Below are 57,671 nucleotides of genomic sequence, written 5' to 3'. Positions count from 1 at the left end.
TGGGATATGTAGATGATTATGCCTTTCTCGTTTGGGGATTGATTGAACTGTATGAAGCCACCTTCCGTCCTACATATCTGCGGTCAGCTCTGGAGCTTACCCATGACATGCTGGATCTTTTCGCTGATCAAGAAGAAGGCGGGTTGTATTTTACAGGGAAAGATGGAGAGGCACTTCTGACTCGGACCAAGGAGATTTATGATGGCGCCACTCCATCCGGAAACTCTGTCGCCTCCCTTAATCTGGCCCGTTTGGCCCGAATCACAGGGGACCCGGAACTGCGGGACGAAGCGGATCGGCAGATCCAGGCATTTGCCGGATCGGTCAGCCGTGCACCGATGGCTTTCAGTTTCTTTCTGACGGCGGTGCAGTTTTTTCAGGGAAAGCCGAAAGAGATTGTGATTGCTGGTCCGTCGGGGGAACGGGAGACGGAAGGGATGCTTCGTTATGTACAGAAAAAATTTATGCCTGAAGCCGTGTTGCTGTTCAATCCCGAAGGAGAAGGGGAAGAGTTGACGCAGCTGGTTCCCTTCGTGGCTGAACAGCAGCCGGCAGATGGACGGGCGACCGCCTATGTTTGTGAAAATTACGCCTGTAAGACACCGGCAACGACGCTACAGGAATTGATGGAACAGGTCTGAGTTTACGCCATGGAAAAAGGAACGGTACAACCGATCCAGGACTGCTGACAAAGGGAATATTAGAAAAGAGGGGGATTTCCGGTGGAGCATCCTTTTCCGACGATCCAGCGGAGGGGGAAGCGGAATTATTCTTTGCTGGAGAAAAGAAGCGGAGACGGAAATTGTCCTCATGAACCTCGGAACGGTACAACCGTTCCATCTTACTTTTTATCTGAAGAATCGGAAATCGTAGAAATAATTGTGATTCCTCTTTATGAAGCGTAAGATGAAATCAGAGGGAAACCTTTAGAACTTTTGGAGGGGGTTTCAAATGGAAGAGAAATTGAACGAATTGAAAGCGCTGTTATCGGAAGTATATGATTTGGAACATGTGGCGGCACTCCTGCATTGGGATCAATCTACATATATGCCAAAGGGAGGCGTTTCGGCACGGGGACGTCAGTTGGCGATGTTGGAGAAACTGGCCCATGAGAAAATGGTGGATCCCAAGATGGGTCGGTTGTTGGATGCATTGGTTCCCTATGAAGAAAGTCTGCCTGATACGTCGGATGATGCCAGTCTGATTCGGGTGGCACGCCGCAAGTTTGAAAAGGCTTCCCGTGTACCTGCCTCCTTTATGGCTGAATTTTCCACACATAAAGCAAAAACGTATCATGTATGGACAGAAGCGCGACCGGCAAACGATTTCTCCATGGTTCAGCCTTATCTGGAAAAGACCTTGGAGTACAGTCGGAAGTTGGCGGATTACTTTCCGGGTTATGAACATATAGCGGACCCCTTGATTGATTACTCCGATGAAGGCATGAAAGCTTCCACCTTAAGAAAATTGTTTGCGGATCTTCGCAAAGAGCTGGTTCCTTTGGTTCAAGCTGTGACAGAACAACCGCCAGTGGATGATTCTGTACTGAAACAGCACTACCCGGAAAAGGATCAATGGTCATTTGGAGTCCAAGTGATGGAAGCGCTGGGTTATGATTTTAACCGGGGACGGCAAGATAAAACCCATCATCCTTTTATGACGAAGTTTTCCCTTGGAGATGTCCGCATTACCACCCGCTTCAAGGAAAATGATTTGAGTGAAGCATTGTTCAGTTCCATTCATGAAGCAGGTCATGCCATGTACGAACAAGGAATTCGCATGGAGTATGAAGGTACACCACTGGCAGGGGGAACCTCTTCCGGGGTACATGAAAGCCAGTCCCGTCTGTGGGAAAACATTGTAGGACGCAGTCGTCCGTTTTGGGAGCATTTTTATCCAAAGTTGCAGAGAAGGTTCCCGGAACAGTTGAAGGATGTATCGCTGGATACCTTCCATCGGGCGATCAATAAGGTTCAGCCTTCTCTGATCCGTACCGATGCCGACGAATTAACCTATAATCTGCATGTGATGATTCGGTTTGATCTGGAGCTGGCGCTTTTGGAAGGAAAACTGGCCGTCAAGGATTTACCGGAAGCATGGCGAGAGCGATATACATCCGATTTGGGGGTCACACCACCCGATGACCGGGATGGAGTCCTACAGGATGTCCACTGGCACGCCGATACGATTGGCGGTGTGTTTCAAGGGTATACCATCGGAAATATTTTGAGTGCGCAATATTATGATGCAGCGTTAAACACTCATCCGGAGATTCCTGACCAGATCCGGCAAGGAGAGTTTACTGCATTAAGAGGATGGTTGACAGAAAATATTTACCGTCATGGCTCCAAATTTACAACCGAGGAGTTGACCAAACGGGCGACAGGTTCTTCTCTCTCCATTGATCCCTATGTTCGATATCTCAAGCGTAAATTTGGCGAGTTATATCTTTGAGAGCGAGAAAACCTCTGGCTTTAGATATGGGGATGATCACGAGCGTCAGATGAGGGAGGGGTGCATATTACCCCATTTTTTGGTAGAACCACATTCGCTCGATATCGGGTTGCTACAGGAAATCGGTCTGTCGTGTAAAATCTTCAACCACCCGGCTCTCCGAAGTTGCGAAAAACAAACGAAAGTAGAGCATAGCAGAGCATTCTCTGTTTACACCGTGGGGCCCACGGGTAGAGCCTGCAAAGATAACGGGTCGTTGGACTGGTGTTCGCAGGAATCCCCTGCGTTTACGCATGGGGAGCGGTCAATATTACCTCTGAGGAAAATATTCTTCAGAGGTTTCTTTATTTATCTGATTTTATAGATAAATTTGACAAATAAAAATCTGCATACTACCATAAAATGATGATGTATTCCCTATAAAAGGAGCGAGGCTCGTGGATGTTGTCAATCATTGGGTGGAGGTCCTCTCGAAATGGATCTGGGGGGCACCGATGATCATTCTCCTGCTGGGAGGCGGGATTTTTCTCACCCTACGTTTGAAATTTTTCCAATTTCGTTTTTTCGTTCATGCCATGTCTCAGACAGTAGGAAGGATTTTCAAAAAAACAGATCACCTGGATGGAACGCTAACCCCGTTTCAGGCTTTTACTTCCGCCTTGGCATCGACGGCAGGGGCAACCAATATTGTCGGGGTGGGTGTGGCGATTGCAATCGGCGGGCCCGGAGCGATGTTCTGGATGTGGATGGTGGCTCTGCTCGGTATGGCCAGTAAATACAGTGAAATTGTCCTTGGAGTGAAATATCGGGAGAAAAATAAAGAGGGAGAGTTTGTCGGCGGTCCCATGTATTACATCCGTAAGGGGCTGGGCTGGCGATGGTTGGCGGTTTTATTCGCCTTTGGATTGATGCTGGAGGTAATCCCCAGTTCCATGGTTCAGTCCAATTCCATTTCTTCTACGGTGAAAAGTGCCTTTGGATGGCCTGTAGAGGTAACAGGTTTGATTGTGACGATTCTAACGGCGGTTGTCGTATTTGGAGGAGTCAAACGGATCGGGAAAGTGGCAGAAAAAATCGTTCCGACCATGGTTCTGATTTATTTATTGGGTGCGGCGGGCGTGATCCTGATGCATCTGGATCGCCTCCCGATGGTACTGGGACAAATCTTTATCCATGCCTTTACGCCGATTTCCGCCACTGGAGGTTTTGCCGGTGCAAGTGTGATTCTGGCCATTCGCTGGGGAATGGCTCGTGGAGCCTATTCCAATGAAGCAGGGATGGGGACGGCTTCCATTGCTCATGCAACCGCCCAGACGGATCATCCATCACGTCAGGGACTGTGGGGAGTGTGCAGTGTTACCATGGATACGTTGGTGATCTGCACGATGAGTGGGTTGGCCGTCCTGACTGCCGGCACGTGGAACCAGGTGGAGCAGGGAGGAGATCTGGCACGTGCCGTTCCCATGGCTTTTGGGAAACTGATGGGAGCAGAGATGGGGGGCGTCTTTGTCTCTGTTTTTCTGCTGGTCTTTGTGATGACTACAGTGGGCGTCTTGATCTATTATGGTGAAAAACAGGCGGAATATCTTTTTGGTTTAACATTTTCCAAATGGATGCGACTCATCTATATTCTTTCCATGTACGCGGGGGCTGTGGGAGGACTGAAATTTGTTTGGCAGTTCCTTGATATTTTGCTGGCGATGATTGTTGTTCCCAATATGATTGCCTTGTTATTGATGAGCAAGGAAGTAAAAGAAGAGACGGACGATTATATTCGGAATATTTATCTAATGGAAAAGAGAGCAAAGAAGGAAATGGAGAATAAAGGAGCTTAAGAAGGATTTTATGTATGGATGGTGGAATCAGTTTAGGCAGTGATCAGAAGGAGGGATTCCATGACGCAACATTCAGTCATGAAGGGAGCAGAGCCTTTTTATTTTCCGGGAAATGAAATTGGCGTTCTCGTTCAACATGGATTTACTGGAACAACCCAGAGTGTTCGGGAGCTGGGAGAGCATTTGGCCAAAGCCGGATTTACTGTTTGTGGTCCTCGGCTCAAAGGTCACGGTACTCACTATACAGATATGGAAACAGCCACCCATGCGGATTGGATGGAATCGGCAGAGGCTGGTTACCGGAAGTTGAAGGAATCATGTAAACATATTTTTGTTGTCGGTTTATCAATGGGCGGGACACTGGCGCTTCATCTGGCCCATCGATTCCCGGATACAAAGGGTATGGTGCTGATTAATGCAGCGATTCAGATGGAGCAAATGGAACAAGTGGCCCAAATGGAGGAGCCCCGCTTCCTGGATGCCATCGGTTCAGATATTAAGGCGGAGGGAGTGAAGGAGCTGGCTTATGAGAAGTTTCCATTGAAATCTGTTCGGGAATTGCTTCAACTTATGAACCTTACCAGGGAGAAGCTGTCGGCGATTCAATGTCCGGCTCTGATTTTCGCCTCTACCGAAGATCATCTGGTTCCGCCGGATAATTCCCAGTTCATTTATGACCAGATAAAGAGTGAGGACAAAAAAATCGTTTCTCTGGAAAACTCCTATCATGTTGCCACATTGGACAATGATAAGGAGCTGATCAAACGGGAGACGGAAGCATTTGTCCGTCGCCTTATTCCATCCTGAGTCCTGACTTCCTTTCTGTGTGTGAAAAAACCGGGGATCTCCCCGGTTTTTTCCATTGATGCATCCAATTAAGCGCTTGCAGCTTTTCCCTTGTGGCTTTGGAACTCAACCAACCGACCAGAGGCATGTACAATTCGGTATGGATATTGTTGGTATTCTCTTTCCTTTAAAATGGCATGTCCCTTTTCTTTTGCTTCCGGATCATTTGTTGCAGAAATCGGTTCGTCAAAAAGCTTGCTACCTTCTTGATCAAAGACGGTTATATGGTACACAAAAGATCCCCCCTTGGACAGCGTATATATCCCATTATATCAAATCTTGCGTCTTTTTTGCTTAACACTGAAAGTGAAAAGGGTCCATCCCCCTGTCAAATATCGGGATGGACCAAAGTAGCTAAATATTGCAAAGGGGGGTTACCGCTGGTTTCTACTATATCCTGAACAGAATAAGGTTGGGTTAATCCCATATTAATTTTTAATGTATTTTCTATAAAAGAATCACCCGTAGGCACGTTATCCTTTCGTGTTTCGTAATTTTTGCTAGAGAAATATCCTGAAATGCAAAAGTGCGTTTCGGATTTCTTTTGCTTTTTCCTTTTTATTAAGGGGAAAAGAAATTTTTGCAAAGGATTATAAAAAAACATTGACAATGATAATGATTATCATTTACATTGGTATACGACAAGCACAATGATAATCATTATCAGTACAAGGGGGATGGGAATGATCACCGATACAACGGCTGAGAGTGGTGAGGTGAAAAGCTCCATTCTTGATTGTGTGGGAAACACCCCGCTCGTTTCACTGGATCGCCTTTTTCCTGAAAAAGAGCTTCAGGTGATTTCCAAACTGGAGCTGATGAATCCGGGAGGAAGTATGAAAGATCGGACAGCCCGTTACATGATTGAACAGGGGATAGAGAATGGAACGATCCCACACGGGGCTCATTTGATTGAGAGCAGTTCCGGAAATTTGGGCATTGCCATTGCAATGGCTTGCCGGATACTGGGTTTGTCTTTTACCTGTGTGGTGGACCCCAAAACAACAGAGACCAATGTACGGATTTTAAGGCAGTTGGGGGCTACTGTGGAAATGGTTCAGGAACCAGATGAAAACGGAGGATATCTACAGTCACGAATCCGCCGTGTGAAAGAATTGTTACATAAGATTCCGGACAGTTACTGGATTAATCAGTATGCCAACGAAAACAATTGGAAGGCACACTACAACGGAACAGCGACGGAAATGGTGAGACAGCTGAACCGATCGGTGGATGTTTTTTTCGCTGCTGTCAGTACCACCGGAAGTCTTTTGGGTTGTACAAGGAAGTTGCGGGAACATTTCCCTTCGATCCGAGTCATTGCTGTGGATGCTGTAGGTTCCATTTTGTTTGGAGGGCCCCCCGGCAAGAGAGAGATTCCCGGAATTGGTTCCAGTCGGGTTCCGGAACTTCTGTCACCGGAGGAAATCGATGATGTGGTCTATGTGAGTGACTTGGAGGCTTCCTGGGGCTGCCGGGAACTTTTGGAAAAGGAAGGGATCTTTGCTGGCGGATCATCGGGGTCCATTGTTGCGGCCATTCAAAAATATTTGCCTGCACTCCCCCGTCCATGTCGGATTCTCACACTGTTTCCTGATCGGGGAGACCGATATTTGGATCTTGTATACAACGATGATTGGGTGAAACAGCTTTCGGACGAGAAAACAGATGAGCCTCAGTTGATGGTGAGAGAAAGGGTGTAAATGCAGATGGAAAATCAAAAACCGAATGATCCTAAAATTTTGTACTTAAACCGAAGTGATTTGTTGCGGTTGGGAGGAGAACATTCAGACCTGTATGTTCGCTCGGTGGAACGGGCGTTCAAGCTTCATGCACAGGGGGCGTTTGTTCAACCGCTAAAGCCATATTTGCGGGCATCCGGTTCCAATGGACATATCGCTGATCGACTGATCGCCATGCCGGCACATTTGAATGATCCTTCCATCTCCGGATTGAAATGGGTAGGAAGCAAGCATGATAACCCTGCTCAACGGGGATTGGATCGAGCGAGCGCACTGGTTGTACTGAATGATCCGGAAAGCAACTATCCTGTAGCTGTGATGGAAGGGGGGCTGATCAGCGGAATGCGAACGGCCGCGGTAACGGTGGTGGCGACTCGGTTATTGGCCAAAGAAGGTTTTACAGATCTGACATGTATCGGATGTGGAGCGATTGCTCAAATGCAAGTCTCCTCTTTGTTGGAGCAATTCCCTAACATTCGTCGGGTTCATCTCTATGATCTTTCCAGCGAAGTGGCGGAAAATCTGGCTATCCATGTGCGAAAGCGAGCCCCGGAAGTGGAAGTGGTTCTCCGGAATTCAGCGGAGGAAGCCGTTCGTGCGGGAGAGGTTGTGGTTACCTGTACAGTGACGGATCAGCCCTATATTCCCTTTGAATGGTTGCAGAAAGGGGCTTTTGTAAGCAATGTTTCCATTATGGATGTGGAAAAAGAGGTTTTCCTAAAAGCGGACAAAGTCGTGGTTGATGACTGGGAGCAGAGTAACCGGGAGAAAAAAGTGATCCATCAGTTGGTGATGGAAGGACGTTTTTCCCGCGAACAACTGTATGCGGAGTTGGGTGAAATCGTAATCGGGGACAAGCCTGGACGGGAATCAGAGGATGAAATCATTCTTCTGAATCCGATGGGGATGGCGATTGAAGATCTTGCCTGTGCACAGGACCTCTACTACAATGCGTTGGACCACAATGTTGGGACATGGCTGGATTTGTACTGATTGAAAGGAGGGAGAACGGATGACGTTGCCATCAGGGGAGGCCGAACGGACGGATGCTGCAGTCCAAGAAGATTCCGTTCACATCCTCCAGGATCTCATCAACGCGATGTTCGTGGAAGATCTGTTTGGGTTGGCAGAAAAGGGGAGGTTGTTGGATGAACCGGTTGCTTGGGAAGGAGATTTAAAGCAAGGGGAATCCTGGTATGAATACCGGGTGTCGACTGATCAACAAATCCGCTTTCGGGTGGTACGCTCCCCGATCCGCAAGCAATTGGAATTTAGTCGTCTTCCCGTTCTGCTGATTGAGAAAGATCGAGTGACACAGATTGATGCCGTGGAATTGCTCCGTCTTTTACTCCAGCAAAAGGGGCCATTTCCCAATGGAGAGGGGTTCTTGAATGAACTTCAGCTGGCCGTGCAACATCAAGGTCTGGCTCAGAAGGCATGGCAGCAATTTAAAGAATCCTCCCCTCGTCCCTGGTCTTTTTTATGGACAGAGCGATTGGCTTCCATGCGGGATCGGCCCTTCCATCCCACGGCACGGGCGAAAACCGGGTGGACAGATGAAGATTACCAAACATACAGTCCGGAGTTTGGCCAATCGTTTGGCCTGAGTTGGATCGCTGTTCGTCGGGATCACATCCGAACCGGTGGAGAAGGGGATCGGATGGATACCCTCCTGTCTCCTCCCGATACCGATCATCTAGTGGCAGAAGAGATGAGGAGGAAAGGAATATCCAGGGAGCATTGGGTTCCCGTACCCCTCCATCCATGGCAGTCAGATCATATCCTGGGGTCTTTGTTCAAACAGGAGATTCAGCAGGGTATAATCCTTCCTCTGCTTGATGATATCGGGTCTTATCATGCGACTTCTTCATTGCGTACATTGATTCCTGAGTCAACGGAGACGGTACACCTCAAACTGTCATTAGGTGTTGGTTCCCTAAGTGCTCTTCGCATTCTGCCACCCCGTTATCTGGAAAACGGTTCAAAAGCACAAGCGACAATGACAGAAATCCTTCGTAAAGATCCGGTATTGCAGCTATTGGTTCAGCTGTGTGATGAAAGGGATTGGTGTGCATTTCACTCATCTCGCGATGATTTGTTTGAAGACCGTCCAGGACATCTTGCCGCCCAGATCCGTCGATACCCCGAAGGGTTGCTAAACGGCTCCGAGGTGTTTCCTGTTCCCATGTCTGCATTGGCGGTACAAGGCAGCATTTATCGTTTGGGCTTGCCGATTCATGATCGGACATCCGTTTTGCGACTGTTTCGCTCCATCTGCGACGGACTGATCCGGATGGTTCTCCGTTTTGCTTCTTGGGGAGTGATGCCTGAGGTGCATGGTCAGAATGTCCTGTGGATCTTCCGTCAGGGGGTTCCAGAGAAAATGGTCTTGCGGGATCACGATACGTTACGGATTTATCCGCCTTGGATGAAGGCTGCTGGAATTCAACCTCCCCAGTATACGGTTAAGCCTGGGACGCCCAATACCCTCATTCTCCCTGATCCAGAAGCACTGTTGGCTTATTTTCAGACGTTAGGAATCCAAGTCAACCTGTTTGCCATCGCGGATGCTTGGAGTCGGGATTGGGAGATCGAAGAGGAAGTCTTTTGGCGGGAAATTCGTGAATCGATCGAAAGGGTGATTGATAAGGAGGCTTTTTCCGTATCCGAATTCTTCCGGGATATCTTGCTTCATACGGAAACTTGGCCATTTAAAACGATTCTAACCCCCTTGATTCAAAGGGAGGGAACAGGAGGAGGGAGTATGCCCTCAGGAATGGGGAGCATCCCCAACCCCTTGACTTCAGCAGTCATTCGGCAGGAGAGATCCGGAAGATGAGTCCAGCCTTCAGACGCCGACGCAATTTCCGCGTATTGTGGGCGACACAGTTTATCTCCACAGCCGGTTTGACCGTGGCGGTTCCTCTGCTTCCTTTCTATTTGGAAACGTTAGGTGTGTTTGGTGGTGAAAATCATTGGTGGACAGGTCTTTGCTTGTCCGCCCCTGCGATCACATTATTTCTGGCTTCTCCATTGTGGGGAAAGGTCGGGGACCGTTGGGGAAGAAAGTGGATGGTGGTTCGGGCGGTATTCGGTCTGTCCGCCAGCATGATTCTGATGGGCTTTGCTCAAACGGCATGGCATCTGCTTCTGTTTCGGTTGATACAGGGAGCTTTTGGTGGAGTGGTGGATGCCGCGGCTGCCTTTGCCAGTTCGGAAGCTCCTGCGGAAAAACAGGGACGCACCTTTGGCAGTTTCCAGGGAGCAACGGCGGCTGGGTCCCTGGCCGGTCCGCTCCTGGGTGGTCTGTTGGCAGATTTGTTGGGATATCGGAGCTTGCTTCTGCTGATGGGGGGATTGACAGCTGTCAGTGGATGCTGGGCAGTTTGGGCATTGTCTGACCCGCACAGCAGACGAGAAAAAAAAGGGGAAAATGTGTCGCTGTGGGACGTGTCTTTCCGGTTGCTGAGAAATTCCGGTTCCCGCATGCTGATTCTGGCGGGGATGTTGGCAAAAGCAGGCGTGTTCGGCTTGGTTGTCGTCTTTGCTCCGCTTGTCCAGGAGTTATCTGACTCACCTGACTATGCAGCGACCTGGGTGGGACTGTTGCAGGCATTAACCTGGGGGATGACGATGTTTGGCGGGTTTTGGTGGGGACGGCGCAACGATCGATCCTCTTTGGAGAAAAACTTTTTCCTTGCCTCGATGATTTGCGGTCTTTCCATTTGTCTTCAAATGGGAATGGATCATCTCTATTGGTTGATTCCACTGCGGATGGTACAAGGCTTTTGTTTTGGGGCTTTACTGCCTGCCGTGTTTATGAAGGTATCTCAATCTTCCGGGGAGGAAGTGCGGGGAGCCTCCATCGGGGTAACGAACAGTTTTTTGGTTCTCGGTCAAGTAATCGGCTCCTTTTCCACGGCTTGGATCTCCAGTTGGCTATCAGCCGAATTTGCCTTTGTTTTTATAGGTGGACTGTTTATGGTGGCCGCTCTGCTGATGCTCCCCCTCGTCCGCCCATATCGCTCAGACTTCTTCCGTTTGTTTCGATTAAAGACCCGGCAGGGTTCGGTTCAGCAAGTGAATGATCAGTTATAAGAAAGGTGGGAATCAATGAAACAGAATCACACACCGGTACACTGTTCCCCAACTGCGGAACGGGGAGCCGTGATGCGTCTGCTTAATGCCTATCTCAGAGAAACGGAACAGCCAGATCCACGCGTCCGTGGAGATGTTTCCGATGAAGCTCCGGGTGAGTGGCGGATTTGTGTTGAGAGAGGAGAAGAGCCTTTCTTGCTGGAATTGCCGAAAAGTGGCAAAAGGTTGTTTGGGACATTCTCCCACTATTCTTTCATGGGACATCATCGGTATGGAAAACATTTTTGGTTGAAGACAGAGAAGGGAATTCAACCGGTAAACTCCGTTGAAGAGTTGGCGCGAAACCTGTTGCAAGAGTGGGCGATTGCTCGCGAAGGGGAGAATGTGACACAACGGGTGGAACCATTCCTGCGCCAGATTCAAAACAGCGTGGAGAAAACGGACTTGTATCTTCAACAACGGCAACATTCGCTTCGATATTGGGGTCAAGGGGGAAGAGAAGCGGAACAGGCGCTGTTGATGGGTCATCCCTTTCATCCGACACCCAAAAGTTCAAAGGGGTTTACCCATAAAGATCTAAAGCGATATGCCCCTGAGCTGGGAGCCCAGTTTATGCTGCATTATTTCGCCGTTCATCCGGCTTACTTGGAGGAAGAAAAGCTGTTCCATAACATAGATGAGCCGATTCCCAAAGCTGTTCGGGAAGAGGCGATGGCTCAACTGACTTTGGAAAAGAGAGGCTATCCACTTCTGCCTCTTCATCCATGGCAAGCTCGGTATCTTTTGAGACAGACATGGTTTCAGGAACGCGTTCAAGCTGGCGAAGTGGTTGATTTGGGACCTTTGGGGGACCCCGTGTATCCGACGTCTTCCGTTCGGACGGTTTGTGATCCGGGGTTTGCGACAGCTTGGAAGCTCCCTCTCCGTGTACAGATCACCAATTTCTACCGAACCAACCCTCCGGATCATGTGAGCAGAACCTTGGACGCAGGTAAATATATTGCAGATCGGAGACAGCATTGGAACCATCCCCACTTTGGAGTGCTGTTGGACTGGGGATATCGACGGATTGCATCTTGGGCAGAAGATACTGCTGTACTGTTTCGTGAACATCCTTTTGTAAAGAAAGGTCGTACCCCGTGGGTGGTGGCTTCCCTTCTGGAGGAGTTGCCGGATCAGGAACCCTGGTTGCTTCAGGCTGTCCGCAGAGCTGGAGGAGAGCTATCTCCTTCATTGATTCAGAGATGGTTGGATGCCTATCTCTCTCTTTCGCTTCAACCGATTCTAAACGCGTGGATACAGGATGGGATCAGTTTGGAAGCCCATGTGCAAAATGCGCTTGTAGAATTGGATGAGGGTTGGCCGGTTCAGTTTTGGGTTCGGGATATGGAGGGTGTCAGCATCAGTCGTGAAAGGGCTTGGGAACAGGGAAAAGCGGACGCCATTTCTCCGGAAAGCCCGGTTCTCTATGACGACCAGGAAGCGTGGAAACGGATGAAATACTATGTTCTAACCAATCATATCGGTCATCTTATTCATATTCTTTCTTATCACGGACAGATCGATGAAAGAGGGCTGTGGAAGGTTGTTCGAAAGCGGCTGTTGGACTGGAAACAGGAGTGGAGCAAAGAAGCACATCCTTATTTGGAGGATCTTCTAGACAATTTTCAACTGCCGGCAAAAGCAAACCTGATCAGTTGCTTTTGCGAGCGTGGAGAGCGACCGGATTATGTATGGATTCGCAATCCGATTCGGGAGGCAAAGGAGGATGACAACTAGAATGAAACAGACCCAGAATCCGACAGATTGGATGATTCGGGCTTTTCAGTCTCAAGAAGCCGTCCAGGTTCGACGACGCCTGTTTCGACAACTGGTGGAGAGCTTAATTTATGAAGGTGTTTTGACCCCAACCGTACAGGAGAAGAAAGGTGTCTTGCTCTTTGAAATGAAAGGGCGGAACCGGGCGGGGGATTGTGTGGTCTATCGGTGTCAAGGGGAGCGACGTTTCTCATTTGATCGGATTCGCTTGGTTTCACCACTTGTTCGAGCGGATGAAGAAGCGGTTTCTCTTCCCCTTTTCCTGGAAGAAATGCAGGCTGGGATGGGGGCTGATCCAGAGCGGCTCAATCAATTTGCAAGAGAATTGGAAGAGACATGGACAAAAGATACCCTTTGTCAATATATCCGAAGGCTTGAATGCCGAACCGTGATGGACAAAAAGTATGATGACCTGGAAGGGGAGTTGATGGATGGGCATCCTTATCACCCTTCCTACAAATCACGGGTTGGATTTGCTCTGAATGACCATCTCTCATATGGACCTGAATTTCTCCCGGACATCCGTCCCGTTTGGCTGGCGGTCCGGAGGGAGCATGCCCATTTGATCGTTACCGATCACCTTTCTTCTGAAGAGCGGCTGTATACCCTGTCAGGCATGGTAAAAGACGAACTGCGGATTGCGGCCGATGGGATGGGAGAAGATCCGGAGGGCTACGTGCCAATCCCTGTCCATCCCTGGCAATGGGAGCATATAATCGCTATCCATTACCAGCAAGCCCTGCAAACGGGAGATATCTTATACCTGGGACCTTCTCAGGATATATACCGCCCTCAGCAATCCATTCGCACACTTGCAAATGTGACTCATCCCAAACGGCTGTCTGTTAAACTGTCACTCAGTATTCTTAACACTTCCACATCGCGTGTGCTGGCGCCTCATACAGTGGAAAATGCACCGAAAATTACGAATTGGTTGCACAAAATTTTAAAAAGGGATGATTATCTGCGAGAGCAATGTCGGTTGGTTTTGTTGGGGGAGGTAGCGGGAGCTGTATGTCAGTGGCCGGTTTCTGCCCCAGTGAAAGATCGGACTTATGGAGCCTTCAGTGCGATATGGAGGGAGAGTCTTCATACGTATCTTCTTCCTGATGAGGAAGCAGTTCCTTTTAATGGTCTGTGTCAACAGGATGTGGACGGTGTGCCTTTGATCGATCCTTGGGTTCGCGACCAGGGAGTGGTGACATGGACCAAAGCGGTATTGGAAACCGCTGTGCCCCCTATCCTCCATCTGTTGTATGCCTATGGGATCGGCATGGAAGCACACGCACAAAACATGGTGTTGATCCATCGAAATGGAGTGCCGGAGCGGATCGCACTAAAGGATTTTCACGATGGAATCCGCTTTTGCACGAAGCATTTGACCCATCCGGAAGAACAGCCTCACTTGGCTGCCACACCGGAAGCGCATGCCAGAGTAAACCGCAACTCCTTTATCGAAGCGGAAGATCCGCAGCAAGTGGCTGACTTTATGCTGGATGCGTTCTTTTTTGTAAACCTGGGGGAGCTGTCGATATTCTTGAAAGATGCATACGACTTGAAGGAAGAACAGTTTTGGAAGATGGTACGGGAAACTGTGGATCAGTATCAGAAGCGGTTTTCCGATTTAGCCCCCCGTTTTCAGGTGTTTGACCTGTTTGCATCCAAAGTGGAGGTGGAGCAGTTAACCAAGCGTCGTCTGTTTCAGGAAACGGAACTTCGGGTTCATCAGGTTCGGAATCCGCTGGCCCGCATTACTTCTAAGGAAGGAGGAAATAGTCTTGAGACGGAATGAGCTGAAACGAAAGCTGGACAATGGCCATACCGTATGGGGATTGTTCTGTTCCATTCCATCTCCGGTGCATGTGGAGATCATTGCCTGTGCAGGTTATGACTTTGTAATTATCGATACGGAACATACCCTGATCAATCCGGAGACACTGGAAAACATGATTCGTGCGGCGGAAGCGCGAAACATCACTCCGCTGGTTCGTGTACCGGATACAGCATTTGGTTCTATCCTGCGTGCATTGGATGCCGGGGCGCAAGGAGTGGTAGTTCCTCATGTGAATAGTGGAAAGGATGTGGAGGATGTTGTTCGGGCATCGCGGTACTTTCCGGAAGGGATGCGGAGTCTGAATGGAGGGAGGGTTCCAGGATTTGGAATCATCAATCTGGAGGAGTATATTCACCTAGCCAATCGCGAAGTAATGGTGATCCCCATGATTGAAAATAGAGTCGGGGTAGAGAATCTGGATGACATTCTTTCCGTCAACGGTGTGGATATGGTATTGGAAGGGGCGGCTGATTTATCCCAATCTTTTGGGATACCGTGGCAAACACGTCATCCCATGGTCCGGGAGGCTCTTCAGCGAATACATGATCAGACTGTTCAGCATGATGTTCCCTTTTGTGCGATCCCCCGATTGGAAGAAGATATTCAGACATGGAAGGAGCGGGGCGTACGGGCATTTGTGCTGGGTGAGGAACGGGGCCTTGCGTTTCGGGCTGTACGCTCTCACCTTGAAACGATGAAAAGGAGTATGGAGAGGGAGGGTCAGGCATGAACGCCCGTTTCAAGGATTGGATTGATGCCAGAAAACATGCAGATAATGAGCCGATATGCGCTTATTTGTATGACTTGGATCATTTGGAAAAGCATACGCAGAAGGTTGTATCTTCCTTGCCCGGTCGTTTTCGTATGTATTATGCGATGAAGGCCAACTCGGAGAGGGAGATCCTAAAATCTCTCTCTTCTGTGATCGATGGTTTTGAGGTCGCTTCTCTTGGAGAGGTTGAAAAGGCAAAGGAAGCAGGAGGAAATCTTCCCATCATTTTCGGAGGGCCCGGCAAAACGGACGGAGAGATCGAAGCGGCGATTCGCCTGGGTGTGGAACGCATTCATGTGGAAAGTGTACAGGAATTGAGACGGGTGGCATGGATCGCCAAAAAACAAGAGGCACAAATGCCCATTCTTCTGCGCGTCAACTTAAGGGGACCCTTTCCCTCCGCCACCCTGCATATGGCCGGTCGACCCACACAATTTGGGATCAATGAAGAAGAGATTCCGCAGGCCGTTCGACTTGCACAAGAACTGGACGGAGTGAAACTGGAAGGCTTCCATTTCCACTCTCTGTCCAACAATCTGGATGTGGAGCGCCATATCCAACTGCTCCATCTGTATGTAAACAAGATTCTCGCCTGGGAAAAGGAACTTGGTATCCAGGTAACCGTCCTGAATGTGGGAGGCGGAATAGGAGTTGACTTGCTCCATCCAGAGCAGTCCTTTGACTGGGATCGGTTCCTCCCTCCATTAACCGCTCTGGAACAGGGACTTCCGGATACCCTGGAGATGGTTCAATTTGAATGCGGTCGATATCTTACCGCAACGTGTGGATGCTATGCGGTGGAAGTTCTGGATCTCAAACAAAACCACGGCAAACATTATGCCGTGATTCGGGGAGGGACCCACCATTTTCGTCTTCCTGTTTCATGGCAGTACAGTCATCCCTTTGAAGTCGTCCCTGTCGAACGATGGGATTATCCATTCCCAAGACAAGAAGTCGTCGATTCACCTGTGACAGTGGTCGGTCAGCTCTGTACACCCAAGGATGTTTTGGCTCATGATATCCCTGTTTCCAGGATTCGGGTTGGAGATGTTTTATTGTTTCACAACACAGGTGCCTACGGTTGGTCGATCTCTCATCATGATTTCTTAAGTCATCCGCATCCTGAACAACATTATTTTCGACTTGCATCTCCTTTGGCACACGTGGGAGGGGAATTCTGATGTCCCTGAAGTTGGTGGAAACCGAACGGATTCGTTTGCATGAACAACATGAAGCAGAGAGACTGGAGAAGACCTGTCAACAGATCCAAAAGGATGGAATCCTATGGAACCCCATTATCGGAATGGAATTGTCCAACGGGGAATGTATGGTCCTTGATGGAGCCCATCGGTATGCATCTCTTGTTCGGCTGGGCTGTCAGAGGATTCCTGTGCAAGTGGTCCATCCGATGGCCGTAACGGTAGGAGCTTGGGATCATGTCGTCAAGATGGGAAAGTGGATGAAAGAGCTTCATATGGATCCAGAATGTTCCTGGGTCGGACGAAAGCGAGAGGACATCTATCAAATCGAGTGGAAGACCGCTGAAGGAACACAGGGGTGTTTTGGTCCGTCAGGGGACCATCCTTCCATGAAAGAGCAACTGGAAGTATGGCATCGGTTGGTACGCACTTACAGTGAAGCCGGACCCGTTCGGCGGGTTCGGGGGGAACATGTTTCATTGCTACGGGAGGCGGTGCTCTTTCGGCATCCAGTCCTTCAACTCTCAGATCTTACTCGTCTGGTGGAAACAGGGAATGTGCTCCCAGCGGGTGTAACACGGGTGACAGTTCAAGGGCGACTCGTCAATCTGGGCATTCCGCTGGAATGGTTGCAAAAGGAGAAACCTGTGGAATCGATGTGGAAAGCGCAATGCCGGGAGTGGGAACAAAAAGTATTTTCCTGAATGAGATGTGAGACGATATCCCAAGTGGATATCGTCTTTTTGATTTTAAAAAACGAATGATATTTGTACCGAAAAAGGAAAACAGGGTTGATAAGTGATTTTTTACGAATTATTATAGTTAATGGTCATAATAATGTTCGTATTTTTATAAGGAGGATTGACATGGAGCAATTTTTTGGATGGAAGGAGAAGGGGTCCAATATTCGTCGGGAAGTACTGGCGGGATTCACCACTTTTTTGACGATGGTTTATATCGTGGTGGTAAATCCGGCAATCCTTGAACAGGCAGGAATGGACTTTGGATCGGTGTTTGTGGCTACCGTGCTGGCTTCTGTGATCAGTACATTGATGATGGGGATTTTTGCAAATTATCCCATTGCCATTGCACCGGGTATGGGATTAAATGCTTACTTTGCGTTCAGTGTGGTGGGACAGAGTCAGATTGGTTGGGAAACGGCCATGGGTGCTGTCTTTGTTGCAGGGATTCTCTTTTTGATTCTTTCTGTCACCCCGTTTCGGGAAGCATTGATTCAAGCGATTCCTTCCAGTCTCAAGTTCGGGATTACGGCAGGAATTGGCTTGTTTATCGCTTTTATCGGATTGAAATCGGCAGGGATTATTGTCAATGATGAGGTCAATCTGGTAGGGCTGGGGGATTTTCATTCCCCGATGACCCTTCTCAGTCTTGGCGGGCTGTTTGTCACCCTGATCCTTATGACATTGCGGATACCAGGCGCCCTCTTTTTGGGCATGGTATTTACCGCTCTGGCCGCCGGAGTCTCCGGTTTGCTTCAATTTCCCACACAGTGGGTAACCATGCCCCCCAGTATGGCTCCAACGTTTGGAGCGGCAGTTGCCTCTTTGCCCCAGGTTTTTGAACAGGGTTTGTATGCAGTGATTTTTGCCTTTTTGTTAGTCACCCTCTTTGATACCACAGGAACCATGATCGGGGTGGCAGAGCAGGCGGGCCTTACCAAGAATGGGAAGTTTCCCCGGATTCGCTCTGCCTTGATGGCGGATGCGGTGGGGATGACGACGGGAGCGGTGATGGGAACGAGCCCAACCAGCGCTTATGTGGAATCCTCTACGGGTGTCGCCGCCGGCGGACGAACGGGATTCACAGCAGTAGTGGTCAGTCTGTTGATGTTGGGTACTCTTTTCTTTGAACCGGTAGTTGCCGCTGTCGCCGCGCTTCCGGCGATTACTGCACCCGCATTGATTATCGTGGGATGCTTTATGATGAGTGGATTGGCCCAGGTTCGATGGGATGCCTTTGATGAAGCCTTTCCCGCGTTTATTGTGATGTTGAGCATGCCGCTGACGTTCAGCATTGCCACAGGCATCGCGTTTGGATTTATCACGTATCCCTTGTTAAAGATTTTTCGTGGAAGGGGAAGGGAGGTTCATCCCCTTCTGTATCTGTTCATGGTTTTGTTCATATTACAGTTGGCATTTGTGCCTGAATCATGAGGGTTAGATGAGAATCTTAGAGATGGAACAACCCAGGTAACCGCGTGGGTTTAACGCAAGCAAAAAAAACGTCCGATCCTTGGACGTTTTTTTGCTTGGAGCCATCTATGACAGCCCTAAAGGGGCATGCTTTCACGAGTCCAGCCACGGCTTCCGCCCAGCACGAGGGACACATACAGCATTGGCGGAATACCGGAAAAGATGGTCGGGGACAAACGTTAACTTTATCATAGATTATTGATGACGAAAGAAGCCGGTATAACACAATCAGAGCTGTCGAAAAAGTCGGGTGTATAGAAGGGGGCAATTCTTGACTTTCCCATCCCACCGATCTGTGATATAGAAGATAAACCCATCTTAGCTTCTGCTGTCCTCGCCCAACCGGATATCATTCTCTCCGGTGACAAGGACTTTCACACCCAGGAAATCCGGGAACATTTCGCTGTTTATACGCCGGCAATTTTCTTCGGGATTTTCGATGATAATGTTATCGATAAAAGTAAAACACCCCGTCAGCGCCGACCAGTGGCTTGCTGAGAGGGGTGTTTTTAGGATATGCGAGCGGGAATCCTCCCCATTTTAATGGGGTAGATGAAAGCGAGCGTCGGACGAGGGGGGGGGTTAACCCCCCCCTCGTCCGACAATGTCGGTAGACAATCAGACCATATGTCGAGGGGGAATCGCGTGAAATATAGCCAACTCCCACTATTTTCGCTATACTACATGTATGGGAAAAGAGAACATCAAGCATGCGAGAACCTGTGTCTATAACGTCAATTATCATATCGTTTGGTCCGTCAAATACCGCAGAAAAGTACTGGATATGGAAATTGAATCCTTTCTGACAGAGCTTTTTCAAGAGATCGCGGAGGAAAAGGGCTTTGAAGTTGTCATGATGGAAGTGGGTGAGAAAGATCATGTCCATGTATTTGCCTCCGCTCATCCAAAGGTGGCTCCCTCGTACATAGTCAAGATGTTAAAAGGAATTTCCGCACGAAAATGTTTCTTAAAATTTCCCCATTTAAAACAGAAACTTTGGGGAGGGCATCTTTGGAACAGTAGTTTCTACATCGAAACCATTGGCTCCATTTCTGAAGATATTATCCGAAAGTATATCGAAAACCAAAAGAAAGGGGGAGACGGATGCTTCGCACCTACAAATTCCGGTTATATCCAAAGCCAGAGCAACAGCAAAGGATCGACTTCACCTTAGAAAGGTGCCGCTTATTGTACAATCGCCTTCTGGACGAACGGATTCATACCTACCGGACGGAAGCAAAGACTTTGTCCTACTATGAGCAGAAGAAAACACTCCCCGCTCGAAAAAAGGCCATCCCAGCGTTAAAGGAAGTTCACTCCCAAGTGTTGCAAAATGTAGTCGAACGGCTGGACAAAGCATACAAAGCTTTTTACAGGCGCGTACAGAATGGAGGGAAAACAGGATTTCCCCGGTTTAAAGGGGAGAGCCGTTACCGTAGCTTTACTTATCCGCAAAGCGGATTCTCCGTGGAGGGGAAATATTTGAAGCTGTCCAAAATCGGGGAGGTTCGAATCCGCCTGCACCGCCAGATCGCCGGAACCATCAAGACCTGTTCCATCGTCAAGAAAAACGGGAGGTACTACGCTTGCCTCGCCGTGGAGCAAGCTCTTAAACCTTTACCGAAAACGGGGAAAGAAGTTGGTGTGGATCTGGGAATCAAGCACTTGGCCGTGACATCCGATGAGCAGTTCTTTGCCTCTCCCCACCCCTTGCGAAGATCGGAACGCAGACTCAAACAGCTGCAACGGCTCGTATCCAAAAGGAAAAAAGGTTCCCACCGCAGGAAAAAAGCGATCTGTCTCCTTGCCCGAATGCATGAAAAAATCGCCAATCAACGGAAGGATTACACGCATCGGATCAGTCATCAGCTGGTGAAGCGATACGATTTGATTGCGTTTGAAGATCTGAACGTGCAAGGAATGGTCAAGAATCATCACCTGGCGAAAAGCATCGTCGATGCTGGGTGGAGGCAACTGGTCCAATACACGACTTACAAGGCTGAAAGTGCTGGTAAGCGTGTGGTCCAAGTCAACCCCCATCAAACCAGCCAACGATGCGCCAGCTGTGGTGAAATCGTCAAAAAAACATTGGCCGAACGGGTCCATCGTTGCCCTTTTTGTGGCTATGAACAGGATCGGGATGTCAATGCGGCCATCAACATTCTGCAACTCGCAAGACAAAAAGCCTCTTAAAACTCAATCAGGCCAGGAACTGGTCTTCGTGGAGAGTGCGGCAGGAGTCGGCTCGATGAAACGAGAAGCTCGCCATTTCAATGGCGAGAGGTTCACGTTTGTTTGTTAAATGGTCAGTAGAGAGAATTGTTAAATAGCAGCTGTTTTTCTATCCAGTTCATAAAAGACCACTCTGAACAGATTGGTCACAACCCAGGCTGTACCTGGGTTGTTTTTATAGTGTCGGATTTCGCTTGGGTTTCAGTGTATCTGCTACTGTGGAGATTTTGAATGTACATTTTTCAAAAATTGGCTTACAAATTGAATGGTCCATTGAACCTCTTTCTGTTTGGCTAACTTCAATAATTGGATCAAGGAGACAGGTTTCAGAGAATCCTTTGTTTCCGCCATGGTTTGGTCCAGGGCGTGTAATAACCGCGGTATTTCCGCGAAAGCTTGGGAACGGGTGACTTGATCCCCCCATTCCATCCAATAAAGGGAACGTCGGGAGAGATGTGAAATCGTCTCTTCCGTTAACGCATCCATTATGATTCCTATGGATTCAAATAAACGAAGAAGCTTCTCCAACGTTCCGCTTTTCTCCAATTGAATCATTTGATCCAACAGGCGAATCAGTGAGTCCGAACGGTTCAGCATGTTATCCATCAAGTTTAGAATCCGTTCATCCCCAAGAAAATCGATAAAATGGGATGTTTGTTCCACTTTTTTACCCAGATGGGCGACGGTCTCTTCCGTCAAGGAATCGCCTATCATTTGAATGAAGCTTAATGTATCAAACAGAACGGGAGCCATTTCCGCCCATTGCTTCTGAAAGTCCGCCGAGGCGTGTTCTTGTGGATCGGTCATCTCTTTCACCTACCTCCTGTTTGTTTACAAAATTCCTTTTACATTAACCCAGTGCATTTCGTTGTATCCGCTTTTTGCAAAATGTACCCATTTGGAAGGGGGAACAGGCTTCGGAGGGTTTTCATAGTCGAAAGAAATGTAGGTGGCTTGGTTCAGACCTGTTTCAATAAAGCAGAAAACTTTTCCGTTGTAGGGTTTTTCTCCTTTCTTTCCATGCAAGAGATTGATCAGGTTATGGGAGAGAATTTCAGCTTCAAAATGAGCCGTGGAACCGGCTTTACTGATGGGAAGGTTGGTGGCATCACCGATGACAAAAATGTTTTCCTGACCGTCCAGTCGGAGGTGGTGTCGATGGGTAGGCAGCCAAGCCTCTTTGTCTCCCAATTTGCTTTCACGCACGACGTTTGCTCCTTGATGTGGTGGAATGACTACCAGGAGATCATAAGAAAGTTTTCGACCATCAACGCTTACGATGACATTTTCTTCCGGATTGACATGATCTATCATAAAAAAGGTTTCGATGTGGATGTTTCGATTGTTGAATTCCTTTTCCGCCCATTCAGCCACAGAGGCGGTTCCATAGGGACCGGCAAGAGGATATGCATAGGTGATTTCCGTTTGTTTCCGGAACCCTTGCTGACGAGCCCAGTCTTCCAACATCATGGTAAATTCCAGCGGAGCGATAGGGCATTTATGGGGCAATCCGACGGCCACTACCACTTTTCCGCCGTGAAAGTGATCCATGGCATCTCGTAAACGGAGGGCACTTTCCATGGTGTAGAACATATGCCCCCCTTCCTGAAGTCCCGGAATTTCTTCCACCTTGGGGTGAGATCCGGTCGCAAGGATGAGGTAGTCATAGGGAAGAGACTCTCCTTTTTCTAGATGGACGTTCTGCTTATGGGTGTCAATTTGTGTGGCTCGATCCAGAATCACGTGAACGTGAGTGTTGATTACCTGATCCATGGGTCGAATCAGTTCTTCCGGCTGTTTCAGGTGAAAGGGGATATAAAGGAAACCCGGTTGGTATATATGAATCTCCTGATCGCTAACTACCGTAATCTGTACCGTTCGCTGATTGATTTCTGTCTTCAATCCTCTGGCCAACAGATTGGCAATCATACAGCCGGCTGTACCACCACCGATGATCACTACGTTCTTTGTCATCTCAATTCCCTCCGATTTGGACGGTTAACGTATAAACATTTCCTTCTAACTGTTCACCCAGATATTTGTGTCCCATTTTTTCTGCCCAGAGAGGCACATCTTTTCTGGAACCTGCATCATTGGTCAAAAGTTCAATTTCTGTACCCGGTTCTGCATCCTTGGCCGCCCTCATCAGTTCCATCAGTGGTCCTGGACAAAAAGCTCCCCGTGCATCAACACGCAGTTTTTTATTCTGATTCATGATGTCTCCTCCTTTAAAATGGTTTGACTCCATTGTGGGAAAAGGGGAATCTAACTCATTTGTATGTAAAACTCAAACGGGTTTTAACATGTGATAGAAAAATTTAATTTACAGTGCTTCAAGGGATGACCCTTGGAAAAAATATCTATACCATGTATAATAAATTTATTCTATCTATCGGAGGTATCAAAAGTATCGAGATGCGTTTCGACCGCTAATCCCGTAACCAATTGGATACGGCGCCTTCCTCTGCCATGGATGGCGGAGCGGTCGGGACAGGTGTGCCCATTTTTAGGGACCCTGGTCTATCGAAACGGAATCAGCGAAACCAAAGCGTGATAAAAACCTTGAATGGTTTTTTTCGTGTGTTTCAATATATCCAATCCCCCTTCCCATCCGAAGTGACAGGGATGGCGTCTGTGCTGTTCAGTGCCAAGCTTACCGGATGTGGAGGGGTTTTTTGTGTGGGTTTTTAAAGCAGAGAATCTGAAAAAAGAGTGGAATGGAAAAACCATCTTTGAAAATGTGGATCTTGCTGTCCACGAAGAAGAACGGGTGGCCTTAATCGGGGCAAATGGTGTGGGGAAGACAACCTTGTTTCATTGTTTGACGGGAAAGATCTCTCCGGATGATGGAGCCATCGATCGAAGGTGGCCTGTATCTCATTGGGGGATCGTGGAACAGCAAGACGTTGTGCCAGATGAAACAACCATGGAAGAGTGGTTTTTTTCTGCGGATTTAAAGCGGTTTTCACTAAAGCGGGAGTTGAAACGGCTGGAAGGAGCATTGACATCTGCCAGTCATGATTTGGAGGCATTGTTGCAACAATACAGTGATGTACAGGAAGCGTATCAGGCTTTGGGAGGATATGAGTGGGAGGAGGAAGTGAAGGGGTTACTCGGTCGGTTTGGTTTCTCCCAGGATCTGTGGAAATGTTCCTATGATCAGTTGAGCGGAGGACAAAAGACCCGTCTCAAGCTTGCAAGGGCGCTGGTTGGAGCACCCTCTTTCCTTCTGCTGGATGAACCGACCAATCACCTGGATCAAGAGACATTAAGCTGGTTTGCGGATTGGTTAAAGCGGTTCCGTGGTGCTTGTCTGATTGTTTCCCATGACCGGTCCTTTATCGATCACGTTGCCCATACCACAGTGGAACTGACACAGAAGGGCACCCGTGCCGTCCGTGGTGGGTACTCAGACTTCCTTCGGGAGTGGGAACGGGAGCGACGGGAACAGGAAGCGCTCTATCGAAAGCAGCAGAGGGAAAAGAAAAAGTTGGAGGATGCCATTCGTCAGTACCATGATTGGTTTCAAAAGGCTCATGCTTCTGCCGGGGAACGAAATCCCTTTCAGAAAAAGAAGGCGAATAAGCATCAGACGCGCCTTCGGGCCAAGGAACGGGCCCTGAAACGTCTGGAAGAGCAAACGGTGGAAAAACCGAAGGATGCGCCTGAGATCCAGGCAAACCTGAATGCAGAAACCTTCGAAGCCCGCCGATTGGTACGGATGGAGAGGGTGACTTTTTCCTACGGACATTCTCCAGTGTTTCAAAATGTGGATCTAACGCTTTCCAGAGGGGATCGCCTGGCGGTAATCGGTCCCAATGGGAGTGGGAAAAGTACTTTGTTAAAGCTTTTGACCGGTCAGCTACAGCCACAAAGTGGGGACGTTTATCGGCATCCGGAATTAAAGGTTGGGTATTTTGCTCAGGAGGTGGATACCCTCGACCCGGAGCAGACCGTATTGGACAGCTTGCTGGCGCTTCCCGATATGTCATTCAGAATGGCATACAACGTTCTCGCATCCTTTTTGTTTCGGAGAGAAAAGGTACATCAAAAGATTGGCAGTCTGAGCATGGGAGAGCGGTGTCGGATCGCTTTTGTTCACCTGTATTTTTCCAGAGCCAATCTGTTGGTTTTGGATGAACCGACCAACTATTTGGATATTCCCACACGGGAACGGATCGAGGAAGCGTTGCAGAATTATCCGGGTACACTTGTGTTGGTCTCCCATGACCGGTATCTGTTGGATCAGGTTTCCAATCGAGTGGCGATTATAAAGAACAGCACAGTGGATATATGGCCCGGTGGAAACAGGGAGTACCGGCATCACCTTCAAGAAAAGGAGAAGCGATCAGTTGATCCTGAAACGGATCAACAAGTCCGGATGCTGGAATTGGAACTGACCCGGCTGATGGCGGAGGAAGAACCGGAGACAGAGACAGATCGGGATCACCTTTACCGTCAAATCCAGGAGGTGAAACAGAAGCTGGATGCTCTGAGATAAAGGAAAAGACAGGGAGGCCTCTAGGGCTCTCCCTGTCTTTTCCTTTATCTTAAAACGTATTCAGCTAAAACACTTTGCAAATCATAAATATTCAGCTTTTTGTTAAACTGTTTTTGAACGATTGGCATCTCTTGACCGGATACCCAAATGTTTAATTCAGCATCCAAGTCAAAATGACCGGCTGTTTCAATACTGAAGCGAGTAATGCTATGGTATGGAATGGACAAGTAAGAAACCTTTTTACCTGTTAATCCTTGTTTGTCCACCAATATCAAGCGTTTATTGGTAAATAGAAACAAGTCCCGGATGAGAACATAACTTTTTTCAATCCGTTCGGATGAAGCCAACAAATGGCCAAATTCCTGTTGTGCCTGATCAGCACTGATTTCGGATGCATTGCCCATCAGCCCGTCAAAAATCCCCATTTTACCCTCACCTTTCACTCCGTTTTCACCTTTGGATGGGTGATGCTTTTATTATACTATGATACAGAATTTGTCGTCTTCCATTATCCCGCTAAAAGATAGATTGAGAATATCGGGTTAATCAGACAAGAACGTTGTTTATGTGCAGGGAAGATCTCGAAGACAAAAAATGTGAATGAAACATAGATAGTTTGTAAATAATTTCAAAAACATATTATCATTTGATTGATTTTGATTTACACTAGAAAAAGGAATCTCAAATATATGTTTAATTTCTTTTTATTAGAAAAAATACTATTTGATGGGAGTTGATCTTTTACCGGGAAATGATGCAGTCTCGTATAAGAAATTATTACTAATGATTTTGTATTGACACATGGATGAAGAGAATAGTATGCTATATGTAACCGGTTACATATTTTGTGTATTATCTCTCTCTGGTATGTAACCGGTTTCACAGGGAGTGGATGAAACTTGGCAACTATTAGAGATGTAGCACAGCGAGCGGGAGTATCTGTCGCAACTGTATCACGGGTTCTAAATCAAAACGGCTATGTGAATCAGGATACAGAAGCTCGTGTAATGAAAGTGATTAAGGAACTGGATTACCGGCCCAATACCGTAGCCCGCAGTCTGGCCAACCGCAAAACGGGAACCATTGCTCTGATTTTACCTACGATTATGAATCCGTTTTTTTCTGAATTGTCGAGAGCGGTGGAAGATTCGGCAAGGTCCCGCGGCTTTACTGTAATCTTTTGTAATTCTGATGATTTGGATACGCGGGAACAAACGTATATTGATGTCCTTCGTCAAAAATATATTGATGGAATTATTTTTGCTTCCAGCAGTCTGGGAGAAGAAGACTTGGCGGTAATCAACGAAAATGGAATTCCCTTGGTTGTACTGGACCGAGCGCTGCGTGAAGGCAATTGTTCAGTGATTCGTTCCAAAAATGCGGAAGGGGCAAGAAAGGCGGTTCATCATCTTCTCGCCACCGGCTGTCGAAAAGTGGCTCATATTGCAGGTCCCCAAGAGTTGATCACTGCCCAAGAGCGGCTTCGAGGGTATCGGGATGTAGTGAAGGACTTGGATTGGTTTGAAGAGTCGCTGATTCTTCCAGGTCAGTTCTCGATCACCGGTGGTAAGGGGGCTGTTCAGGCATTGGTGGAAGCTCATCCAGATGTGGATGGAATTTTTGCCGGCAATGATCTGATGGCGATCGGTGCTTTGAAAGCTTTGCACCGTATGGGAATAAAGGTTCCGGAAGAGGTTTCCCTGTGTGGTTTTGATGGGATTGGAGCCACAGAATGGACGGAACCCGAATTGACGACCGTTGCCCAGCTGATTTATGAGATGGGAGCTCGTGCGGCTTTACATCTGATCGACCGTGTACAGGGATATACCGATCAGGTGGAAGATCTGGAATTGGATGTCCATCTTATTGAACGGGGTTCAACGAGGAGGCGTAAGTATTGACAGATAGACAGGCGCGTGTAGCAGTGATTGGCAGCTTAAATATGGATGTGGTGGTTCAGGCGGCACGACTACCACAAATAGGAGAGACAGTAACTGGGGATTCGGTCTATTTTATTCCTGGGGGAAAAGGGGCCAATCAAGCTGTGTCCGCCGCACGGTTGGGAGCTTCTACGGTGATGGTTGGATCGGTGGGAACCGATTCCTTTGGACAAACCTTGTTGGAGTCTTTGGAGCAGAGTGGGGTGGATATACAGCCAGTGAAGCGTACACCGGATGCTCCTACGGGAGTTGCATCCATATGGTTGTCTGAAGGAGATAACAGCATTGTTGTTGTTCCGGGTGCCAACAGCCGGTGCTTGCCTGATGATGTACGGCATCATCAAGAGCGAATCGCTGAGTCTGAGGTTGTTGTACTTCAGCTGGAGATTCCCATGGAAACGGTGATGGAAGCAGCCCGCACAGCGAAGGAATTGGGAAAGATCGTTGTATTGAACCCCGCTCCTGCCACGAAATTGCCACAAGAGTTGTATCAATGGGTGGATGTGTTGACCCCCAACCGCTCTGAGCTGGAACGGTTATCCGGCTACCCGGCAGAAGAAGGGGGGTTGGAGCAAGGGATGCAAACGCTTCTCCACAAAGGCGTCAGCTGTGTTGTTACAACCTTGGGGGAGCAGGGGGCTGTTGTTTTATCCAAGGAAGAGGGATTTCGGAAAGTAGCCGGACGGTCGGTCCATGTGGTGGATACCACCGGTGCCGGAGATGCGTTTAATGCAGGTTTGGCCTGTGCCCTGGCTGAAGGGAAACCTCTTTTTGATGCTGTTGACTTTGCCGGTTGCGTAGCCAGTCTCGCCGTCACCCGTCTGGGTGCCCAGAATGGCATGCCGAGTCGAAAAGAAGTGGATGCCTTTTACAGCAAAGAATTGGAGGGTAATGGATGAAAAAAACATTGTTGTTAAATAGTCATCTCTCCAGAGTCATCAGTGAATTGGGACATACCGATCAAGTCGTGATCGGGGATGCCGGTCTGCCGATTCCTCCTGAAACAGAGCGAATTGACTTGGCAGTTTCCCCTGGAACACCCGGTCTGATCGAAACCTTGCAAGCGGTTTTGTCGGAAATGACTGTGGAAAAGGTGATATTGGCTGAGGAGACAAAGGTGGTCAGTCCTGAACTACATCAGCAATTAGAAGATATGTTATCCCATATAGAGTGGGAATCCACCTCCCATGAAAAATTGAAAGCCATGAGTCGTCAGGCAAAGGCTGTCATTCGCACCGGGGAATGCACCTCCTACGCCAATGTTGTTTTACAATCAGGCGTTGCTTTTTGAAAGAAGGTGAAACCATGGCAGAGTTACTTTTGGAGATGGAAAAGATCCAAAAATCGTTTTCCGGAAATCAGGTCTTGCATCATGCCCGATTTTCCCTGGAAGAAGGGGAAGTGCATGCTTTGATGGGTGAGAATGGTGCCGGGAAATCAACACTGATGAAGATTCTCTGCGGGGTCCACCCCAAGGATGACGGAACAGTAAAAGTGTTTGGCAAGGAACGGGAAGGGTATACTCCCAGAGAGGCTCAAGGGATGGGAATTGCGATGATCCATCAGGAGCTCAATCTGATCGCTGATTTAACCGTGATGGAAAATCTCTTCCTCGGTCGGGAGTTTGTTCATGGTCCTACTGGTTGGATTGATTGGCGCAAGATGAAATCGGAGGCAACAAAATGGTTGGATCATCTGGGATTGGAGATTCACCCTGCTGAAAGAACAGGAAATCTTTCTGTAGGACAACAACAGATGGTGGAGATTGCCAAAGCCCTTTCGCTGGAAGCAAAGATCTTGGTTTTGGACGAGCCGACGGCAGCGTTGACCAACCGGGAGATTGAATCCCTGTTTCAGGTGATCCGTATTCTGAAGAAACAAGGAGTGGGAATGGTTTACATTTCTCACCGAATGGAAGAGATTTTTGAAATCTGTGATCGCATTACAGTGATGAGAGATGGCGCAACCATTGGAACACGCCAGAGTGATGAAACAGATATGAATGAACTGGTCCAAATGATGGTGGGTCGGGAGATCACGAACCGGTACCCCCGAAGTTCCGTGACACCGGGAGAAGAGTGCCTCAGTGTAGAGGGACTGACTTCTGGGGGTGAAGTGGAAGATGTCACCTTTTCCATCCGAAGAGGGGAGATTGTTGGGCTTGCCGGTTTGATGGGGGCTGGTCGGACTGAGATGGCGGATCTTCTGTTTGGTGTGCGGCAGCCAGATCGTGGGAAGATCCGGATCAACGGTCAAGAAGTGAAGATTCGGCGGCCGGAAGATGCGATTCGACATGGAATTGCCTATGTAACAGAAGATCGGAAAAGAGAAGGGTTGGTGCTTCCCCTGTCCGTGAGGGAAAACCTGTCCCTTCCGAACTTTTCTTCCATCACTTCTTGGGGGAAAATTCAACGAAAGAAGGAATCCAATCTTATTCAGGATATTGTGAAAAAATTGTCGATCAAAACATCGGATTCAGAGCAGGAAGTACAAACGCTGAGTGGGGGGAACCAGCAGAAAGTGGTGATTGGCAAATGGTTGGCAGCTTCGCCTGAAATCCTCATCCTGGATGAGCCGACGCGTGGCGTGGATATTGGGGCCAAAGAGGAAATTTATCGCTTGATCGACCATTTGGCTACAGAAGGGATGGCGATTCTGCTGATTTCTTCCGACTTACCGGAAGTGTTGGGAATGAGTGATCGTTTATTGGTGATGCATGAAGGACGGATCACCGGTCGGTTTAAAAATGGGGAGGCGACACAGGAACGAGTGATGACCGCTGCCTCAGGAGGTGATGTGTAATGCAATCCCAACCAAAAAATTCTGGACTTCGAATCAGCATGCCTCAGAAAATCGGTCCACTGTTAGGTTTGGGAGCCATTGTAGTGGTGTTGTCAGTAATCAGCAAGGATTTTCTGAGTATTACAAATATCTTTAATGTACTTCGACAAATTTCCATTAATGCTTTGTTAGCCTTTGGAATGACCTTTGTCATTCTGACCGGAGGCATCGATCTGTCTGTCGGTTCCATCCTTGCACTGTCTGGTGCATTTAGTGCGGGAATGTTGGCTTCCGGAATGGATCCGTTTGTTGCGATTCTGACAGGATTGGCTGCCGGTACATTGATGGGAGCCGTCAACGGGGTATTGGTGGCAAAAGGGCGGATGGCGCCTTTTATTGCCACTCTGGCAACGATGACGGTATACAGGGGATTAACACTGGTGTATACCGAAGGTCGTCCAATCGCTTTTGACAATGAGGCTTTCGCGATGTTGGGAAAGGGTTATTTTCTTGAGATACCGGTTCCCGTCATCTGGATGTTGATATCATTTTTGATTCTGTATTTTGTGTTGAAAAGCACGACGTTTGGACGATATGTTTATGCGATCGGTGGCAATGAAGAAGCCGCTATGCTTTCCGGAGTGCGAACCCATCGGGTGAAGATATGGGTTTACGCGATCAGTGGTCTGTTTGCTTCTGTGGCAGGGTTGATTCTGACAGCCCGGCTGAACTCGGCTCAGCCGACAGCAGGGACAACCTATGAATTGGATGCGATTGCCGCTGTGGTTCTTGGAGGAACCAGTCTGGCCGGTGGGCGGGGTTGGATTATTGGTACCTTGATTGGCGCCATTATTATCGGAGTGTTAGATAATGGATTGAATCTGCTAAATGTTTCTTCTTTCTATCAACAGGTTGTCAAAGGTGGAGTTATTTTACTTGCGGTTTTGCTGGACCGTTCCCGAAAATCCTGAAAGATCTTCGGGAATTCCAAATAAATTCTTCAAATGGCATAGGAGGGAACCAGGGATGAAAAAGGTTTGGAGCTTGTTGTTGATTGCAGTGCTGGCAATGGGTGTTTTGGCGGGTTGCTCCAGCGAATCGACACTGGAAAAGGAGGAAAAGAAGCAGAATGATCAAGTGAAGATTGGCCTATCCATCTCCACTTTGAACAATCCCTTCTTTGTTTCCTTGAAAGAAGGGGCAGAGAAAGCAGCCAAAGAATCCGGAGCGGAACTCATTGTAGCGGATGCTCAGGATGACAATGCCAAGCAGCTAAATGATGTAGAGGATTTGATCCAAAAGAATGTGGATATTTTGCTGATCAATCCGACGGACAGTAAAGCCATTACTACAGCTGTGGAATCTGCCAATAAAGCGAATATTCCTGTGATTACGGTGGATCGGAAGTCAGAAGGCGGAGAAGTGCTGTCCCACATTGCGTCCGATAATGTAGAAGGTGGAAAAATGGCGGGCGAATATATCCTGGAACAGATCGGGAATAAGGGAAACATTGTGGAGTTGGAAGGAATTCCGGGAACCTCCGCAGCCCGTGACCGGGGGAAAGGGTTCCATCAGGCGGTCGACAATAAAGACGGTGTGAAAGTGGTCGCTTCTCAGCCAGCTGATTTTAACCGCTCCAAGGGATTGACGGTTATGGAAAACATTCTGCAAAGCAACAAGGAGATTGACGCGGTCTTTGCTCATAATGATGAGATGGCCTTGGGAGCTTTGAAAGCGATTCAGGGAGCCAAAAAAGATATCTTGGTGGTCGGCTTTGATGCGACGGATGATGCTGTAAAAGCGGTGAATAAGGGAGACCTGGGTGCCACCATTGCGCAGAAGCCGGAAGTAATCGGAGAAACCAGTGTCAATGTTGCCACCAAAGCGGTCAAGGGAGATCAGGTGGATGATTTCTACCCCGTCAAGCTGGAATTGATCAAAAAATAAACTGATACCCCATGCAGGCGTCGGGTTGCATCCCGGCGTCTGTTTTGTGATCAGAAGCCTTTTATCGAGGTTCATGACAAAGTGGTGAAGGGGGGATCTCCGTTTCCGCATCTCTTTCTTCCAGCAAAGAAGTGGAAGGAGTCCGCTTCACCCCCATCCGGCCCCAACCAGCGGACAAAAGGGGAAAGCAGGTTGTCCGCTAAACGGTTGGGACCTCCAGGGGTTCTGCTGGGTCGTCGGAAAAGGATGCTCCACCGGATATCCCCCTCTTATTTATCTTTGTCAGCAGTCTCCTTTTATCGGGATGATAGGAAGGATGACACAGTGCTTATGGTCTGGAAGTTGTGTTGTAGGAGGCCGTGATCCTGAGGTTCTTTTTGCAGATTCCAAAAATGAAAACATTGCCGGTAAGAGGAAAAGGGATTGTCGAAAGGACTCCACTTGGATAGGATAAAGGAAAATGGATGGGGAGTGTGATCGAATGGCGAAAGCAACATTTGGTGCCGGATGTTTTTGGTCTGTGGAGGAATTGTTCCGCAAAGTGGAAGGAGTAATGTCCACAGCGGTGGGATATATGGGCGGCGCGACTGAGAATCCGACATATGAGGAAGTCTGTACGGATCGGACGGGTCATGCTGAAGTGGTGCATCTGGAATATGATCCGGCGAGGGTTTCCTATAAGGAATTGCTTCAGATCTTCTGGGAAAACCACAATCCTACCACATTCAACCGCCAAGGACCGGATGTTGGAAGTCAGTACCGATCCGTGGTTTTTTACTATACCCCGGAACAGAAAGAAATGGCAGAGAAGTCAAAAGAAGAGCTGGACAACTCAGGCAAATGGAAAGACCCGATTGTCACGTCGATTGAACCGGCAGCTACCTTCTATCGTGCGGAAGAGTATCACCAGCGATATCTTCAAAAGCGTGGGCAATCATCCTGTGGATTGTGAAGAGTAGGTGGAAACTCCCCTGGACTGTGGTCTTGACCCCGTTAAGTCAGTGAAAAAAAGAACAGTTTATACGGCGACTTTTTCCCGATGTTCCGCTGGGGAAAGGTCGCCCAGTTTTTTCTGGAAACGTTCTTTGTTGTAGAAGAAAATATAGTCCTCGACGATTTGACCGGCTTTTTTCGAAAGTCTTTGGGTGTGTGAGATAAAGTAAGGAAGTGATTATTCATCTTATGATAAGCTCATGAAGGTGATTTAGGAGTACACACGGCGGTGACGCAACAAAAACAAGCAGGACAATGTAATCTTAAAATAGTAAAACAAGATAAAAATTTTATGAAGAAGGATTATATAAGAAAAATTCTCATTTTAGGAAGGAATAATCATATCGTCGTTGAATTTCCAATATGGAACATACATTGATGTAGGAGGGATTATTTTGAAAGTCAAAAAACGGTTACTTCAGGTAGTGTCAGTCGGTTTAATTTGTGGAAGTTTATCAATTCCGGCGTCTGCATCTGCAACAACACTTAATGGGGGGTGGACAGAGGGAGAGGGTTCTTGGAATACTGAAAAAGTTAGCATTCAAGGTCCTCAAGCTCACAATGGATGGACAGAAGCCCATCCTGATAAATTTGGTTATGAACGTGCAGTGGGTGAAACGGTTTGGAAAGGAGTCTATCATTATACTCGTGCACGTATGGTAGATCGAGTGAGTGGTGGAATTAGGGCAGACAGTGGAAGAGTACATGGTAGCGGATATACAATTGCCAAGTCTCCTTATGCAAGTGCTATACATTTAGCAAAGACCTTTTGGGGAACCCCCTAATGATCTTAATAATAAGTAAAAGCAGGTATCTTTTTTGATACCTGCTTTTACTCCTAATAGTTAAAATAAAATTGTAAGGATGGCAAGAAGAGAAGTATATTCATTTTTATTTTCTAAAAGAGGGACATTTTATGAAGAAATTGAAGCAATGGCTACGTGATGGGAGCTTGTGGTTAATTATATTATATCTGTTATTAAGTATATTGGTTGTCACTGCTAATTATTATCAGATCAAACAGGAAGAAATGAATCTGTTGACTCGAGGATTGTATAATTCAACAAGTTTCACCTTTGCATTTCAGAATTCAAGTCTGTCTATTGACTGGAAGAAATTGGATACGGATAAACCTTATACGGTTTTTAACGAATTAGATACTAAACAGAAATATGAGGACCGGGCTATTTATTTTAATGAAAAGACTTTTGTTCCCCCGATGGTATCAGGACGGTATTTTACTGCCACCGATTTTTACACCGGACAGCGGTTTGCAGTGTTAGGTCAAGAAGTGGGGGAAAGCGTCAGAAAAGAAGATGTCTTTGAAAAGAACGGCAAGGAATACTTCCGGTTGGCAGGAAAGACGTTCGAAGTGATCGGCCGAATGGGTGCTTCCTATCCGTCGGAGGTGGACGAGTTAGCCCTCGTCAATATGGATGCGATTGATAACCATCCCAATTTGTATGTCATGAACACCAAGGACAACAAGATGAAACAGGATCAAGCCTTATCTGTTAACCAGAATTCCATACCGATCCAGGTGATCGATCGGACTGATCATGGAGCTCAACGATACCTCAGTACGGACTCCTACCAAAAAGGAATCTTGATTTTCATTGCGGGCATTCTGATGATTACCAGTCTCTTGTTTAATCAGTACTGGTTCAACAAGAGAAAAAACGAGATATGCATTTTATGGCAACATGGAATCCCCTTGAGAAAGGTTTACAAACGAATGACGGTTCAGTATCTGTTGCTGGTTTCCATTTGTTATGGGTTGGTTTCTCTGGGAAGCTCGTTTCTATTCGCAGTGTGGGGTGAGATCACTGTTGATTCCCTCAGATCCTATGTATCGCAGCTATTGATAGCATATGGGTTAATCCTTCTCTTTTCCCTTTTGTCCATTTGGGTGTTAAAAGGGATTGGTTTGAAGCCAATCGATGAGAAAGGAACATCTCGCTCATGAAAATGATTCTAGGAGAAGTATGGGAGAGTCTCAAACGACGGAAATGGTTTTCTGTGTTGATAGCGATTCAGATTACCGCCTTATTTTTCACCAGCACCCTGTTTTTTCTCACCCATGCGCAGATCGAAAGCAAATCGGACCGCTTGGAACCCTTGAAGGATCTGACGTTTTACCAATTGTCGGATGATCTTGTGCCGGATAGCAAATTTCAAGCTTTTTTAGACGAACCGGGCTCTCTTAAGAAATCGAAGACATTTTATGAGAATTTGGAACAATACTTTGGAGAGCGTTATATTTATCTGTTTAATCAGATGATTGATGTGAAGATCGACGATGATTCAAAGTGGGATAAATTTTTAAATGGGTATGAGGAAGGGGGTCCCATTGAACGCTTAAAGGAACGGCCTTATAAACCATTGAAAGCGATTCAAATCAATGAAAATGGCTTTACCCGCTTTTCAATTCCGTTAAGTAAAGGATCCGGATTTTCCTCCGAGGATTTCTATTATGATGGAAATTCAATTCCGGTCTTGTTAGGGGCAGAATATGAACCGTTTTACCAAGTGGGTGATAGGATCACGGCTAAGTATCTGCGCAAGGATTTTAAATTGGTGGTCCAAGGATTTATCCAATCCGACACTTTTGTGTTTAATATGAACTATCCGGAATTGTACTTGGATCGTTATATCGTCATGCCGGCTTTAAAATTTAACGAGGTACCCCAGAATGAAGAAGATGCATTATTTCAAAAACTGCATTACCTACAAATGATCAATGGGACTGTTTTTAGTGACGAGGAACCGTATGTTGTTCGTCGGGACTTGGAGCATGTGAAAACGATATCCGATTTTCCCGATATGCAAATGATCGGGGCGAATAGCCGTTCCCTCGATTTCATGTTCTCGGCGATTCAGGTTAATCGGACTCTGTTAAAGGTTATGGCGGGATCGTTATTCGTGGTTTGTATTCTCAGTATCTCGATTTTAATGATGACCAAGTTTCAAGATAATTACCGTAATATGGCCATTCATCTCGCTTCCGGAGCTACTTTGAATCAACTGTTTTTTTACTTTTTGTCTGAAATTCTTCTCATGGTGGGATTGCCGGGACTGGTGGTCACACTTTTGTATCAACAGATCATCGATGTGTCACTGGGAATGTACACTCTGATGAACGTGACAATCTTTGTCGTTATTGTTCTGTTTTCTGTTTCCCCCATTTATTTGCAGTTCCGCAAAATTGAAATTAGCAGTTTGTTAAAACGATCGGAGTGATTCCTTTGATAACCCTAAAAGGTCTGACCAAATCATATCGGAGCGGTGAACGGAAAATTGACGTTTTGAAAAGGATCAATTTGGAAATCGAACAGGGTGATATGCTAGCGATCATGGGTCGGAGTGGAACAGGCAAGTCGACACTGCTAAATATTTTGGCTGGTCTGGATACGGCGGATCAGGGGACATATCAGTATAAACAGGTAAAGATCAGCGATATGAACGGCAATGAACGGGCCCGTTTTCGGAAGCAGAATATCGGGTTTATCATCCAGAATTATACGCTAATCGACAGTAAAAACGTGTTCGAAAATATTGCGCTTCCCTTGCGATACAGCAAACTTTCCAAAGGAGAGATCATTGATAAAGTCGACCGTGTATTAGCGGACTTAAAAATCACGGAGTTGAAGGAGAAAGATGTGGATATGCTGTCGGGAGGCGAAATGCAAAGGGTGGCGATCGCCAGAGCGCTGATACAAGATCCGGATTTGATCTTGGCGGATGAACCGACCGGGTCATTGGATGAACAAACGGAAGAGGAGATCTTGAATATCTTTAAGAAGCTGAATCAAGAAGGGAAAACATTGGTGATCGTCACTCATGACCAAGTTGTGGCGGACTGGTGTTATAAAATCTACTATATGCAGGATGGAAAGGTGGATCTTATTGCTTCGTAACACAGCCATTTACTAAACTGCTTATTAATTCAAAGTTAGTGTTTTTTGGATAGTATCCAAGGATGGGTGGAAAATAAATGGTGAACAATTATCCCCTTTACAAACAAATAAGAATATGCTTATATTATTTGTGAGGTGGTGGTCATGGATTTTGACCAACTGGCGGATTGCCACAAGGCACTGGGTGATAAAACCCGGCTTCGCATTCTGGCGCTTCTTCGCGAAGAGGATCTTTGTGTTGGTGAATTGGTGGAGATCCTGAAGATTACCCAGCCGGCGGTTTCGCAGCATGTACGAAAATTGCGCAATGCCCGATTGGTAAAAGAGCGGCGTCAGGGTCAGTGGGTTTATTACTCATTGGATGGAAAAGACTATCCGTTTTATTCTTCTATTTTACAATCTCTCCCTGATCTCAGCGCCGAAATCACACGTTTGAAAGCGGAAGGGAAAAAGGGAATCTGTACATGAAATAGGAAGAGAATCAGGAGGTTCGGATACGTATGCGCAAAGTAATTATTCTTGGAACCGGGCCAGCCGGACTGACCGCAGCAATCTATTTGGCACGGGCCAATATGGAGCCCCTGGTGATTGAAGGACAGGAACCTGGCGGACAACTTACCACAACTACCGATGTAGAGAACTTTCCCGGTTTTCCGGACGGCATTCTTGGACCGGAGTTAATGGATAATATGCGAAAACAGGCGGAACGTTTCGGTGCCGAGTTCCAACGGGGATGGGTAACAAATGTGGATCTTTCCAATCGTCCGTTTCGACTGACAGTGGAAGGAAAAGGGGAGTTGGAGTGTGAAGCCTTGGTTCTGTCCACTGGTGCCTCCGCCAAGCTGCTGGGGATTCCCGGTGAGAAAGAGAACATGGGGCAGGGAGTCAGTACGTGTGCCACCTGTGATGGCTTCTTCTATCGAGGCAAAAAGATCCTCGTGGTGGGAGGTGGCGACTCCGCTATGGAGGAAGCCACATTTCTGACAAAGTTTGCTTCTCAGGTAACCGTTGTCCATCGCCGGACTGAGTTGCGCGCTTCCAAGATTATGCAGGATCGTGCAAAAGCGAATGATAAAATTGACTGGGCACTCAACCGGGTACCGGTGGAAGTGGTTAAAAACGAAGACGGTGGCATTCAAGGTCTGAAAGTGAAAAACAAAGAGACCGGAGAAGAGGAATTGCTGGAAGCGGATGGCGTTTTTGTCGCCATTGGGCATCGTCCCAACACCGGTTTTCTCAATGGGCAACTAAATATGGATGAACAGGGATACATCGAAGTGACTCCTGGCACCACCCGTACCAGTGTGGAAGGCGTTTTTGCCTGTGGAGATGTTCAGGACCATGTGTACCGGCAAGCCATTACCGCAGCGGGAACCGGTTGCATGGCAGCTATGGATTGCGAAAAATATCTGGAGGGTGCGGCGACAGTTGATTGGAGTCAATCTCTCTGAGTATGATCATAAGGAACCGGTGGAGTTTTTCCGCCGGTTTTTTACTTATTCCTGCAATCTGTAGACTGGAAATAGGTCGTTGTAATGCTTTTCCCTTCTCGGAGAAATCATATGGAAATAAATTCTAATTCTATCATTGTAAATCTTGCTATAATAGTAAAAGATATTGCAACGGGAGGACCACAGGATGAACATGCAAGAGTCACTGAACGTTGCAGAGATCTTGAAGCGACCCATTTTTCAACATGCAAGCGTAGTGGCCGGTTCGGAAGGGGTGCACCGTCCAGTTCGTTGGGTACATGTGTTGGAAATTATGGATGGTTTGTCATATGTGCATGGCCATGAAATGATTTTGATGACAGGTGTAGGGTTGGGACAGGATAATGAGCTCAATGTGCAGTTTGTAAAGGAATTGGTGGAAAGCCAGGTTTCGGCTCTGTGCATCGAATTGGTGCATCAATATGTTCAAATTCCGGATCGGGTGATTCAATTCGCAGATCAGCACCGTTTTCCCATTATTGTTTTTGAGAAAGCGGTTTCGTTTATTAAGATTACCCAGGATATCCATTCGATTCTCATTAATCGGCATCATCATCAGCTATTAAGTTTGGAGAGGGTGTCCAATCAATTTTTACAATTAACCCTCCGCCCCCAGGGAGTGATGCGGATTCTGGAATTGCTGCATCGGGAGACTCATTGTCCGGTCTGGCTTGAGGATCACCTTGGAGAGAACATATCCTGTCCAGAGGCTCAACCCATGCCGGAAGAGAAGGCATTGATCCGACAACCCATTGTAGCCTGGGATGTGCAGGTGGGTGACTTATACGTTCAATACAGCGGTGAACCCCCGGAATTTTTGAGATTGGTATTGGACCGGGCGGCAACCGCAATCGCTCAGGAGTTGCTCCATCGAATTTCTATGGAAGAACGGCAACTTTCCACCGGGCGAAAATGGATGGAAGATCTGATCACTCACGGAAAAGGAGACATCCCTCCGGCAATGGAGTCGGGAATCCGTGCCGGATGTCGGTTGGTTTTCTGTGCAGTGGGTTTTAGGAGAATTTCTTTCAAACATTCCGACCGTATGAATCAGGAAGAAAGCATTGCCGTTTTGCAATGGGCGAAGTCTCTGTCCCGAGTGTTTGAACCGTTGGGAATTCGAGCATGGATGGCCACCAGAGGAGGAAACCGAACGATGATTTTGTTGGATTTGGAACCATCCTCCACTCTGATGGACCGTGTTCAAAACGGGTTTCATCAACTGTTCAGGAATTTGCAAAAACACTCACCGGCTGATCGTTTTTGGTGGAGTGTGGGGGTCAGTCATCCCTTTGATCACTTGGAGCAGAGTCCGCGATTTTGGCAACAAGCATCTCTGGCTTTATCCATTTCCCAAAGGTCAGGCAAAGAGAAGAACCAGATGAACGATGGCAATCATGTGATATGCTATGATGATCTTCATTCCTGGCAACTCTTTTTACAGATTTCTCCTTCCATTCTACATCAATTTGTAGAGACGCAATTAGGAGTTTTATTGGATTATGATCAAAGAAATGGCACCGAACTAATCAAAACTCTTGAAGCGTTTCTTGAAGCGGGGCAATCGAAACAGAAGGCGGCCAAAGATTTATTTATTCATCGGCAGACATTGTATTATCGTTTGGATCAAATGACTTCACTGTTGGGTGAAGGGTGGGAAAAACCTCCCCGCCGTCTCACATTGGATATGGCTTTGGCTGCTCATCGATTCCTGTCGGCACGGGGAGAGGGATAAAAAAAGAAAACCCGAATCGGATTCTCAGGTCCGGTCGGGTTTTTGGCACTTTAAGGGATTCTGTTACTTGTAAAGTTGTTCTGGAGAGGCATATTCCATCCCAAATGCATCGGCTACCCCTTGATAGGTGACTTTTCCTTGAGCGATATTGACACCTTTCAGTAAAGCGGGGTCCGTTTTTTCGTTTAAACCATTGTTTGCAAGCTTTAACACATATGGAAGTGTGGCATTGGTCAGGGCCAATGTGGACGTGCGGGGGACAGCTCCAGGCATGTTGGCCACGGAATAGTGTACCACTCCATCCACCGTGTAAGTGGGATTATCGTGAGTGGTGACCCGGTCGGCAGTTTCCACACATCCTCCCTGGTCCACAGCTACGTCCACTACGACGGAGCCCGGTTTCATTCCGGCAATCATGTCTTTGGTTACCAGTTTGGGAGCTCTGGTGCCAGGGATGAGTACGGCTCCAATGACCAGATCGGCATTTCGTACGGCCTGTTCAATGTTCAATCGATTGGACATCACCGTGCGGACACGTCCGTTGAACAAGTCATCCAATTGACGTAAACGCTGGCCATTCAAGTCGATAATGGTTACATCGGCGCCCAATCCTACCGCCATTTTGGCCGCTTGGGTACCGACCATGCCTCCGCCGATAATGACCACACTGGCCGGAGGAACGCCTGGTACACCACCGAGAAGAACACCACTGCCGCCTTGGGGTTTTTCCAGACAATGAACCCCCACTTGGACAGACATACGCCCTGCCACTTCACTCATTGGAGCAAGTAACGGCAAAGCACCGTTTTCCAATTGTACCGTTTCATAAGCGACACCTGTCATATTTGAATCAACCATCGCTTCCGTCAGAGGACGGTCGGCTGCAAGGTGCAAATAGGTAAACAAAAGAAGATCTTCCCGGAAATGATGGTATTCTTCAGATATCGGTTCTTTGACTTTGAGCACGAGATTCGCACCCCAAGCGTCATCTACGCTTCCGATAGAAGCTCCAGCTTGGATATATTCCTCATCGGTAAATCCACTGCCAACACCGGCGCTTTCCTGAATCACCACTTCATGGCCGGCATCCACCAAGGCTTGTACGCCGGCCGGGGTGATCGCCACCCGAAATTCCCGGTTCTTTACTTCTTTGGGTACTCCGATTCGCATAAAAAAGTCCCCCTGTCATCTGTCTTTCTTTTAAGTTAGCAAAATAAACAGGAAGGTTCGTCTGACAAAGTGTATAAGATTTTAGGGTTACGTTTTTACAGCTCTGTACACTCTGCATTCAAATCAAGCAACCAAAGAAGGCAGACGAGATGGTGGACAAAGTGGGAGAGGGTGTTTGATTTCCGTTTCTGGACTGCTTTTTTAAGCAGAGAGGTTGAATCGGTTCTTTCACCGGAAACCACTTCCCTTTTTTGATAGCCATACTTCCTGAGGATTAAATGCGATTAACCGTACAGATGACCCAGGAACAACCCCAGAGCCAGCAGAAAACCAAACTGGGTATTGACTTGGGCTGTAAATTTCATCGCGTCAATCATTTCTGCATTCTTCGTTTTCCCATGAAATTCCTGAATGGCGCGGATTGCTTTTGGAAGGCTGATCCCTACCAACAACAGCCACCATGACTCTTTTCCGGTGAGGACCAGGGCAACAACCAGGAGATAGGAAACGGTAAACATACCGGCCAGAAACCGGACAGCACCTTGATGTCCCAAAAGGATGGCGAGCGTTTTCCGACCGTTTTCTTTGTCTCCCTTCCGGTCCCGAATATTGTTGGCCATCAGGATGGCGCCGATTAAGATGGAGAGTGGGATGGAGATGAGGATGATATCTGCGGTAATTGTGCCGGTTTGGATGAAAAAAGAAATCGAAATAATTCCCAATCCCATAAAAAGGCCAGCTGTTATTTCCCCCAAGGGGGTATAGGCAATGGGAACCGGTCCTCCAGTGTAAAAATAACCTGCTGCGATGCAGATGGAACCAATGACTGCCAACCACCAACTGCTTTCCATACAAATATAGACACCCAATAAAACGGCGATTCCACAGAAAGCGACGGCGATTCCCATCACGGTTCGCGGGGAAATTCCATAACGAACAATGGCACCGCCGATGCCGACGGAATGCTCGTTATCCAGTCCACGCTTGTAATCGTAATATTCGTTGAACATGTTGGTAGCCGCCTGAATCAGTATGGAGGCAATCAACATCGCCAGAAACAGGGGAATCTTGATATCAGTGATCGACAGAGCCGATACGGTTCCCACTAAAACCGGTACAAAAGAAGCCGTTAAGGTGTGTGGGCGAAGAAGTTTCCACCAGATCTTGGTTTGTTGCATCACGTTCTCTCCTTCATACGGAATCCGAGAACATTATACATTCAAACAGCGTTCTATACCAGCAAAATCCATGGGAATCTCAAGGGGTAAACGGTTTGTTCTGTAGAAAAGGGCATCGAATTTCGGTATACTTGATTTGCGTTTCGTTTCAAGAAGAATGAACGGTATACATCATAGATTGGTCCGGCTTGGGGGGAACAAACCGTGTCAATAATCAAGCAGTTGAATCATTTAGCGGGAATTCAAGAAGGAGTGGTACGGTCCCGCCGGAAAGGACATTCAGTTCTGGTGAGTCAAACCCAACGAATTCCCCATCTGGATCCCCTCTTGTTTTTTGAAGCAGGAGTCAGGGAAGGAGAAACGAGAAACTTCTGGGCCGATCCTGACCGGGAGCTGATCCTGGTTGGATTGGGTACAGCCTGGAAAATCGAGTTAGGACCGGAAGCAAACAATCGTTATCGGGAAGTGGAAAAGAGATGGAGGTTGCTGCTCCGTGATGCCGTACAGATTCCTGAAGATGGACCAAGAGGGACAGGCCCTTTGTTAATGGGTGGCTTTTCCTTTGATCCGCTTCAGAAACGAACCCCTTTGTGGAAGGGTTTTCCCGAAGCAGCCTTTACACTTCCCCGGTTTTTATTGACGGTATACCGAGGAACATGTCTGTTGACGGTAAATGTGGTCGTTAAACCGGGAGATCAGGCAGAAACCTTGGCTGAGATGCTTGCGGAGGAAGAGGAGAAACGGCTTGGATGGATGCAAGGCGTTTCTTCATCCATGGTTTCGCTTTCTTATCATGCTTATGAGGTGGAACCGGATCGTTGGAAACAGTCCGTCAGCCAAGTCGCTCAGGAAATCCAGGCAGGTAAAATGGATAAACTGGTTCTGGCCAGGGAGATTCGGCTTGAATCAGAAGATGCTTTTGCGTCTTCCAAGATATTGAATCAATTGTGGAAGCGACAACCGTCCAGTTTTTTGTTTGCCGTGGAGAGAGAAGGAGCCTGTTTCCTGGGAGCATCTCCTGAGCGCTTGGTAAAACGGGATGGGGATCGTTTGGTTTCCACCTGTATTGCCGGTACAACCCGAAGGGGAAGAGATTGGGAAGAGGACTGGACATTCGGCCAGGAACTTCTGTCCGATCCCAAAAACCGAGTGGAACATCAAGTCGTGGTAGAGATGATTCGTGAGGCGTTTCAACAGGGGTGCTCTCATGTCCGTGTACCTGAAGAGCCAACGCTTTATCAGGTGAGGGATGTTCAGCATCTGTTTACGCCTGTAGAAGGAAGAGCCAAGTTGGGGACGACGCTTTTGTCGATGGTGGAACAGCTTCATCCAACCCCTGCACTGGGCGGCTATCCACGGGAAGTAGCCATGACCCGGATTCGTGAGTTGGAAGTGATGGATCGTGGATGGTATGCGGCACCGCTGGGATGGGTCGATTTCAGAGGGGATGGAGAGTTTGCTTGTGGGATACGTTCTGGTCTGATCCGCGGACAGACGGCTTCCCTTTTCGCCGGTTGCGGGATTGTCGGTGATTCCGACCCGAACAGCGAATATGAAGAGACAAGGATGAAGTTTCGTCCGATGCTGTCCGCGATCGGAGGGGAATCTCGGTGAGTGCAGTGGATGCGTTGACAGCGTATGTGGGAGCATTTGTGGATGAACTGTCCCGAACCGGGATGAAACATGCAGTGATCAGTCCCGGTTCCCGATCCACTCCGTTGGCCTTGGTGCTTCAGTCTCATCCGGAGATCACGACATGGGTGCATGTGGATGAGCGATCTGCCGGTTTTTTCGCTTTGGGGCTGGCCAAAGCACGGGAAGAGGCGGTTGGCTTATTGTGTACATCAGGGACTGCGGCTGCCAATTATTACCCAGCCATCATGGAAGCGAAGCTTTCCCGTGTTCCCTTGGTGGTGTTGACGGCGGACAGGCCTCACGAATTGCGTGACGTAGGTGCTCCACAGACTGTCGATCAGTTGGGGATGTATGGAAGCCATGTGAAATGGTTTGTTGAAATGGCGCTACCGGAATCATCTGAGTCCATGCTCCGATATGTCCGAACCCAAGCTTGTCGCTCCGTTGAAACTGCAACAGCCGGTCCGATGGGTCCGGTTCATCTGAATTTTCCCTTTCGTGAGCCCTTGATTCCCCAACTGTCCACTCCTTCCCTTTGGAATGGGGCAAGAAGGAAAGATCAGGCGACTCCTTATGTCCAGGTTTCCGAAGGAGCCAAAGAGCTGTCCGCTTCGGAATTGGATGTTTGGGCCCAAACATTTTCCGATGTAGAACGGGGGCTGATTGTTTGTGGTCCTCAGAATGATTCCCGGTTGGGTGAGGCAATACATCGCCTAGCAGATGGTTTGGGCTTTCCGGTTTTGGCTGATCCGTTGTCCCAACTGCGGAGCGGACCGCATCCCAAGGAATGGATGTTGGAATCCTATGATGCTTTTTTGCGGGAACAGGAAGTGGTCAAAGCATTATCCCCGGAAGTAGTCATCCGTTTTGGAGCGATGCCTGTGTCCAAGGCTTGTTTTTTGTATCTGAAAGCACACCCTGAATCCAGACACATCGTGATTGATCCCGATATTGGGTGGCGGGACCCTTCGTTATTGGCTTCAGATATGATCTATGCGGACCCGTTGCGGTTTAGTGAAGGGATTGTGGAACGGATTTCGGAAAAAAAGAAAGAGCCCTCATCGTGGGCGCAATTGTGGAAAGAGCTCAATCGATGTTCCCGCTCCATTTTGCAGACGGAATGTCGGCTAGAGTCTTTTTTTGAGGGACGGATTTTTATGGAATTAAAGGAGCTTATTCCGGATGAAGGTCTGCTGTTTGCCGGAAACAGTATGCCGGTTCGGGATTTGGACTCTTTTTTCCTGAATACAGACCGTCGAATTCAAACCATGGGCAATCGAGGAGCCAATGGTATTGACGGGGTCGTTTCCACTGCTCTTGGAACGGCGGCAGCAAGGAATCGGGTAACGTTGGTTATCGGAGACCTTTCCTTTTATCATGATTTAAACGGCTTGCTCATTTCCAAACGATACGAGCTCAATGCCACAATTGTTGTTGCGAACAATGACGGGGGTGGGATCTTTTCCTTACTTCCCCAGGCCACCCAGACCAATGAATCAACGTATGAAGCTCTCTTTGGAACACCGATGGGGTTAGATTATGCACATGCTGTCCAAATGTACGGTGGTCATTTTGAGCGTCCCGAATCATGGAACGCCTTTCGACAGGCTTATGCAGACAGTTTACGACGAAAAGGGCTGACGGTGATTGAAGTTCGTTCCAACCGTCAGGAAAATGCATTTTTTCACCGGAACATTTGGGAGCAAGTGGCTCAATCCGTTCGATCCCAACTGAGAGAGAGGGATGATTGATGCGGATGGATGTGAATGGCATCCAATACCATTTGGCAGTGAAGGGGGAGGGTCCTCCTCTGTTGCTGTTACATGGATTTACGGGTTCACTGAATACATTTGCTCCTTTTGTTCCATCCTGGAGCCGATCGCATCGAGTGATCCGATTGGATCTGATCGGTCATGGTCAAACGGATGCTCCACAAATTCCAGATCGCTATACGATGGAAGAAGTGGGGAAGGATTTACGGGTGATCCTGGATCAGTTGGAGATCAAACGGACACATATATTGGGCTATTCCATGGGAGGCCGTCTCGCTCTTTCCTTTGCCCTGATGTATCCGGAGCGGGTGGAATCCCTTCTTTTGGAAAGCAGTTCGCCCGGTTTGCGGACGGAAGCGGAACGGCGGGCACGACGGAAACAGGATGCCTCTCTGGCAGACTGGATTGAGAGAGAAGGGATGGAAGCCTTTGTCCGCTATTGGGAGGGAATCCCTCTTTTTTCGACCCAGAAGCGCCTCTCGGAAAGGGTGCGCCGTCACATTCGTGAAGAACGGCTCGCCAACCGAGCAGAAGGGCTTGCAGGGAGTCTTCGTGGGATGGGAACTGGCAGGCAACCGTCTTGGTGGGATCATCTTCAGTGTGTGAAACAGCCTGTTGCCTTGATCACAGGTGAAGAAGACCAGAAGTTTTGCCGGATTGCGGATGCGATGGAACAGGGCTTTCCCTTTGCCCGGCAATGGAGGGTCTCAAGGGCCGGTCATGCGGTACATGTGGAACAACCCCATATCTTTGATAAAATAGTGAAGGGGTTCCTTTTAGCTCCAAACGAAATCTTTTTTTCATCATCAAAGGAGGATGAATCGGTTGAGTATTGAGTGGAAACCGGTGCGTGAGTACGAAGATATTCGCTATGAGAAGTACAAACAGATTGCCAAGGTAACCATCAACCGTCCAGAAGTACGCAATGCCTTCCGTCCCCAGACCGTGACGGAGATGATTGATGCATTTGCCCGTGCCAGGGACGATTCCGATGTGGGTGTCATCATATTGGCTGGGGAAGGGGACAAAGCCTTCTGTTCCGGTGGGGATCAACGCGTACGGGGGCATGGTGGCTATGTGGGAGATGATCAGATCCCCCGGCTCAATGTCCTGGATCTGCAACGGTTGATCCGCACCATTCCCAAACCTGTAGTGGCGATGGTTTCCGGATATGCGATCGGTGGTGGACATGTTTTGCATGTGGTTTGTGATCTGACGATTGCGGCGGACAATGCCATTTTCGGTCAAACGGGTCCCAAAGTGGGCAGCTTTGATGCCGGATATGGAGCCGGTTATCTGGCTCGGATCGTTGGACATAAAAAGGCCCGCGAAATCTGGTATCTGTGTCGTCAGTACAATGCCCAGGAAGCATTGGACATGGGACTGGTCAATACGGTTGTCCCATTGGAAAAGCTGGAGGAAGAGACCATTCAATGGTGTGAGGAAATGCTGGAGAAATCCCCCACAGCGCTTCGTTTCCTGAAAGCCTCCTTTAACGCGGATACCGATGGTTTGGCTGGACTGCAACAGATGGGCGGTGACGCGACCCTTCTCTATTACACGACGGATGAGGCGAAAGAAGGGCGCGATGCTTTTAAAGAAAAACGTAAACCGGACTTTGGAAAGTTTCCCCGCTTTCCATAAACCGAAACAAAACCCTCCGCTTTCCCTATTCAGGGGAATGGAGGGTTTTTTATATTTTTTGCGAGCAGCGAGAAAACCCCTGGATTTAGATATGGGAATGAAAGCGAGCGTCAGACGAGGGAGGGGTGTTTTTAACCCCTCTCGCAAGTATGCCCCTCTTTTGCTCTCGATTTTATCTAATAATCATTGTAAAATTGGCAATAGATGATAAATTTAGGAAACGTCCAAAGTAACCAAAGGGGGGTCCAATTGGCACAGAGCACGGATAAAAGTGGCTCGCCTTCACGAAAAGATGGTGAATGCTCGCCATGACTTCTTACATCAGCTGTCTTCGAAGCTGATTCGTGAAAATCAAACGATCTGTATCGAAGACCTCCAAGTGAAGCATATGGTGAAAAACCACAAGCTGGCCAAATCGATCACGGATGCCTCGTGGTCGGAGTTTGTGGCTATGCTTACCTACAAGGCAGCCTGGCATGGAAGAAACGTGGTGAGAGTGGGGAAACAGTTCCCTTCCAGTCAGCTTTGCTCTTCCTGTGGCTACCGAAACAGGGAGGTAAAGAACCTCAACCTTCGAGCATGGACATGCCCTGCGTGCGGTTCTCACCAAGACCGAGACATCAATGCATCCAAAAACATCTTGCAGGAAGGGCTTCGCGTACTTGCGGTTGGGCAGACCGTTTAAGCTTGGATATGATCCTGTCAGTAGACGGGGGTTCCCAAGAATCCCCTGCCCTTTAGGCATGGGGAGTGTCAAGAACAGATTTTCATCACGAACATATATTATCGGCAAACTGTAAAGAGAGGGGATGATAAAATGTATGGAATGTTTCCCCCATGGCATCAAAGTTTTACAACCTCCGTGCCTCCTCATGGTGAAACGCAGTTTATTCCGGATGTTGCCAAACAGGCGATGAATGAACATCTCGCACTGATGCGGGAGATCAATCGAAAACTGGACAATATTGAAGCATTGCTCCGGCAGAAGTAATCCTTCGAAGCTGTCCCCCCTCTTCAGTTAAAGGATGGGGGGATTACGTATATTCTAGTGGCTGGAAGTCAGCTTTAACCCGATCAGGCTAAATAGCAAAAGGGCAATAAAGAGCAAACGGGTCCAATCTCTGGGTTCTCCGAGAAAGAATATGCCAAACAGCACCGCTCCCAGTGTACCAATCCCAGTCCAGATGGCATAAGCCGTTCCTACAGGGAGGGATTTCAGCGAAGTGGACAAAAGCCAAAAGCTGATCCACATCGCAGCCACAGTAATTAGACTGGGAACCAAACGGGTAAACCCTTGGGTATATTTAAGACCGACAGCCCAGACCGTTTCAAAGATTCCGGCGATCACCAGAATCACCCAAGCCATCTTCTGCACCTCCTTGGTCTTTAAAGGCGATCCCCGCCCAGAATAGTTTCCACACTTGGTCCAACCGGGTTTCAAAACCTTTTCGACCGTAATAATGGAGTTGGATAAACGAGCCATCCAGCAAACAATAGTAAGATGACAAGAGATTCTCAATGTCCAGTGGTTGAATCTCTCGCTTTTGGATGCCTTCTTCAAAAAGGGAAGACAAAAGGGAAGAGATCGATTGCTCCCACTTAAGGAACTGAGTACGAAGGGAATCCTTCAAAGAAGGAGGCGGAAACAACATCGCTCGCTTTAAAAAAGCTGTTTCCTGCTCATGTTCCAAAAAGTATTGGCACGCACTGAATAGGATTTGGTACAGCCGCTTTTGAACGGTTTGATGTTGTGACTGTTCGATCCACTGCTTGGTGTATATTTGCTGATGGTGAAGGACTTGATCAAATACGTGCAGAAATAGATCGGCTTTTCCGGAAAAATGCGCATAGATGGAAGGTTTCTTAATCCCCACCTGCTTGGCGATCTGCGCAAGAGAGGTCCCCTCATATCCCTGTTGTGAAAACAATTGCATCGCTGCTTTTTGAATCGTTTCCGCTGAGATCGGTTCCACCCCCTACCTAACGTTCGTTAGGTTCAGTCTATCTGTTTTCTTTAACGGTAGCAAGGTGGGATGTTCCATCATTGAAAAATGGCTTCTTCCCTAAAAAGAGAAAACCCACCCAGAAGGTGGATGAGATAGTTGACAAAAATAATAAGGAGGAGATATCCGGTGGAGCATCCTTTTCCGACAACTCAGCGGAACCCCTGGAGGTCCCAACCGTTTAGCGGATATTTGTCCACTGGTTGGGACCGGAGGGGGTGAAGCGGACTTCTTCCACTTCTTTGCTGGAAGAAAGAGATGCGGAGACGGAAATCCCCTCTCCCCCACTTTGTCATGAACCTCACCCACCCAGAAGGTGGGTTGATTTTACTTATTTTCTAATAAACATTTGAACCCAATGGCCTTTGTAATAGCCGATTCCGATGGTGTTAAACGCCGGGTTGAGTATGTTTTTCCGATGGCCGGCGCTGTTCATCCATCCGGACATGACATCTTTCGGCGTTCTTTGCCCTTTGGCAATATTTTCACCTGCCTGGGTAAACTGGATGCCATAGTTTCGCATCATGGTAAAAGGAGAACCATACGTTGGAGAATGATGAGAAAAATATCCCCGATTGGCCATGTCGATTGCCTTATGGAAAGCGACACGGCTCAGTTCACGATCCATTTTAAGAGGGGCAAGTCCTCTTTTGGATCGTTCCCAGGTCACCCTTATGTTTACTTGGGACGCGAAACGATCAGGAACATAAACGGATTGCCCTTTGTAAATGATATCCGGGTTTGAAATTTGTGGATTGGTGTGAATCATGTCGGTGAGACTGACTCCATGATATCGGGCGATTTGGTAGAGTGTATCACCGGAGCGGACGGTGTAATTCAGGGGATAGGCATAAGCAGGAGAGACCAATCCCAGAAAAAGAGCGACAGTAAGAAAGACGATAGTGATTCGGGTTTTCATCAAATACCCCTCCTTTTAAACGTATCATTCCACAATGTTTCCTTTTTCATCATTTTCCTTCATGGGAAAAAGAAGCGGTATAATGAAGGAAGAACGGATGATGGAAGGGAAGGTTGAAGATGTCTTCATTACATATGGCGACCGAGATGCCCAACTGGTTGAATAAACGGGCCCAATTAACACCTGATCGGATCGCCGTGATTTGTGGCAAGGAGAAATGGACGTTTCAACAACTGGCAAATGAGGTGCAACGAACAGCCCAAAAATTGGCCGGGTATGAACTGAAGCGGGGAGACCGGGTGGCATTTCTCATGCAAAACGGAATCCACACCGTTACGCTTATTCATGCGGTGACGGGATTGGGGGCGGTGATCGTACCCGTGAACAGCCGGTTGGCTCCCGTAGAGATTGCCTGGCAACTGGAAAACTCCGGTGCCAAGCTACTGGTTTATGATGGGACACAAACGGAAAAAGCCAAAGCCGTACAACAGGAATGCTCTGGGATGAATGGAGCGTTTGTTTCTTGGGAAGGTCTTCTCAACAAACCGGAGAAGGAGAAGCAAGCAGTAGATCCGATTTCATTGGAGGATCTTCACACCATTATGTATACTTCCGGAACCACTGGACGCCCCAAAGGGGTGAAATTGACCTGGGGCAATCATTGGTGGAGTGCTACGGCTTCTGCGTTAAATTTGGGATTGGATTCTTGTGATCGATGGCTGGTCCATGTACCGATGTTTCATATGAGTGGGTTATCCATTCTGATGCGGAGTGTCATTTATGGAATGACCGCGGTGATTCACCCATCGTTTGATCCGGTGGCAGCCAATCGGGCGATTCAGGAGGAAGGGGTTACCATTGTTTCCGTTGTTGGAACAATGTTGACACGAATGTTGGATGAGCTGGGGTTGGATCAATATCCCGAATCCTTCCGTTGTATGTTATTGGGTGGAGGTCCGGCTCCAAAGCCTCTTTTGGATCGGTGCAAAGAAAAGGGTGTGCCTGTATTCCAGACATATGGAATGACGGAGACGGCGTCCCAAATTGTGACACTCGCCCCGGAGGACAGTCTGCGTAAATTGGGGTCCGCGGGAAAACCGCTGTTTCCCTCGCAATTGAAAATTATAAAAGAAGGACGTGAAGTTCCCCATTCGGAAACAGGGGAGATCGTGGTGAAAGGTCCCAATGTGACTTCGGGTTATTGGAAGCGGGAAGATGCCACGAAAAAGGCGATTCGGGAAGGATGGCTGTTTACCGGAGATCTTGGTTACCTGGATGAAGAAGGGTTTTTGTATGTATTGGACCGGAGAAGTGACTTGATTATTTCCGGTGGGGAAAATATTTATCCGGCGGAAGTGGAAGCGGCGTTGGTTTCTCATTCAGCCGTGGAAGAAGCGGGAGTCGTTGGGGTTTCCGATGAAACCTGGGGGCAGGTTCCTGTGGGATTTGTGAAATGGAAAGAGGGGAAACAGGTCGAGGAAGAAGAATTAATTCGTCATTGTGAGAAACGATTGGCTGGCTATAAGGTGCCCATCCGCATTTACCCGGTCAAGGAGATGCCCAAAAGTGCGTCCAACAAAATCCTGCGGCGACAGCTGGTGAAACAGATTCCCGGAGCGAAAAAGGAGAATCCAAGATGATGATTCAAAAGGTGACATTACATCATGTTCGTATTCCGCTGAAAACTCCTTTTGCCAATCGCTTGACCACCGTTACTGATCGGGATCTCATCTTGGTAGAGGCGGAAGATGAACAGGGGAGCGTTGGATGGGGAGAGTGTGTTGCATTTTCTTCTCCCTGGTATACCGAGGAAACAGTGGGTACCGCGTGGCATGTGATGGAGGAATTTCTCATTCCACTGTTATTGCACCATCGGCTGGAACATCCGATGGAGGTGCCGGAACGGTTTGCTCCGGTTCGTCGTCATTATATGGCGAAAGCGGCTCTGGAAGGGGCTGTCTGGGATATTTGGAGCCAACGTCAGGGGATCTCACTGGCCCAGGCGCTGGGAGGAACCCGAAAGCGGATCGCGGCAGGAGTGGTGGTTGGAACAGGGTCCCCGGAGGATATGATGGCGACAATTCATCGCCGAGTGGACGAGGGATATCGTCGAATAAAAGTGAAGGTAAAACCAAATGCGGATGTGGACGTATTGACACAGATTCGCAAGGAATTTCCGGATCTCCCATTGATGGTGGATGCCAACTCTGCCTATACCCTCAACGACTTGGAACATTTAAAGCGTTTGGACTCTTTTAAGCTGTTGATGATTGAACAGCCCCTCGCAGCGGACGATATTGTAGACCATGCCTTGCTTCAAAGGGAATTGTCCACACCCATCTGTCTGGATGAGAGCCTCCATTCGTTGGAGGATGTCCGGAAAGCTGTGGAGATGGGGAGTTGTCAAATTGTAAATGTGAAAGTGGGTCGGGTAGGCGGACTTTCCGAGGCGAAACGCATCCATGATTATTGTCAGGCGCGGAATATTCCGGTTTGGTGTGGTGGGATGCTGGAATCGGGAATCGGTCGCGCTCACAATATTGCCCTTGCTTCTCTCGCAGGGTTTGTACTTCCTGGAGATATTTCTGCTTCCAACCGATACTGGGAGAGGGATCTGATTCAGCCTGAAGTGGTGGTACACAATGGGATGATCGACGTTTCTTTTGATCGGCCGGGGATTGGTTTTGCTGTGGATCGAAAACGCGTAGAGGAGATTTGTCTGGCTAAACGGACGTTTACTCGATGAAAAAGTACATGGTTTAACCTATTGATCCAAATGGGTATATATTTCTGGTAACGAAATAAAAAAGCAAATGGGGGATTCCATGTCCAGCAAAACCAATCGACAGATTTTGTTTGTCAAAAGGCCTGAAGGATTGCCAGATGATCGTACGTTTCAAATGACAGAAGCCCCGGTACCTGTCCCGGAGCAAGGAGAAGTTTTGGTTCGAACGGTTTACTTATCCGTCGACCCCTATATGCGAGGGAGAATGAATGATACAAAATCCTATGTTCCACCCTTTCCGTTGAATGAAGTTATTGTCGGAGGCGTTGTAGGACAGGTGGAGGATTCAAAACATCCGGACTTCCATCCAGGTGATCTTGTGACGGGAATGATGGGTTGGCAGGATTATTCTGTGGTGAAAGGGGAGGAACTCAGAAGAGTGGACCCCAGTCGGGTACCGCCTTCCACTGCGCTTGGTGTACTGGGGATGCCTGGGTTGACCGCTTATTTTGGACTATTGGATATTGGAACCCCTAAAAAAGGAGAGACAGTGGTTGTCTCCGGTGCTGCCGGTGCTGTAGGGACGGTAGTGGGTCAAATCGCCAAGCTGAAAGGATGCCGTGTCGTTGGAATCGCTGGTTCCGAAGAGAAAGTTCGCTTTCTGAAGAGCGAACTGGGTTTTGATGCGGTGATCAACTACAAAAATCAGGATGTAAAACAAGCGCTCAAAGAAGCCTGCCCAGATGGGGTGGATATCTACTTTGATAATGTGGGTGGAGAAATCTCCGATCATGTCATCGCAAGAATCAACGATTTTGCACGGATTGTGATTTGCGGTCAGATTGCCCTTTATAATCTGGAAAAACCGGATCTCGCTCCGCGTATTGAACCGCTACTTTTGATGAAACGTGTGAAGATGCAAGGTTTTATCGTTTCCGACTACCAAAACCGATATCAGGAAGGGCTTACCCATTTGTCCGAATGGGTGGCTGAAGGGAAAATCAAGTATCGCGAAAATATTGTGGAAGGTCTGGAAAACACCCCTGAGGCATTCCTTGGTCTATTTCGGGGGGAAAACCTGGGCAAACAGTTGGTAAAAGTGTCAGAGATTCAGACATAAATGTGTCACTTTGGGAGTGATATAAAAAAGCTATCTTTTAACGATAGCTTGAGACTGCTGACAAAGTATGAAGGTCAGCAGTCTTTTTATGTCGAATAACATAAAGAGAACTTATTTGCAAAGGACGGATATCATCGGAAGCGACAAGGGAATATGGAGTTTGTATCCATAGAAGAACTGGTGCCGGAAGATCACTTGTTGCGCAAGATTGATGAAACGATCGATTTTTCGTTCATTTTATTTGTTATCTCATAACGGCGGGCGACCGCCGATCTATTTCCAGCTTCCAAGGCTTCCTTGACCACTTGCACTTATATTCATTGGAGTACTATTGTCGTTTCACTTAAAAAACCCCTATCGGACTTCGTGATCTCCAAAGTCCGATACCATCTAAAAGAAAATTTTCGAATTTCCGTTTCTTCATGAGCTTCCAAGCAAGGACAGTACCATTCAGCGTATTCCCTCCCGTGAGCAACAAGATTCACCCAAAGTTTTTTGACGTATTGAAAATATACTTAGTTATTGAATTAATCGGAAATCAAACCAAAGCACTTAAATCGGAGTTTGATTATTTGATTGAATCTTTTTGTTTATTGGTCGTATTTGAATCTCTGTTACAAATGAAATGCCTGCAAATATTAACACCAAGGACAAACCATTGCTGTCTGCCATTACTACTATGGCTTTGGAGCCCTTTTCTGACTTGGTTTTTCCGACATGAGATTCTTTTTTTTAGACGGTACAAAGCTACCATTGAGAAAAGCTTGGCTCCACTCTATCTTCGATGGTTCATCCAGTTGAGAAAGAAGTGTGATCCCAAGCCCATTGTTGCAACCTTCCAACACGTGGTGGGTGAACCCTATTTTCATGGCAGATCTGCCCATGGACATCCGGTTTTCAAAATATAGAGGATTCCATTTAACGTCTTCAGGTCGGCTGAAGGGTAACCCATGTTCTTTTTTTCACAGGCAAAAGAGGTTCGATCATTTCTAGTTGATCCGTTATCTTGTGTCTACTCATAATACTTTTGTTTTATAACATTTTCCAAATAGGTTCTAGGGTCTTATATTTAGAGGGAGTGTCGTTTATGAAGCCGATTATAAGCGTGGAGAACCTATATAAATCATACAAAGATAAAATAGCTATAAATAATATCAGTTTTAAGGTGAATGAAGGGGAGATTTTTGGGATATTAGGTCCTAATGGCGCTGGGAAAACAACGACAATTGAATTGTTGGAAGGTTTACGAAAAAAAGATCACGGATATTTAAAAGTTATGGGATACTGTCCTTTCCATAATTTCAGGAATATCAAAAAGAAAATTGGGGTTCAACTCCAAAAAACATCGTTGCCACCGAAAATAAAAGTGAAGGAGGTAATCCAACTATTCTCTTCATTGTATGAAAAAAATAACAAAACAGCGACTAACGTTAGCGATTGCTCTGTTCCATAATCCCAAAATTATTTTCCTCGACGAACCGACAACAGGGCTGGATCCAGAAGCAAAAAGAAGAATATGGGATTTGCTTTTTGAATACCGGGATAAGGGATCAACTATTATTATTACCACCCATCAAATGGAAGAAGCAGAAGCATTTTGTGATCGGGTAGCAATTTTTCTAAACGGAAGCATCGTTGACTTGAACTCTCCTAGTTACTTATTAAAGAAATATGAAAACCAAAATCAGTATATTGAGTACGTTTCAGAAGAATTTAATACAAATATTCTAAAAAAATATGATAGGAATATTATTGTAGAGGAGAAAAATAATAAATATATAGTTTATTCATCGAATATCCAAAAAACTGCCTATCATATTTTTCGCTTATCAGAAAACAAAGGTTGGAAAATCCAATCTTTTAAATATAATGCCAATACTATGGAAGATACATATTTGAAGGCTATTGATCAGGAGGATATCTGAAATGCAAGCGACTTGGATGTTAACCCTTATTGAAGTAAAGATGTTTTTCAGGGAAAAGCAAGCAGTCTTTTGGACTTTTTTATTTCCACTTGTCTTTTTGTGGATATTCGGTTCTTTTTATAATTCAATGGAAATAAGAGAAGTTAACTTTAGCCAGCACTATGTTCCCGCTTGGATCGCAGTTAACTTATTAACAACGGCTTTTTTTACACTTGGTACAATACTTACAGTATATAGAGAACAGGATATATTGAGAAGATTCAGGATTTCTCCGTTAGAGCCATGGATGATATTACTTGCGCATACTTTGCATGGATTATTTATTTTCGTCATCAGTATTTTTATATTGTTGATATTTGGATATTTGTTTTATGATCTAACCTTTCCGAAACAGATTTGGTCAACGGTTTTTGCTGTTATACTTTCCACTTGCGCTATTTTCCCACTGGGTATGTTTTTTACCTCATTAGCAAAAAGTACGCGTACAGCTTCCGCTATTAGTTCCGTTTTTTTAAATATATCTATATTCTTATCCGGGGCTACGTTTCCTGTAGATGTACTACCGTATTATTTAAAAGTGTTTGCTAAGTTACTTCCACTATATTATGCAGTTGAATTTATCAGAGGCACATGGAATGGTAATCATCTCCAAGTCCATCAACAGGAAATTATCATTTTGTCCATGTTGTCTATTGTAACGATTTTTCTTTCTGTGAAATACTTTAAATGGAGTAAACAAGAGGTATAAAGGTATCTGCTGACAAGTTTCAATCGAATCGGAGTCGGATAGCCAATTTTAACAATTTTTTATATCTTTGCGAGCGAGAAAACCCCTAGCTTTAGCTATGGGGATGAGAGCGAGCGTCAGGCGAGGGAGGGGTGTTTTTTACCCCTCTCGCAAGCCTGACCCTCTTTTGCTCTCTTTTTTTGCTCCTGTTTAATTAGATATATTGAATCTATATAATATTCGTTGTAAAATTAGCAATAGGTGATGAATTTGAGAACGGTTCAAAGTAATCGAAATGTCGTGTACGACTGCAAGTTTTTGTCCCAAGTATCGACGAAAAGTGCTGGTTTCGCCTGTAAGTGATCGGCTGAAAGAGCTGTTCGCAGAAAAAGCAAGAGAGCTGGAAGTTACGATTTCCAGTATGGAAATCATGCCCGATCATGTGCATTTACTCATACAATGTGATCCGCAGTTTGGGATACACAGGGCAGTTAAACATCTCAAAG

The 57,671-nt window shown here is 47.3% G+C and carries 53 protein-coding genes and 4 pseudogenes (1 of these 57 running past the window's edge); 46 read left to right on the top strand and 11 right to left on the bottom strand.

From position 1 onward, the window contains the following. The 5 genes from FN782_RS14640 to FN782_RS14620 form a co-directional block, all read left to right on the top strand. Positions 1–641, top strand: partial view of a thioredoxin domain-containing protein gene (locus FN782_RS14640; RefSeq protein ID WP_142506543.1) — the final stretch only. 1,417 nt of this gene lie to the left of the window's left edge; only the last 641 of its 2,058 coding nucleotides appear in the window; the start codon falls outside the window, past its left edge; its stop codon occupies positions 639–641. Between the two features lie 81 nt (positions 642–722). Then, on the top strand, positions 723–905 hold the full coding sequence (locus FN782_RS14635) for a hypothetical protein (protein ID WP_142506542.1): 183 nt from the start codon (positions 723–725) through the stop codon (positions 903–905). Positions 906–951: 46 nt separating this feature from the next. Further along, the gene (locus tag FN782_RS14630; RefSeq protein ID WP_142506541.1) at positions 952–2,454 is read left to right on the top strand and encodes a carboxypeptidase M32; all 1,503 of its coding nucleotides are present in this window, start codon (positions 952–954) and stop codon (positions 2,452–2,454) included. Positions 2,455–2,891: 437 nt separating this feature from the next. After that, entirely contained in the window at positions 2,892–4,289 is a 1,398-nt protein-coding gene (locus tag FN782_RS14625) for an alanine/glycine:cation symporter family protein (protein WP_246064975.1), read from the top strand. 60 nt (positions 4,290–4,349) lie between these two features. Next, positions 4,350–5,096, top strand: coding sequence for an alpha/beta hydrolase (locus tag FN782_RS14620; protein WP_142506540.1), 747 nt, complete (start codon positions 4,350–4,352; stop codon positions 5,094–5,096). A 68-nt stretch (positions 5,097–5,164) separates the two neighbouring features. Here the strand turns inward: FN782_RS14620 and FN782_RS14615 are convergent, their stop codons facing one another. Next, complete coding sequence (locus FN782_RS14615) at positions 5,165–5,368, bottom strand: YhzD family protein (RefSeq protein WP_185956343.1); 204 nt, start codon at positions 5,366–5,368, stop codon at positions 5,165–5,167. Positions 5,369–5,818: 450 nt separating this feature from the next. On the opposite strand from FN782_RS14615, the gene sbnA reads away from it, so the two are divergent. The 12 genes and pseudogenes from sbnA (at position 5,819) to FN782_RS14550 (ending at position 21,004) form a co-directional block, all read left to right on the top strand. Further along, on the top strand, positions 5,819–6,838 hold the full coding sequence (sbnA, locus tag FN782_RS14605; RefSeq protein WP_142506537.1) for a 2,3-diaminopropionate biosynthesis protein SbnA: 1,020 nt from the start codon (positions 5,819–5,821) through the stop codon (positions 6,836–6,838). A gap of 6 nt (positions 6,839–6,844) precedes the next feature. Then, on the top strand, positions 6,845–7,870 hold the full coding sequence (gene sbnB, locus FN782_RS14600) for a 2,3-diaminopropionate biosynthesis protein SbnB (RefSeq protein ID WP_142506536.1): 1,026 nt from the start codon (positions 6,845–6,847) through the stop codon (positions 7,868–7,870). Between the two features lie 19 nt (positions 7,871–7,889). After that, positions 7,890–9,716 carry an IucA/IucC family protein gene (locus FN782_RS14595; RefSeq protein ID WP_142506535.1) on the top strand — a complete coding sequence of 609 codons (1,827 nt, stop codon included), beginning with the start codon at positions 7,890–7,892 and terminating at the stop codon, positions 9,714–9,716. Beyond that, positions 9,713–10,975, top strand: a complete 1,263-nt coding sequence (locus FN782_RS14590; RefSeq protein ID WP_142506534.1) for an MFS transporter — start codon at positions 9,713–9,715, stop codon at positions 10,973–10,975. The genes FN782_RS14595 and FN782_RS14590 overlap by 4 nt, the downstream gene beginning before the upstream one ends. A 15-nt stretch (positions 10,976–10,990) precedes the next feature. Next, the gene (locus FN782_RS14585; protein ID WP_142506533.1) at positions 10,991–12,754 is read left to right on the top strand and encodes an IucA/IucC family protein; all 1,764 of its coding nucleotides are present in this window, start codon (positions 10,991–10,993) and stop codon (positions 12,752–12,754) included. Next, positions 12,744–14,585, top strand: a complete 1,842-nt coding sequence (locus FN782_RS14580) for an IucA/IucC family protein (protein WP_246064974.1) — start codon at positions 12,744–12,746, stop codon at positions 14,583–14,585. The genes FN782_RS14585 and FN782_RS14580 overlap by 11 nt, the downstream gene beginning before the upstream one ends. After that, positions 14,572–15,357 (top strand): HpcH/HpaI aldolase family protein, encoded by a 786-nt coding sequence (locus FN782_RS14575; RefSeq protein ID WP_142506532.1) that lies wholly within the window; start codon positions 14,572–14,574, stop codon positions 15,355–15,357. The genes FN782_RS14580 and FN782_RS14575 overlap by 14 nt, the downstream gene beginning before the upstream one ends. Further along, positions 15,354–16,580 (top strand): type III PLP-dependent enzyme, encoded by a 1,227-nt coding sequence (locus FN782_RS14570; RefSeq protein ID WP_142506531.1) that lies wholly within the window; start codon positions 15,354–15,356, stop codon positions 16,578–16,580. The genes FN782_RS14575 and FN782_RS14570 overlap by 4 nt, the downstream gene beginning before the upstream one ends. Further along, entirely contained in the window at positions 16,580–17,302 is a 723-nt protein-coding gene (locus FN782_RS14565) for a ParB N-terminal domain-containing protein (RefSeq protein ID WP_142506530.1), read from the top strand. Before FN782_RS14570 ends, FN782_RS14565 begins: the two co-directional genes overlap by 1 nt. 162 nt (positions 17,303–17,464) lie before the next feature. Then, complete coding sequence (locus tag FN782_RS14560) at positions 17,465–18,772, top strand: NCS2 family permease (protein ID WP_142506529.1); 1,308 nt, start codon at positions 17,465–17,467, stop codon at positions 18,770–18,772. 727 nt (positions 18,773–19,499) lie between these two features. Further along, a pseudogene (tnpA, locus tag FN782_RS14555) lies at positions 19,500–19,901 on the top strand (IS200/IS605 family transposase); the annotation flags it as partial. 14 nt (positions 19,902–19,915) lie between these two features. After that, on the top strand, positions 19,916–21,004 hold the full coding sequence (locus FN782_RS14550; protein WP_142506528.1) for an RNA-guided endonuclease InsQ/TnpB family protein: 1,089 nt from the start codon (positions 19,916–19,918) through the stop codon (positions 21,002–21,004). 252 nt (positions 21,005–21,256) lie between these two features. Here the strand turns inward: FN782_RS14550 and FN782_RS14545 are convergent, their stop codons facing one another. The 3 genes from FN782_RS14545 to FN782_RS14535 are packed head-to-tail and all read right to left on the bottom strand — an operon-like array spanning position 21,257 to position 23,258. Further along, positions 21,257–21,850 (bottom strand): helical membrane plugin domain-containing protein, encoded by a 594-nt coding sequence (locus FN782_RS14545; protein WP_142506527.1) that lies wholly within the window; start codon positions 21,848–21,850, stop codon positions 21,257–21,259. A gap of 24 nt (positions 21,851–21,874) precedes the next feature. After that, positions 21,875–23,017 (bottom strand): NAD(P)/FAD-dependent oxidoreductase, encoded by a 1,143-nt coding sequence (locus FN782_RS14540; RefSeq protein ID WP_142506526.1) that lies wholly within the window; start codon positions 23,015–23,017, stop codon positions 21,875–21,877. A gap of 1 nt (position 23,018) precedes the next feature. After that, complete coding sequence (locus FN782_RS14535; protein WP_142506525.1) at positions 23,019–23,258, bottom strand: sulfurtransferase TusA family protein; 240 nt, start codon at positions 23,256–23,258, stop codon at positions 23,019–23,021. Between the two features lie 462 nt (positions 23,259–23,720). On the opposite strand from FN782_RS14535, the gene abc-f reads away from it, so the two are divergent. After that, on the top strand, positions 23,721–25,544 hold the full coding sequence (gene abc-f, locus FN782_RS14525) for a ribosomal protection-like ABC-F family protein (RefSeq protein WP_185956342.1): 1,824 nt from the start codon (positions 23,721–23,723) through the stop codon (positions 25,542–25,544). A gap of 44 nt (positions 25,545–25,588) precedes the next feature. On the opposite strand, the gene FN782_RS14520 is transcribed toward abc-f, so the two are convergent. Then, the gene (locus FN782_RS14520) at positions 25,589–25,969 is read right to left on the bottom strand and encodes a PH domain-containing protein (protein WP_142506522.1); all 381 of its coding nucleotides are present in this window, start codon (positions 25,967–25,969) and stop codon (positions 25,589–25,591) included. 474 nt (positions 25,970–26,443) lie between these two features. Here FN782_RS14520 and FN782_RS14515 point away from each other — a divergent pair, with 474 nt between their 5' ends. The 7 genes from FN782_RS14515 (at position 26,444) to msrA (ending at position 33,164) form a co-directional block, all read left to right on the top strand. Beyond that, the gene (locus tag FN782_RS14515; RefSeq protein WP_142506521.1) at positions 26,444–27,445 is read left to right on the top strand and encodes a LacI family DNA-binding transcriptional regulator; all 1,002 of its coding nucleotides are present in this window, start codon (positions 26,444–26,446) and stop codon (positions 27,443–27,445) included. Continuing rightward, positions 27,442–28,383 carry a ribokinase gene (gene rbsK, locus FN782_RS14510; RefSeq protein ID WP_142506520.1) on the top strand — a complete coding sequence of 314 codons (942 nt, stop codon included), beginning with the start codon at positions 27,442–27,444 and terminating at the stop codon, positions 28,381–28,383. Before FN782_RS14515 ends, rbsK begins: the two co-directional genes overlap by 4 nt. After that, complete coding sequence (gene rbsD / locus FN782_RS14505; RefSeq protein ID WP_142506519.1) at positions 28,380–28,775, top strand: D-ribose pyranase; 396 nt, start codon at positions 28,380–28,382, stop codon at positions 28,773–28,775. Before rbsK ends, rbsD begins: the two co-directional genes overlap by 4 nt. A 14-nt stretch (positions 28,776–28,789) precedes the next feature. Further along, positions 28,790–30,286 (top strand): sugar ABC transporter ATP-binding protein, encoded by a 1,497-nt coding sequence (locus tag FN782_RS14500; protein WP_142506518.1) that lies wholly within the window; start codon positions 28,790–28,792, stop codon positions 30,284–30,286. Then, entirely contained in the window at positions 30,286–31,236 is a 951-nt protein-coding gene (locus FN782_RS14495) for an ABC transporter permease (RefSeq protein WP_142506517.1), read from the top strand. The genes FN782_RS14500 and FN782_RS14495 overlap by 1 nt, the downstream gene beginning before the upstream one ends. 55 nt (positions 31,237–31,291) lie before the next feature. Further along, positions 31,292–32,212 carry a ribose ABC transporter substrate-binding protein RbsB gene (gene rbsB / locus FN782_RS14490; RefSeq protein WP_142506516.1) on the top strand — a complete coding sequence of 307 codons (921 nt, stop codon included), beginning with the start codon at positions 31,292–31,294 and terminating at the stop codon, positions 32,210–32,212. A gap of 481 nt (positions 32,213–32,693) precedes the next feature. Beyond that, entirely contained in the window at positions 32,694–33,164 is a 471-nt protein-coding gene (gene msrA / locus FN782_RS14485; RefSeq protein ID WP_142506515.1) for a peptide-methionine (S)-S-oxide reductase MsrA, read from the top strand. Positions 33,165–33,230: 66 nt separating this feature from the next. Here msrA and FN782_RS14480 read toward each other — a convergent pair whose 3' ends face one another. Next, on the bottom strand, positions 33,231–33,329 hold the full coding sequence (locus FN782_RS14480) for an IS3 family transposase (RefSeq protein ID WP_425462719.1): 99 nt from the start codon (positions 33,327–33,329) through the stop codon (positions 33,231–33,233). Positions 33,330–33,600: 271 nt separating this feature from the next. Between FN782_RS14480 and FN782_RS14475 the strand changes: the two genes are divergently transcribed. The 7 genes from FN782_RS14475 to FN782_RS14445 all read left to right on the top strand — a co-directional run bounded on the left by FN782_RS14475 (position 33,601) and on the right by FN782_RS14445 (position 40,347). After that, complete coding sequence (locus FN782_RS14475; protein ID WP_142506514.1) at positions 33,601–33,990, top strand: hypothetical protein; 390 nt, start codon at positions 33,601–33,603, stop codon at positions 33,988–33,990. Positions 33,991–34,121: 131 nt separating this feature from the next. Beyond that, the gene (locus FN782_RS14470; RefSeq protein WP_142506513.1) at positions 34,122–35,171 is read left to right on the top strand and encodes an ABC transporter permease; all 1,050 of its coding nucleotides are present in this window, start codon (positions 34,122–34,124) and stop codon (positions 35,169–35,171) included. Further along, positions 35,168–36,445, top strand: coding sequence for an ABC transporter permease (locus tag FN782_RS14465; RefSeq protein ID WP_142506512.1), 1,278 nt, complete (start codon positions 35,168–35,170; stop codon positions 36,443–36,445). The genes FN782_RS14470 and FN782_RS14465 overlap by 4 nt, the downstream gene beginning before the upstream one ends. Positions 36,446–36,450: 5 nt before the next feature. Next, complete coding sequence (locus FN782_RS14460; protein ID WP_142506511.1) at positions 36,451–37,122, top strand: ABC transporter ATP-binding protein; 672 nt, start codon at positions 36,451–36,453, stop codon at positions 37,120–37,122. Between the two features lie 144 nt (positions 37,123–37,266). Beyond that, entirely contained in the window at positions 37,267–37,590 is a 324-nt protein-coding gene (locus tag FN782_RS14455) for an ArsR/SmtB family transcription factor (RefSeq protein ID WP_246064973.1), read from the top strand. A 32-nt stretch (positions 37,591–37,622) separates the two neighbouring features. Further along, positions 37,623–38,573 carry a thioredoxin-disulfide reductase gene (gene trxB, locus FN782_RS14450; protein WP_142506509.1) on the top strand — a complete coding sequence of 317 codons (951 nt, stop codon included), beginning with the start codon at positions 37,623–37,625 and terminating at the stop codon, positions 38,571–38,573. A gap of 187 nt (positions 38,574–38,760) precedes the next feature. Next, positions 38,761–40,347: a PucR family transcriptional regulator gene (locus FN782_RS14445; RefSeq protein ID WP_142506508.1), complete on the top strand. Its 1,587-nt coding sequence runs from the start codon at positions 38,761–38,763 to the stop codon at positions 40,345–40,347. Positions 40,348–40,410: 63 nt separating this feature from the next. Here the strand turns inward: FN782_RS14445 and ald are convergent, their stop codons facing one another. Together ald and FN782_RS14435 are read right to left on the bottom strand one after the other, a co-directional pair. After that, on the bottom strand, positions 40,411–41,517 hold the full coding sequence (gene ald / locus FN782_RS14440; RefSeq protein ID WP_142506507.1) for an alanine dehydrogenase: 1,107 nt from the start codon (positions 41,515–41,517) through the stop codon (positions 40,411–40,413). Between the two features lie 284 nt (positions 41,518–41,801). Then, the gene (locus FN782_RS14435) at positions 41,802–42,695 is read right to left on the bottom strand and encodes a 1,4-dihydroxy-2-naphthoate polyprenyltransferase (protein ID WP_142506506.1); all 894 of its coding nucleotides are present in this window, start codon (positions 42,693–42,695) and stop codon (positions 41,802–41,804) included. Positions 42,696–42,899: 204 nt separating this feature from the next. On the opposite strand from FN782_RS14435, the gene FN782_RS14430 reads away from it, so the two are divergent. The 6 genes and pseudogenes from FN782_RS14430 to FN782_RS16965 all read left to right on the top strand — a co-directional run bounded on the left by FN782_RS14430 (position 42,900) and on the right by FN782_RS16965 (position 48,737). Then, positions 42,900–44,309, top strand: coding sequence for an isochorismate synthase (locus FN782_RS14430; RefSeq protein ID WP_142506505.1), 1,410 nt, complete (start codon positions 42,900–42,902; stop codon positions 44,307–44,309). Beyond that, positions 44,306–46,081: a 2-succinyl-5-enolpyruvyl-6-hydroxy-3-cyclohexene-1-carboxylic-acid synthase gene (gene menD, locus FN782_RS14425; RefSeq protein ID WP_142506504.1), complete on the top strand. Its 1,776-nt coding sequence runs from the start codon at positions 44,306–44,308 to the stop codon at positions 46,079–46,081. Before FN782_RS14430 ends, menD begins: the two co-directional genes overlap by 4 nt. After that, positions 46,081–46,938, top strand: a complete 858-nt coding sequence (menH, locus tag FN782_RS14420; RefSeq protein ID WP_185956341.1) for a 2-succinyl-6-hydroxy-2,4-cyclohexadiene-1-carboxylate synthase — start codon at positions 46,081–46,083, stop codon at positions 46,936–46,938. Before menD ends, menH begins: the two co-directional genes overlap by 1 nt. After that, positions 46,928–47,746, top strand: a complete 819-nt coding sequence (gene menB / locus FN782_RS14415) for a 1,4-dihydroxy-2-naphthoyl-CoA synthase (protein WP_142506503.1) — start codon at positions 46,928–46,930, stop codon at positions 47,744–47,746. The genes menH and menB overlap by 11 nt, the downstream gene beginning before the upstream one ends. A gap of 223 nt (positions 47,747–47,969) precedes the next feature. Continuing rightward, positions 47,970–48,431: pseudogene (locus FN782_RS14410) on the top strand (RNA-guided endonuclease TnpB family protein); the annotation flags it as partial. A 132-nt stretch (positions 48,432–48,563) separates the two neighbouring features. Further along, the gene (locus FN782_RS16965) at positions 48,564–48,737 is read left to right on the top strand and encodes a hypothetical protein (protein ID WP_185956339.1); all 174 of its coding nucleotides are present in this window, start codon (positions 48,564–48,566) and stop codon (positions 48,735–48,737) included. A 54-nt stretch (positions 48,738–48,791) separates the two neighbouring features. Here FN782_RS16965 and sugE read toward each other — a convergent pair whose 3' ends face one another. From sugE to FN782_RS14395, 3 genes are all read right to left on the bottom strand, one after another. After that, on the bottom strand, positions 48,792–49,112 hold the full coding sequence (sugE, locus tag FN782_RS14405; protein WP_142506502.1) for a quaternary ammonium compound efflux SMR transporter SugE: 321 nt from the start codon (positions 49,110–49,112) through the stop codon (positions 48,792–48,794). Next, a complete protein-coding gene (locus FN782_RS14400) occupies positions 49,075–49,719 on the bottom strand; it encodes a TetR/AcrR family transcriptional regulator (protein WP_142506501.1) in 645 nt (214 codons plus the stop codon). Before FN782_RS14400 ends, sugE begins: the two co-directional genes overlap by 38 nt. A 361-nt stretch (positions 49,720–50,080) precedes the next feature. Further along, a complete protein-coding gene (locus FN782_RS14395) occupies positions 50,081–50,668 on the bottom strand; it encodes a CAP domain-containing protein (RefSeq protein ID WP_142506500.1) in 588 nt (195 codons plus the stop codon). A gap of 134 nt (positions 50,669–50,802) precedes the next feature. Here FN782_RS14395 and FN782_RS14390 point away from each other — a divergent pair, with 134 nt between their 5' ends. The 8 genes and pseudogenes from FN782_RS14390 to tnpA (FN782_RS14355) form a co-directional block, all read left to right on the top strand. Then, on the top strand, positions 50,803–52,308 hold the full coding sequence (locus tag FN782_RS14390) for an o-succinylbenzoate--CoA ligase (protein ID WP_142506570.1): 1,506 nt from the start codon (positions 50,803–50,805) through the stop codon (positions 52,306–52,308). Beyond that, positions 52,305–53,414, top strand: coding sequence for an o-succinylbenzoate synthase (gene menC / locus FN782_RS14385; RefSeq protein ID WP_142506499.1), 1,110 nt, complete (start codon positions 52,305–52,307; stop codon positions 53,412–53,414). The genes FN782_RS14390 and menC overlap by 4 nt, the downstream gene beginning before the upstream one ends. Before the next feature lie 79 nt (positions 53,415–53,493). Continuing rightward, positions 53,494–54,513 (top strand): NADP-dependent oxidoreductase, encoded by a 1,020-nt coding sequence (locus FN782_RS14380; protein ID WP_142506498.1) that lies wholly within the window; start codon positions 53,494–53,496, stop codon positions 54,511–54,513. A gap of 1,087 nt (positions 54,514–55,600) precedes the next feature. Further along, on the top strand, positions 55,601–55,966 hold the full coding sequence (locus FN782_RS14370) for an ATP-binding cassette domain-containing protein (RefSeq protein WP_142506497.1): 366 nt from the start codon (positions 55,601–55,603) through the stop codon (positions 55,964–55,966). Further along, positions 55,914–56,036: pseudogene (locus FN782_RS17545) on the top strand (hypothetical protein); the annotation flags it as partial. The gene FN782_RS14370 and the pseudogene FN782_RS17545, both read left to right, overlap by 53 nt. Continuing rightward, entirely contained in the window at positions 56,037–56,438 is a 402-nt protein-coding gene (locus FN782_RS14365) for an ATP-binding cassette domain-containing protein (RefSeq protein ID WP_246064972.1), read from the top strand. It begins immediately after the preceding pseudogene. 1 nt (position 56,439) lies between these two features. Next, the gene (locus tag FN782_RS14360) at positions 56,440–57,186 is read left to right on the top strand and encodes an ABC transporter permease (RefSeq protein WP_142506495.1); all 747 of its coding nucleotides are present in this window, start codon (positions 56,440–56,442) and stop codon (positions 57,184–57,186) included. A 243-nt stretch (positions 57,187–57,429) separates the two neighbouring features. Further along, positions 57,430–57,671 (top strand): annotated as a pseudogene (gene tnpA / locus FN782_RS14355) (IS200/IS605 family transposase); the annotation flags it as partial.

It is taken from the genome of Melghirimyces algeriensis (assembly GCF_900182565.1).
Lineage (GTDB): Bacteria > Bacillota > Bacilli > Thermoactinomycetales > DSM-45169 > Melghirimyces > Melghirimyces algeriensis.
This window is presented reverse-complemented; position numbering and strand designations above follow the sequence as displayed.

Excerpts from the sequence above, each read along its gene's own strand:
- FN782_RS14630 (WP_142506541.1), top strand. The coding sequence starts at position 952 with ATGGAAGAGAAATTGAACGAATTGAAAGCGCTGTTATCGGAAGTATAT.
- FN782_RS14620 (WP_142506540.1), top strand. The coding sequence starts at position 4,350 with ATGACGCAACATTCAGTCATGAAGGGAGCAGAGCCTTTTTATTTTCCG.
- sbnA (WP_142506537.1), top strand. The coding sequence starts at position 5,819 with ATGATCACCGATACAACGGCTGAGAGTGGTGAGGTGAAAAGCTCCATT.
- sbnB (WP_142506536.1), top strand. The coding sequence starts at position 6,845 with ATGGAAAATCAAAAACCGAATGATCCTAAAATTTTGTACTTAAACCGA.
- FN782_RS14595 (WP_142506535.1), top strand. The coding sequence starts at position 7,890 with ATGACGTTGCCATCAGGGGAGGCCGAACGGACGGATGCTGCAGTCCAA.
- FN782_RS14590 (WP_142506534.1), top strand. The coding sequence starts at position 9,713 with ATGAGTCCAGCCTTCAGACGCCGACGCAATTTCCGCGTATTGTGGGCG.
- FN782_RS14585 (WP_142506533.1), top strand. The coding sequence starts at position 10,991 with ATGAAACAGAATCACACACCGGTACACTGTTCCCCAACTGCGGAACGG.
- FN782_RS14580 (WP_246064974.1), top strand. The coding sequence starts at position 12,744 with ATGACAACTAGAATGAAACAGACCCAGAATCCGACAGATTGGATGATT.
- FN782_RS14570 (WP_142506531.1), top strand. The coding sequence starts at position 15,354 with ATGAACGCCCGTTTCAAGGATTGGATTGATGCCAGAAAACATGCAGAT.
- FN782_RS14565 (WP_142506530.1), top strand. The coding sequence starts at position 16,580 with ATGTCCCTGAAGTTGGTGGAAACCGAACGGATTCGTTTGCATGAACAA.
- FN782_RS14560 (WP_142506529.1), top strand. The coding sequence starts at position 17,465 with ATGGAGCAATTTTTTGGATGGAAGGAGAAGGGGTCCAATATTCGTCGG.
- FN782_RS14550 (WP_142506528.1), top strand. The coding sequence starts at position 19,916 with ATGCTTCGCACCTACAAATTCCGGTTATATCCAAAGCCAGAGCAACAG.
- FN782_RS14545 (WP_142506527.1), bottom strand. The coding sequence starts at position 21,850 with ATGACCGATCCACAAGAACACGCCTCGGCGGACTTTCAGAAGCAATGG.
- FN782_RS14540 (WP_142506526.1), bottom strand. The coding sequence starts at position 23,017 with ATGACAAAGAACGTAGTGATCATCGGTGGTGGTACAGCCGGCTGTATG.
- FN782_RS14535 (WP_142506525.1), bottom strand. The coding sequence starts at position 23,258 with ATGAATCAGAATAAAAAACTGCGTGTTGATGCACGGGGAGCTTTTTGT.
- FN782_RS14520 (WP_142506522.1), bottom strand. The coding sequence starts at position 25,969 with ATGGGGATTTTTGACGGGCTGATGGGCAATGCATCCGAAATCAGTGCT.
- rbsD (WP_142506519.1), top strand. The coding sequence starts at position 28,380 with ATGAAAAAAACATTGTTGTTAAATAGTCATCTCTCCAGAGTCATCAGT.
- FN782_RS14500 (WP_142506518.1), top strand. The coding sequence starts at position 28,790 with ATGGCAGAGTTACTTTTGGAGATGGAAAAGATCCAAAAATCGTTTTCC.
- FN782_RS14495 (WP_142506517.1), top strand. The coding sequence starts at position 30,286 with ATGCAATCCCAACCAAAAAATTCTGGACTTCGAATCAGCATGCCTCAG.
- rbsB (WP_142506516.1), top strand. The coding sequence starts at position 31,292 with ATGAAAAAGGTTTGGAGCTTGTTGTTGATTGCAGTGCTGGCAATGGGT.
- msrA (WP_142506515.1), top strand. The coding sequence starts at position 32,694 with ATGGCGAAAGCAACATTTGGTGCCGGATGTTTTTGGTCTGTGGAGGAA.
- FN782_RS14470 (WP_142506513.1), top strand. The coding sequence starts at position 34,122 with ATGAAGAAATTGAAGCAATGGCTACGTGATGGGAGCTTGTGGTTAATT.
- FN782_RS14465 (WP_142506512.1), top strand. The coding sequence starts at position 35,168 with ATGAAAATGATTCTAGGAGAAGTATGGGAGAGTCTCAAACGACGGAAA.
- FN782_RS14455 (WP_246064973.1), top strand. The coding sequence starts at position 37,267 with ATGGATTTTGACCAACTGGCGGATTGCCACAAGGCACTGGGTGATAAA.
- trxB (WP_142506509.1), top strand. The coding sequence starts at position 37,623 with ATGCGCAAAGTAATTATTCTTGGAACCGGGCCAGCCGGACTGACCGCA.
- FN782_RS14445 (WP_142506508.1), top strand. The coding sequence starts at position 38,761 with ATGAACATGCAAGAGTCACTGAACGTTGCAGAGATCTTGAAGCGACCC.
- ald (WP_142506507.1), bottom strand. The coding sequence starts at position 41,517 with ATGCGAATCGGAGTACCCAAAGAAGTAAAGAACCGGGAATTTCGGGTG.
- FN782_RS14435 (WP_142506506.1), bottom strand. The coding sequence starts at position 42,695 with ATGCAACAAACCAAGATCTGGTGGAAACTTCTTCGCCCACACACCTTA.
- menH (WP_185956341.1), top strand. The coding sequence starts at position 46,081 with ATGCGGATGGATGTGAATGGCATCCAATACCATTTGGCAGTGAAGGGG.
- FN782_RS16965 (WP_185956339.1), top strand. The coding sequence starts at position 48,564 with ATGTATGGAATGTTTCCCCCATGGCATCAAAGTTTTACAACCTCCGTG.
- sugE (WP_142506502.1), bottom strand. The coding sequence starts at position 49,112 with ATGGCTTGGGTGATTCTGGTGATCGCCGGAATCTTTGAAACGGTCTGG.
- FN782_RS14395 (WP_142506500.1), bottom strand. The coding sequence starts at position 50,668 with ATGAAAACCCGAATCACTATCGTCTTTCTTACTGTCGCTCTTTTTCTG.
- FN782_RS14390 (WP_142506570.1), top strand. The coding sequence starts at position 50,803 with ATGGCGACCGAGATGCCCAACTGGTTGAATAAACGGGCCCAATTAACA.
- menC (WP_142506499.1), top strand. The coding sequence starts at position 52,305 with ATGATGATTCAAAAGGTGACATTACATCATGTTCGTATTCCGCTGAAA.
- FN782_RS14380 (WP_142506498.1), top strand. The coding sequence starts at position 53,494 with ATGTCCAGCAAAACCAATCGACAGATTTTGTTTGTCAAAAGGCCTGAA.
- FN782_RS14370 (WP_142506497.1), top strand. The coding sequence starts at position 55,601 with ATGAAGCCGATTATAAGCGTGGAGAACCTATATAAATCATACAAAGAT.
- FN782_RS14360 (WP_142506495.1), top strand. The coding sequence starts at position 56,440 with ATGCAAGCGACTTGGATGTTAACCCTTATTGAAGTAAAGATGTTTTTC.